Source organism: Neisseria dentiae (assembly GCF_024580525.1).
Lineage (GTDB): Bacteria > Pseudomonadota > Gammaproteobacteria > Burkholderiales > Neisseriaceae > Neisseria > Neisseria dentiae_A.
This window is the reverse complement of the sequence record NZ_JANIKQ010000011.1, coordinates 57672-102377: the sequence shown is the minus strand read 5'-3', so window position 1 is coordinate 102377 and position 44706 is coordinate 57672. Positions and strand designations below refer to the sequence as shown.

At 54.8% G+C, this 44706-nt stretch carries 37 protein-coding genes, 1 tRNA gene, 1 pseudogene and 1 CRISPR repeat array; of the genes and pseudogenes, 26 read left to right on the top strand and 13 right to left on the bottom strand.

Translation table 11 applies throughout. The features are described from left to right. A partial coding sequence (locus tag NQ012_RS13065) for an integrase core domain-containing protein (RefSeq protein WP_257065795.1) occupies nucleotides 1-150 on the top strand: 150 nt, incomplete at its 5' end. Nucleotides 151-207: 57 nt separating this feature from the next. Beyond that, nucleotides 208-1767: direct repeats of the CRISPR family, unit length 32 nt; unit sequence TCAGCCGCCTTCGGGCGGCTGTGTGTTGAAAC. 295 nt (nucleotides 1768-2062) lie between these two features. Then, nucleotides 2063-3736: an energy-dependent translational throttle protein EttA gene (ettA, locus tag NQ012_RS08100; RefSeq protein ID WP_257067094.1), complete on the top strand. Its 1674-nt coding sequence runs from the start codon at nucleotides 2063-2065 to the stop codon at nucleotides 3734-3736. Nucleotides 3737-3863: 127 nt separating this feature from the next. Here ettA and ccoP read toward each other — a convergent pair whose 3' ends face one another. The 4 genes from ccoP to ccoN are packed head-to-tail and all read right to left on the bottom strand — an operon-like array spanning nucleotide 3864 to nucleotide 7533. Then, nucleotides 3864-5258 (bottom strand): cytochrome-c oxidase, cbb3-type subunit III, encoded by a 1395-nt coding sequence (gene ccoP / locus NQ012_RS08095; protein ID WP_257067092.1) that lies wholly within the window; start codon nucleotides 5256-5258, stop codon nucleotides 3864-3866. A 29-nt stretch (nucleotides 5259-5287) separates the two neighbouring features. After that, nucleotides 5288-5455, bottom strand: coding sequence for a cbb3-type cytochrome oxidase subunit 3 (locus tag NQ012_RS08090; protein ID WP_257067091.1), 168 nt, complete (start codon nucleotides 5453-5455; stop codon nucleotides 5288-5290). 4 nt (nucleotides 5456-5459) lie between these two features. After that, nucleotides 5460-6071, bottom strand: coding sequence for a cytochrome-c oxidase, cbb3-type subunit II (ccoO, locus tag NQ012_RS08085; RefSeq protein WP_257067090.1), 612 nt, complete (start codon nucleotides 6069-6071; stop codon nucleotides 5460-5462). A gap of 25 nt (nucleotides 6072-6096) precedes the next feature. Next, nucleotides 6097-7533, bottom strand: coding sequence for a cytochrome-c oxidase, cbb3-type subunit I (gene ccoN, locus NQ012_RS08080; RefSeq protein WP_257067089.1), 1437 nt, complete (start codon nucleotides 7531-7533; stop codon nucleotides 6097-6099). Nucleotides 7534-7855: 322 nt separating this feature from the next. Between ccoN and NQ012_RS08075 the strand changes: the two genes are divergently transcribed. Beyond that, complete coding sequence (locus NQ012_RS08075; protein WP_257067088.1) at nucleotides 7856-9601, top strand: M61 family metallopeptidase; 1746 nt, start codon at nucleotides 7856-7858, stop codon at nucleotides 9599-9601. 128 nt (nucleotides 9602-9729) lie between these two features. Then, nucleotides 9730-10176: a TIGR01244 family sulfur transferase gene (locus tag NQ012_RS08070; protein WP_257067087.1), complete on the top strand. Its 447-nt coding sequence runs from the start codon at nucleotides 9730-9732 to the stop codon at nucleotides 10174-10176. A gap of 115 nt (nucleotides 10177-10291) precedes the next feature. Here NQ012_RS08070 and NQ012_RS08065 read toward each other — a convergent pair whose 3' ends face one another. Continuing rightward, nucleotides 10292-11857: an inorganic phosphate transporter gene (locus NQ012_RS08065; protein ID WP_257067086.1), complete on the bottom strand. Its 1566-nt coding sequence runs from the start codon at nucleotides 11855-11857 to the stop codon at nucleotides 10292-10294. Between the two features lie 229 nt (nucleotides 11858-12086). Here NQ012_RS08065 and NQ012_RS08060 point away from each other — a divergent pair, with 229 nt between their 5' ends. Further along, nucleotides 12087-13190 (top strand): anhydro-N-acetylmuramic acid kinase, encoded by a 1104-nt coding sequence (locus NQ012_RS08060; RefSeq protein ID WP_257067085.1) that lies wholly within the window; start codon nucleotides 12087-12089, stop codon nucleotides 13188-13190. Between the two features lie 207 nt (nucleotides 13191-13397). On the opposite strand, the gene NQ012_RS08055 is transcribed toward NQ012_RS08060, so the two are convergent. Beyond that, nucleotides 13398-13904, bottom strand: coding sequence for a hemerythrin domain-containing protein (locus NQ012_RS08055; RefSeq protein ID WP_257067084.1), 507 nt, complete (start codon nucleotides 13902-13904; stop codon nucleotides 13398-13400). 199 nt (nucleotides 13905-14103) lie between these two features. Here NQ012_RS08055 and rsmA point away from each other — a divergent pair, with 199 nt between their 5' ends. The 3 genes from rsmA (at nucleotide 14104) to dsbD (ending at nucleotide 17503) form a co-directional block, all read left to right on the top strand. Then, nucleotides 14104-14883, top strand: a complete 780-nt coding sequence (gene rsmA / locus NQ012_RS08050) for a 16S rRNA (adenine(1518)-N(6)/adenine(1519)-N(6))-dimethyltransferase RsmA (protein WP_257067083.1) — start codon at nucleotides 14104-14106, stop codon at nucleotides 14881-14883. 17 nt (nucleotides 14884-14900) lie between these two features. Beyond that, nucleotides 14901-15629 carry an amino acid ABC transporter ATP-binding protein gene (locus NQ012_RS08045; RefSeq protein ID WP_257067082.1) on the top strand — a complete coding sequence of 243 codons (729 nt, stop codon included), beginning with the start codon at nucleotides 14901-14903 and terminating at the stop codon, nucleotides 15627-15629. Between the two features lie 80 nt (nucleotides 15630-15709). Next, complete coding sequence (dsbD, locus tag NQ012_RS08040; RefSeq protein WP_257067081.1) at nucleotides 15710-17503, top strand: protein-disulfide reductase DsbD; 1794 nt, start codon at nucleotides 15710-15712, stop codon at nucleotides 17501-17503. Between the two features lie 93 nt (nucleotides 17504-17596). On the opposite strand, the gene argJ is transcribed toward dsbD, so the two are convergent. Next, entirely contained in the window at nucleotides 17597-18817 is a 1221-nt protein-coding gene (gene argJ / locus NQ012_RS08035) for a bifunctional glutamate N-acetyltransferase/amino-acid acetyltransferase ArgJ (protein ID WP_257067080.1), read from the bottom strand. Then, nucleotides 18818-20209 (bottom strand): chloride channel protein, encoded by a 1392-nt coding sequence (locus NQ012_RS08030; protein WP_257067079.1) that lies wholly within the window; start codon nucleotides 20207-20209, stop codon nucleotides 18818-18820. It abuts the gene before it with no gap. 218 nt (nucleotides 20210-20427) lie between these two features. Here NQ012_RS08030 and NQ012_RS08025 point away from each other — a divergent pair, with 218 nt between their 5' ends. From NQ012_RS08025 to obgE, 3 genes are all read left to right on the top strand, one after another. Next, nucleotides 20428-21180: a GNAT family N-acetyltransferase gene (locus tag NQ012_RS08025; protein ID WP_257067078.1), complete on the top strand. Its 753-nt coding sequence runs from the start codon at nucleotides 20428-20430 to the stop codon at nucleotides 21178-21180. A gap of 114 nt (nucleotides 21181-21294) precedes the next feature. Beyond that, a complete protein-coding gene (locus NQ012_RS08020; protein WP_257067077.1) occupies nucleotides 21295-22041 on the top strand; it encodes a lysophospholipid acyltransferase family protein in 747 nt (248 codons plus the stop codon). 126 nt (nucleotides 22042-22167) lie between these two features. After that, a complete protein-coding gene (gene obgE, locus NQ012_RS08015) occupies nucleotides 22168-23316 on the top strand; it encodes a GTPase ObgE (protein ID WP_257067076.1) in 1149 nt (382 codons plus the stop codon). A gap of 573 nt (nucleotides 23317-23889) precedes the next feature. Here obgE and NQ012_RS08010 read toward each other — a convergent pair. Then, nucleotides 23890-24507, bottom strand: a complete 618-nt coding sequence (locus tag NQ012_RS08010; RefSeq protein WP_257067075.1) for a peroxiredoxin — start codon at nucleotides 24505-24507, stop codon at nucleotides 23890-23892. 157 nt (nucleotides 24508-24664) lie between these two features. Here NQ012_RS08010 and NQ012_RS08005 point away from each other — a divergent pair, with 157 nt between their 5' ends. The 3 genes from NQ012_RS08005 (at nucleotide 24665) to cysS (ending at nucleotide 27197) form a co-directional block, all read left to right on the top strand. Beyond that, the gene (locus NQ012_RS08005; RefSeq protein WP_257067074.1) at nucleotides 24665-25111 is read left to right on the top strand and encodes a GNAT family N-acetyltransferase; all 447 of its coding nucleotides are present in this window, start codon (nucleotides 24665-24667) and stop codon (nucleotides 25109-25111) included. Between the two features lie 199 nt (nucleotides 25112-25310). Beyond that, nucleotides 25311-25682 (top strand): hypothetical protein, encoded by a 372-nt coding sequence (locus tag NQ012_RS08000; protein ID WP_257067073.1) that lies wholly within the window; start codon nucleotides 25311-25313, stop codon nucleotides 25680-25682. Nucleotides 25683-25784: 102 nt separating this feature from the next. Continuing rightward, complete coding sequence (gene cysS, locus NQ012_RS07995; protein ID WP_257067072.1) at nucleotides 25785-27197, top strand: cysteine--tRNA ligase; 1413 nt, start codon at nucleotides 25785-25787, stop codon at nucleotides 27195-27197. A gap of 357 nt (nucleotides 27198-27554) precedes the next feature. Here cysS and NQ012_RS07990 read toward each other — a convergent pair whose 3' ends face one another. Beyond that, complete coding sequence (locus tag NQ012_RS07990) at nucleotides 27555-30890, bottom strand: right-handed parallel beta-helix repeat-containing protein (RefSeq protein WP_257067071.1); 3336 nt, start codon at nucleotides 30888-30890, stop codon at nucleotides 27555-27557. An 821-nt stretch (nucleotides 30891-31711) separates the two neighbouring features. Here NQ012_RS07990 and pheS point away from each other — a divergent pair. The 10 genes from pheS to NQ012_RS07940 all read left to right on the top strand — a co-directional run bounded on the left by pheS (nucleotide 31712) and on the right by NQ012_RS07940 (nucleotide 40289). Then, the gene (pheS, locus tag NQ012_RS07985) at nucleotides 31712-32701 is read left to right on the top strand and encodes a phenylalanine--tRNA ligase subunit alpha (protein ID WP_257067070.1); all 990 of its coding nucleotides are present in this window, start codon (nucleotides 31712-31714) and stop codon (nucleotides 32699-32701) included. A gap of 7 nt (nucleotides 32702-32708) precedes the next feature. Beyond that, on the top strand, nucleotides 32709-33005 hold the full coding sequence (locus NQ012_RS07980; protein ID WP_257067069.1) for a hypothetical protein: 297 nt from the start codon (nucleotides 32709-32711) through the stop codon (nucleotides 33003-33005). Nucleotides 33006-33069: 64 nt separating this feature from the next. After that, nucleotides 33070-33483 (top strand): nucleotidyltransferase substrate binding protein, encoded by a 414-nt coding sequence (locus NQ012_RS07975; protein ID WP_257067068.1) that lies wholly within the window; start codon nucleotides 33070-33072, stop codon nucleotides 33481-33483. Between the two features lie 4 nt (nucleotides 33484-33487). After that, complete coding sequence (locus tag NQ012_RS07970; protein ID WP_257067067.1) at nucleotides 33488-33790, top strand: nucleotidyltransferase family protein; 303 nt, start codon at nucleotides 33488-33490, stop codon at nucleotides 33788-33790. 69 nt (nucleotides 33791-33859) lie between these two features. Then, a complete protein-coding gene (gene pheT / locus NQ012_RS07965; RefSeq protein ID WP_257067066.1) occupies nucleotides 33860-36223 on the top strand; it encodes a phenylalanine--tRNA ligase subunit beta in 2364 nt (787 codons plus the stop codon). A gap of 76 nt (nucleotides 36224-36299) precedes the next feature. Continuing rightward, complete coding sequence (locus NQ012_RS07960; RefSeq protein WP_085366100.1) at nucleotides 36300-36602, top strand: integration host factor subunit alpha; 303 nt, start codon at nucleotides 36300-36302, stop codon at nucleotides 36600-36602. Beyond that, complete coding sequence (locus NQ012_RS07955; RefSeq protein ID WP_085366099.1) at nucleotides 36586-36909, top strand: hypothetical protein; 324 nt, start codon at nucleotides 36586-36588, stop codon at nucleotides 36907-36909. Before NQ012_RS07960 ends, NQ012_RS07955 begins: the two co-directional genes overlap by 17 nt. Before the next feature lie 35 nt (nucleotides 36910-36944). Next, a tRNA-Pro gene (locus tag NQ012_RS07950) sits at nucleotides 36945-37021 on the top strand. Nucleotides 37022-37122: 101 nt separating this feature from the next. After that, the gene (gene prfA / locus NQ012_RS07945; protein ID WP_257067064.1) at nucleotides 37123-38199 is read left to right on the top strand and encodes a peptide chain release factor 1; all 1077 of its coding nucleotides are present in this window, start codon (nucleotides 37123-37125) and stop codon (nucleotides 38197-38199) included. A gap of 566 nt (nucleotides 38200-38765) precedes the next feature. Then, a complete protein-coding gene (locus NQ012_RS07940; RefSeq protein ID WP_257067063.1) occupies nucleotides 38766-40289 on the top strand; it encodes a DUF853 domain-containing protein in 1524 nt (507 codons plus the stop codon). A gap of 411 nt (nucleotides 40290-40700) precedes the next feature. On the opposite strand, the gene NQ012_RS07935 is transcribed toward NQ012_RS07940, so the two are convergent. Then, nucleotides 40701-41360: an NAD(P)-dependent oxidoreductase gene (locus NQ012_RS07935; protein ID WP_257067062.1), complete on the bottom strand. Its 660-nt coding sequence runs from the start codon at nucleotides 41358-41360 to the stop codon at nucleotides 40701-40703. A 129-nt stretch (nucleotides 41361-41489) separates the two neighbouring features. On the opposite strand from NQ012_RS07935, the gene NQ012_RS07930 reads away from it, so the two are divergent. Continuing rightward, nucleotides 41490-42389: a LysR family transcriptional regulator gene (locus NQ012_RS07930; protein WP_257067061.1), complete on the top strand. Its 900-nt coding sequence runs from the start codon at nucleotides 41490-41492 to the stop codon at nucleotides 42387-42389. A 224-nt stretch (nucleotides 42390-42613) separates the two neighbouring features. After that, nucleotides 42614-42805: pseudogene (locus NQ012_RS07925) on the top strand (transposase); the annotation flags it as partial. Nucleotides 42806-43019: 214 nt separating this feature from the next. On the opposite strand, the gene NQ012_RS07920 reads toward NQ012_RS07925, so the two are convergent. Both NQ012_RS07920 and fba read right to left on the bottom strand, forming a co-directional pair. Next, entirely contained in the window at nucleotides 43020-43226 is a 207-nt protein-coding gene (locus NQ012_RS07920) for a hypothetical protein (protein WP_257067060.1), read from the bottom strand. 220 nt (nucleotides 43227-43446) lie between these two features. Then, a complete protein-coding gene (gene fba / locus NQ012_RS07915) occupies nucleotides 43447-44511 on the bottom strand; it encodes a class II fructose-bisphosphate aldolase (protein WP_085366093.1) in 1065 nt (354 codons plus the stop codon). Between the last annotated feature and the right edge of the window lie 195 nt (nucleotides 44512-44706).

Below are 44706 nucleotides of genomic sequence, written 5' to 3'. Positions count from 1 at the left end.
GACAAGCATCCGTTTAAGGATTCGGCACACCGGCAAAAAGAGTTATGTCGTTTTGTTAACTTTTATAACACCGTCAAGCCCCACAAGAGCCTGAAAGGCGACACCCCTTTTGAGGTTTTACAGGCTTATTTTTCTCAACCTGTTGTGTAAACAACCCGACCATTTCCTACACATAGGTTTTTACTTGCCTTACACCGTCATACAGGGTCAGCCGCCTTCGGGCGGCTGTGTGTTGAAACGCTGCCATTGCAGCCCGTAATTACACAAGCGCAATCAGCCGCCTTCGGGCGGCTGTGTGTTGAAACAATGGCCAAAAATACAATGACCTGTCATTGTTGGCTCAGCCGCCTTCGGGCGGCTGTGTGTTGAAACAAAGCCTACTCCCCCATCATCTCCATCAGTAAATCAGCCGCCTTCGGGCGGCTGTGTGTTGAAACAAACGCCGGACAAGAGCATTGAAATATCCACACCTCAGCCGCCTTCGGGCGGCTGTGTGTTGAAACAATACGCGCCCGAATCGGTCAGCACATCAAACGGTTCAGCCGCCTTCGGGCGGCTGTGTGTTGAAACGCCTATAACGCTGTAAAGGAGGTTTGAAATGTGGGTCAGCCGCCTTCGGGCGGCTGTGTGTTGAAACCATTTCGATTTGGCTGCGCCCGTTTGCTACCAAAGCTCAGCCGCCTTCGGGCGGCTGTGTGTTGAAACGGCAGGGTTTGCCCTTTCCCGAGCTTCAGACGGCTCAGCCGCCTTCGGGCGGCTGTGTGTTGAAACGGCCATGTCCAAAATAACGGCCAGCGGCAATTTCAGTCAGCCGCCTTCGGGCGGCTGTGTGTTGAAACCAGCCAACATTTCTGTTTCGTTGGCTTCGTAAAATCAGCCGCCTTCGGGCGGCTGTGTGTTGAAACCGCTTGCCGGAACTGCCGGAGCCGCGCTATTTGGAATCAGCCGCCTTCGGGCGGCTGTGTGTTGAAACTGTGTTGTCGCCGCCCGGAATCTCTTTCAGGCCGTTCAGCCGCCTTCGGGCGGCTGTGTGTTGAAACCGCCCTTGAGTGCGTTTTGAACCGAATCAAGCCCAGTCAGCCGCCTTCGGGCGGCTGTGTGTTGAAACGCCAATCACGGCCTGCGGGTGGTATTCCGACGCGTCAGCCGCCTTCGGGCGGCTGTGTGTTGAAACCAGCACCACATCCAACCCAAACGGCGCGGCTAATCAGCCGCCTTCGGGCGGCTGTGTGTTGAAACACATCAACACGCCCGCCGCCTGCGCCGCCGCGCACTCAGCCGCCTTCGGGCGGCTGTGTGTTGAAACACTCCGTTTGTTATAAAATACCGCCGCTTATCTGTCAGCCGCCTTCGGGCGGCTGTGTGTTGAAATAAAAAGAAGCCATTAATACTGCTGAATTGGATGCTCAGCCGCCTTCGGGCGGCTGTGTGTTGAAACCGGGTATTGGTACGGCAATTGGTGCCGCCCTCGTCAGCCGCCTTCGGGCGGCTGTGTGTTGAAACCCCGCACTATATCCGCTCAAGTGAAAAATCCCATCCCAGCCGCCTTCAGGCGGCTGTGTGTTGAAACAGCCAAACAACGATTTCTGCATCGATGAACTTGGCCAGCCGCCTTCAGGCGGCTGTGTGTTGAAACCGGCCAACGAAGCCGCCACCGTTGACAGCGTGACCAGCCGCCTTCAGGCGGCTGTGTGTTGAAACATGGGCGCGGACGCAGCGGTCGGTTACGGATTCGTCAGCCGCCCTCGGGCAGCTGTGTGGTGAAACAAATTTCGATGCAACATCCAATCCAAGAGATTGGCTAGCCGCCTTCGGACGGCTGCACGTTAAATTTATGAAAAATAGTAATCTTCAAAGATACTTAAGATTAATACTGCTAATCAACAGCTGCATGTATAAGCGGGAGATTCATGAGAAATATGTATTATTTAGCTACCGTACATTGTTTTTCAAAAAGATTTGTTCGGTTAAAATGTGTGCAAATTTTTAATGACAGTTTTCAGGCGGCCTATTAGGCTGTGTGAAGTTATATTTATCCATGCTTGAAATTTAAGAGATTGCTATGAGCCAATACGTTTATTCCATGCTGCGCGTGAGCAAAGTGGTGCCGCCGCAGAAAACCATTATCAAAGATATTTCCCTGTCGTTTTTCCCCGGCGCCAAAATCGGCTTGTTGGGTTTGAACGGTGCGGGAAAGTCCACCGTATTGCGCATTATGGCGGGTGTGGACAAAGAGTTCGAAGGCGAAGCGGTGCCGATGAGCGGCATCAAAATCGGCTATCTGCCGCAAGAGCCGGAATTAGATCCCGAAAAAACCGTGCGCGAAGAAGTGGAAAGCGGTTTGGGTGAAGTGGTGGCGGCGCAGAAACGCTTGGAAGAAGTGTATGCCGCCTATGCCGATCCCGATGCCGATTTCGATGTGCTGGCCGAAGAGCAAGGCCGTTTGGAGGCGATTATTGCGGCAGGTTCGTCTAGCGGCGGAGGGGCGGAACATGAACTGGAAATCGCCGCCGACGCGCTGCGCCTGCCCGATTGGGATACCAAAATCGGCGTGTTATCGGGTGGTGAAAAACGCCGCGTGGCCTTGTGCAAACTGTTGTTGAGCAAACCCGATATGCTGCTGTTGGACGAGCCGACCAACCACTTGGATGCAGAATCGGTGGAATGGCTGGAGCAGTTTTTGGTGCGTTTTCCCGGTACCGTGGTGGCGGTAACGCACGACCGTTATTTCTTGGATAATGCCGCCGAATGGATTTTGGAGCTTGACCGCGGCCACGGCATTCCGTGGAAAGGCAATTACTCTTCATGGTTGGAGCAGAAAGAGCAGCGTTTGGCCAATGAAGCCAAATCCGAAGCCGCACGCATCAAGGCGATGAAGCAGGAGCTGGAATGGGTGCGCCAAAACGCCAAAGGCCGCCAAGCCAAATCCAAAGCGCGTTTGGCGCGTTTTGAAGAGATGAGCAATTACGAATACCAAAAGCGCAATGAAACACAGGAAATCTTTATTCCGGTGGCCGAGCGGTTGGGTAACGAAGTGATTGAATTTGTGAATGTTTCCAAATCATTTGGCGACAAAGTGCTGATCGACGATTTGAGCTTCAAAGTGCCGCCCGGCGCGATTGTCGGCATCATCGGCCCCAACGGCGCGGGTAAATCCACTTTGTTTAAAATGATTGCCGGCAAAGAGCAACCCGACAGTGGCGAAGTGAAAATCGGCCAGACCGTGAAAATGAGCCTGATCGACCAAAGCCGCGACGGTTTGCAAAACGATAAAACCGTGTTCGACAACATCGCCGAAGGGCGCGATATTTTGCAAGTCGGCCAGTTTGAAATCCCCGCGCGCCAATACTTGGGCCGTTTCAACTTCAAAGGCAGCGACCAGAGCAAAATCGCCGGCAACTTATCCGGCGGTGAGCGCGGCCGTCTGCACTTGGCCAAAACCCTGCTCTCCGGCGGTAATGTGTTGCTGTTGGACGAACCGTCAAACGATTTGGATGTGGAAACCCTGCGTGCGCTGGAGGATGCTTTGTTGGAATTTGCCGGCAGCGTGATGGTGATTTCGCACGACCGCTGGTTCCTCGACCGCATCGCCACCCATATTCTGGCGTGCGAAGGCGACAGTAAATGGGTGTTCTTCGACGGCAACTATCAGGAATACGAAGCCGATAAGAAACGCCGCTTAGGTGAAGAGGGAGCGAAACCGAAACGTATCCGATATAAACCGGTAACGCGTTAATGGTTTAACCATCAAGCAGGCCGTCTGAAAAATATGGTTCAGACGGCCTGAGCAAATTTTGTAAAAGTTTCCGGATATATATAAAAAAGCCCTGAGAAAATCTCAGGGCTTTTGTAACGGATGGCAATCAGCCTTCAACCTTCACTTCTACACGGCGGCCTGCGGCGTTGTTGCCTTGGGCTGCTGTAGTATTTTCCGGTTTGCGTAATTCGATGTTTTTGGCATCAACGCCCTGCGACTTTAAGAAAGCTTCTACTGCTTGGGCGCGTGCTTTCGACAGTTTTTCATTGGCGGCTGCATTGCCGGTGCTGTCGGTGTAGCCGCTGACAACCAGTTTTTTGCCGTCTTTGCCGGCTTTAATCAGATCGGTCAGGATGGCGGCTGCGTTGTCGGCCACTTCGCTTTTACCGGTGGCAAAGTAGAAAGTGCCGACGGGTGTGCCGGATTGGGTGTCGTAAGTTACATCGGCCTTATCGGCGGCAGGTTCCGTAGAAGCAGAGGCAGCAGGTGCTGCGGAAGCTGCCGGTTCGGAAGCCGGAGTTGCGCTGGCAGACGCAGCAGCGGGAGCAGCTTCTGCGGGTTTGGCCGGTGCTTTGCCGTCTTTGTTAGACAAACCCCATACATAGGCGGTCATGATGTGCAGTTTGTCTTTATCCAAGAAACTGTCCCAAGCGGGCATTTGGTTGTGGCGGCCGTTGGTGATGGTTTCGATAATGGCTTTTTGGGTGCCGCCCCATAACCAGGTGTTGTCGGTCAGGTTCGGGCCTAAGCCTTGGATACCTTGGCCTTTATCGCCGTGGCAGGTGAAGCAGTTGGCAGGCGGGCCGTTAAACAGCAGTTTGCCGCGCTCGGCACGGGTTTCGTCGTATTGGTCTTTGCCCTTGGAGAGCGACATCACATAGTTGGCAACGTCTTTTACGCGCTCCTCACCTAAAGCAGGGCCCCAAGCGGCCATGGTACCGATACGGCCTTTTTGAATGGTTTCCTGGATTTTGGCAGGCTCGCCGCCCCACAACCAGTCGTGGTCGGTGAGGTTGGGGAAGCCTTTGGAACCTTTGGCATCGGAGCCGTGGCATTGGATGCAGTAGGTATCGAACAGATTTTTACCGATGCGTTGGGCTTGCGGGTCTTTGGCTACTTGTTCAATCGGCATATTGGCAAACTTGGCATACAGTTTGCCATATTGTTCGTCTGCTTTTTGAACTTCTTTTTCGTATTGGTTGGTGCTGCTCCAGTTCAGGTAGCCTTTGTAGTCACCCAGGCCCGGGTATAAAAACAGATAGGCTGCGCCGAAAATCCAAGTGGCGATATAGAGCCAAAACCACCAGCGGGGCAGGGGGTTGTTGTATTCTTCGATGCCGTCCCATGAGTGCCCCATGGTTTTAACGTCTTCGCCTTTGGGCGGTGCTTTGACTTTGTTTTGGGAAAGCAGAAGCCAAATCAAGCCGATGAAGCTGAGCAATACGATAACGGCAATGTATATGTTCCAGAAATTGCTGGTAAATTGGGAAGTTGTGTTCATTATTTGCTCCGTTGTCACGGGAAACCGGGTTAACGCCCGCTTTTTTCATTATCGGGGGTATCGTTGTCTTCCATGATGCTGTTGGCGGCATCATCGTAATTGCGCTTATTGCGTTTGTGCAGCACGATATACAGAACCAACATGAAGCTGACGAACACCCATACGGTAAAGAGCGAGCGCGCCCAGTTTATATCCATGATGTTACCTTACGTTTTTCAGTGCCAAACCCAAGCCTTGCAGGTAAGCAATCACAGCATCCAATTCTGATTTGTTGGCCAGTTCTTCGGGTGCTTTTGCGATTTCTTCGTCGCTGTAAGGTGTGCCGATTGCGCGCAGCGCTTTCATATGTTGTACGGTTGCTTCGGCATCGACTTTGTTACGCGCCAGCCACGGGAAAGCGGGCATGTTGGACTCGGGCACCACATCGCGCGGATTCAGCAGGTGGAGGCGGTGCCATTCGTCTGAATAGCGGCCGCCCACGCGGGCCAAGTCGGGGCCGGTGCGTTTGGAGCCCCATTGGAACGGGCGGTCATAAACGGATTCGCCGCCTACGGAGTAGTGGCCGTAACGTTCGGTTTCCGCACGGAACGGGCGGATCATTTGGGAGTGGCAGTTGTAGCAGCCTTCGCGAACATAGATATCACGTCCGGCAACTTGCAGGGCGGAGTAGGGCTTAACGCCTTTAATCGGCTCTGTTACCGACTTGGTAAAGAACAACGGCACAATCTCAATCAAAAGGCCGATGCTGATCACCACGAAGGTAAAAACAATCAACACGCCGACTTTTTCTTCGACTAATTGTTGTAATTTCATTTTGGTAGCCTGTCTTTCTTTTATCTTAGTGGTGTTGCGCTTGAGAAACGGCAGGAATTTCGGCATCAACGGGCTTGCCGCCGATAACGGTGCGGTAAACATTGTAGGCCATGATTACCATGCCGCTCAAATACAGCAGGCCGCCGGTAAAGCGAATCATATAGAAAGGCATACTGCGTTTAACCGATTCAACGAAAGAGTAGGTGAGTGTGCCGTCATCGTTCAACGCGCCCCACATCAGGCCCTGCATCACGCCGGAAATCCACATGGAGGCGATGTATAACACAACGCCGATGGTGGCAATCCAGAAGTGCGCTTCGATCAGTTTGGTGCTGTACATTTCTTTTTGGCCGAACAAGCGCGGAATCAGGTAGTAGATCGCGCCGATGGTAACGAAGCCTACCCAGCCCAAAGCGCCTGAGTGAACGTGGCCCACGGTCCAGTCGGTGTAGTGGCTCAATGCGTTGACGGTTTTAATCGACATCATCGGGCCTTCGAAAGTGGACATGCCGTAGAAAGAGAGGGAAACCACCAAGAATTTCAAAATCGGATCGGTGCGCAGTTTGTGCCATGCGCCGGATAAGGTCATGATGCCGTTAATCATACCGCCCCATGAAGGTGCGAACAGAATCAATGACAGCACCATACCCAAAGATTGGGTCCAGTCGGGCAGTGCGGTGTAGTGCAGGTGGTGGGGGCCTGCCCACATATAGGTGAAAATCAGTGCCCAGAAGTGCACGACAGACAAACGGTAAGAGTAAACCGGGCGGCCGGCTTGTTTGGGTACGAAGTAGTACATCATGCCCAAGAAAGCGGCGGTCAGGAAGAAGCCCACGGCGTTGTGGCCGTACCACCATTGAACCATGGCGTCGATGGCGCCCGAGTAAAGCGAATAAGACTTCATGGCGCCGGCGGGAATGGCCAGACTGTTAACGATGTGCAGCAACGCCACGGCCAAGATAAATGCACCATAGAACCAGTTGGCCACATAGATGTGTTTGATTTTCCGGGTGGCGATGGTGCCGAAGAACACGATGGCGTAGGCAACCCATACCAGCGCAATCAGGATATCGATCGGCCATTCCAATTCGGCATATTCCTTACCCTGGGTATAGCCCAGTGGTAGGGTGAAGACAGCCAAAACGATAACCAGCTGCCAGCCCCAGAAGGTGAAGGCAGGCAGCCATTTGCCGCCGAACAGGCGCACGTTGCAGGTGCGCTGCACCACGTAATATGATGTGGCGAACAAGCCGCAGCCGCCGAAAGCGAAAATCACCGCATTGGTGTGCAGCGGGCGCAGGCGGCCGAAGTGGAACCAAGGTCCGATGTCTGCAAGGTTGAGGGCGGGCAGGAACAGCTGGGCGGCGATAATCACCCCCACCAGCATGCCCACGATACCCCAAACTACAGTCATGATGGCAAATTGGCGCACCACCTTGTAGTTATATGTTTGCGTTTCCATAAGGGTCTCCATTAAACATGGCAATTTACACTTATCGGTTTGCTCCGGCTTGCTGAAACACACCAAAGATACACCCGATTTTTCTTAATTTAACACCGAGTTGTTGCGCGGATAGGCAATTTACGGCAGCTTAACCCGTGCATTCTAAATCAAAACCCGTGCCGTACCAAGCCGAATCGGCATAAAACCGCAATTTTTACCGAGCGGGGCGGGTTGATTTCGGCCATATTTTGTTAGATTATAGATTCACTACATAAAGTTTCTTGACATAAGTCAAATTTACTCAATCAGCCATACAAACTTTAACCGTGCCGGTAATGCCATGATCCAATACACCCTCACCCCCGAACCAGCCGCCCATTTGTGGCGCGTTTGTCTGAGTTTTTATTCAAAAGATAACCGTCCTTTACAAATCAAGCTGCCCAATTGGGTTCCGGGCAGTTATCTGATTCGGGATTTTTCGCGCCACATCATCGGTATCGAGGCCAGTTGCAATGGCCGGCCGGTTGTGTTGGAACAGGTGTCGAAAAACGAATGGACGGTTGAAAACCAAGGCGGGAAGTGGCAAATTCACTACACTGTTTATGCGTTTGACTTATCCGTGCGCGGTTCGTTTTTGAGCGCGGAGCGCGGATTTTTCGACGGTGCCTGCCTGTTGCTCCGGGTGGAAGGATACGAAAACCGGCTACATCAGATTACTTTTCCGCAATTGCCCGAAAGCTGGCAGATTGCCACAACAATGCCGGCTGCGGGCGGGCATACTTTTCAGACGGCCTCTTATGCCGAACTAATCGATTATCCGTTTGAGCTGGGTGTGTTTGAAACCTTGCACTTCGAGGCTTGCGGTATTCCGCACCGCATCGTTTTGAGCGGGCATTACCGTGATTTCGACCGCGGCCGTTTGCTCGGCGACGTGCAGAAAATATGTGCGGCCGAGTTGGAAATGTTTGCCGGCGCGGCACCGTTTCAAGAATATCTGTTTCTGCTGCATGTGGGCGATAACATTTACGGCGGTTTGGAGCACATCAGCAGCACGGCGCTTTTGGCCGACCGCAACAGCCTGCCTGCACACGGTATGGGCGGGCCGGACGATGCCTATATCCAGCTGCTGGGGCTGTTCGGCCATGAGTATTTCCATGCGTGGAACGTAAAATCCATCAAGCCCGCCGCGTTTGAGCCTTACCGCTTGGACAGCGAAAGCTATACCGAGCAGTTATGGGCGTTTGAGGGCATTACGTCTTATTACGACGATCTGTTTTTAGCCCGCAGCGGCGTGATTGCGCCGGAAGCCTATTTGAAACTGCTGGCGCAGGGCATCACCCGCGTACAGCAGGGTAAAGGCCGTCTGAAACAGACTTTGGCGCAATCAAGTTTTACCGCGTGGAACAAGTTTTACAAGCAAGACGAAAACAGCCCCAACGCCATCGTGAGCTATTATCAGAAAGGCGCGTTGGCGGCGCTGTGCCTGGATTTGCAGATTCGCAGCAAAAGCGCGGGCAAACACAGTTTGGACACGGTGATGCAGACACTCTACCGCAACTGGCGCGAAAACGGCAAAGGCATCGAGGAGCGGCAATGGCAGGCATATTGCCAAGAAATCACCGGCTTGGACTTGAACAGTTTTTTTCAGACGGCCCTATATTCCACCGACGACCTTCCCCTGCAAAGCAGCTTGGAGTTTGCGGGCGTGAGGTTGGAATGGCTGGCTGCGCCGCGCAGCCACGGCGGCGGCTTGGGCGGCGGAGAAGTGATGCAGCCGGCAAGCGATTTGGGCGCACGTTTCAAGCAGGATAACGACGGCATTACCTTAACCCATGTGTTCAACGGCGGCAGCGCCGAGCAGGCCGCGTTGTGTCCGAAAGACAAAATCATCGCCCTAAACGGCTTTGCCTGCACAGCCTTCGAGAAGCAGTGGGCGCAGTTCGATATAGGTGAAACCGTGCATATTCACTATTTCCGCCACGGCGTGTTGCATGAAACCGATTTAACCGTGCAGGCGGCGGAGGCCGATACGGCCATTCTGCATATCGCCGACCGCAGTTTGCTGGCGCAGTGGTTGGGTGTGTAGCGGCGGAATGGTAAGCGGTTTTCAGACGGCATGAACGGCTTGCGAAAGCATTTGGCCGTCTGAAAATATAGTGGTTGAAATTTAAGCCACTAAAAAACAGATTGAGAAGATTTGAAAAGGAGCAACCGATGAATATCTGCAAACTGGCCGAAGGGCTGTATATCGCCCCCCAACTCACCCAAGCCGATGCGGCCGATGCGGCGGCATTGGGCATACGCAGCGTGATCTGCAACCGCCCCGACGGCGAAGCCGACGACCAACCCGCCTTTAACCAAGTGCAACAATGGCTGGCCGAGGCCGGTATTGAGAATACGGTGCACCAGCCCGTGGTTGCGCCCGCAATCAGCGGGCAGGACACCGCCCGTTTTCAAGCGTTGCTGAACCAAGCCGAAAAACCGGTTTTGGCATATTGCCGCACAGGCACGCGCAGCGCTTTGCTGTGGGCCTACCATCAAGTGCAAAACGGTTTGCCGGTGGCGGAAGCCGTTGCCGCGGCCAAGCAGGCGGGCGTGGACTTGGCCAACTTCGAGCAACGTTTGCAGGAAGCCGCAGCAAACGGTTTGCCCGATAAATAATGCTGCGAACCGTTTTGTTTCCTGGGGCTGCATCATAGTATAACCCGCTAACCGGCAATAAAAAACCGCGTAACTTCAAACATAAAGTTACGCGGTTTTTTGTTTGCGCCGGAAATCAGAACAAGGTGCGCAGAATCAGGAAGCACACTACCGACAACACGGCGGCGGCGGGCAGGGTGATCACCCAAGCCAGGCCGATGGGTTTCATCAGCGCCCAGTTGGCGTTGCGGTTCACCAGGCCGATACCCAAAACGGCGCCGACCAAAATGTGGGTGCTGGATACGGGCAGGCCCATCAGCGAAGCCAGCATCACCACCGAAGCGGCGGCCAGCTCGGCGGCAAAGCCTGAAGAAGGGTGCATTTCGGCCAGGCTGGTGCCCACGGTTTGAATCACTTCTTTGCCGATAAACCACAGGCCGACAATCAGGGCGATACCGAAAGTGAGCATGGCAACGGGCGGCACGGGGGCTTGGGTGCCGATGTCGCCGGTACGCAAAACATCCATAATCGCGGCAAACGGGCCGATGGCGTTGGCAATATCGTTGGCGCCGTGGCTGAAGGCGAAACCGGCGGCGGTAAACACCTGCATCCAGCTGAACATCAAGAAAGTGGATTTGCCCAAATCTTTGCGTTTGAGGGTTTTGGCGTAGATGAACGTGGCCATCCAGATGGCGGCGCCGATCATGAAGATGGTGAGGTAGCTGCTCACATTGCTCATGCCCAGATGCAGGTTTTTCAAACCTTTGAAAATCAGCATGGCGGCGATCATCATGCCGCCTAGAGAGGCGATGATCGGCACCCAGGAATGCAGGGCTTTGTAGGCGTCGATGCCGCTTTTGCGGTGATCGATATCGTATAAGCCTTTATAGTAGGAAGATTCCAGCTCGGAGGGGTCTAAATCGGTTTCGCCGTAAATCTGCGCATCACGGGCCATGGCAGAGGCACATTCGATTTTGGCGGATTCGTCGAGGCCTTCAAAGTATAGGCGGTGCTGTTCTTTAAAGGCTTTCTTTTCCTGTTTGATGGCTTTCAGGCTTTCTTCGGCTGAGGTATTGTAGTCTAAAACGTGCTTTTTAATCTGTGAAAACAGAATATAGGAAACCAAGCCGCCGAGCACGGGCGAGAGCACCCACGAAACGGCGATTTCACCCAAGTTGCCCCATTGGATTAAAGAAAACGTATTGCCGTCGCCGCTGATCATGCCCAAGCACAGCGCGCTGCCGACGATGCCGCCGATAATGGCGTGGGTGGTGGACACGGGAAAGCCTTTTTTGGTGGCGAACAGCAGCCACAGGGCGGCGGCCAACAGCGCCGACATCATGATATAAACAAACTGCATCGGCTCGAGGTGCATCTCGTTCAGATCAACAATGCCTTTGCGGATGGTGTCGGTTACTTCGCCGCCGGCAATCACCGCGCCGCTCACCTCGAAAATGGCGGCAATCAGCAGCGCCTGCGGAATGGTGAGCGTGCCGGCGCCCACGCTGGTGCCGAACGAGTTGGCCACGTCGTTACCGCCGATATTGAAGGCCATAAACACGCCGAACAGCGTGGCCAGCAGAAACAGCATGGTGTGGTTGTGGTTGGTGTAGCCCAAGCCCCAGAAAATAAAATAGCCGACCATGCCGATCAGCAGGGCGGCAAAAGCAAAGTTGATTTTTTGTATGGAGGATGAGTTCATTTCGGTGTGAACCTCGGGTTATAAAAAAGGAATGCAGGACGTTGCGCCGCAGGCGTGCCCGTTGATAAAAAATAACGCCGCGGGGCGGCAACTTTTACGTTCTTAACGTTTATTATAAAGCTATTGCCGCATTGCGTCATGAAATACTTGGCCGGTGTTTTATACCGGCATTTTATCGGCGGCAGTCAAATCGGTTACAATTGCAGCTTTTTCAGACGGCCTCAAAACCATGAACGAACAACTTTATATCGGCTTGATGTCCGGCACCAGCATGGACGGCGTGGATGCCGTGCTGGTGCGTATGGCGGGCGGGCGCTGGCTGGCTGCCGAAGCCCATGCCTTCCTGCCTTATACGGACCGTTTGAAAAGCGAACTGATCGATTTGCAGAACACGGGCTTCAACGAATTGCACCGCAGTATGCTGCTGGCGCAAGAACTCGGCGGATTATATGCACAGATTGTTACAGCTTTATTACAAAACGAGCGTCTCGCCCCGCAAGATATCACCGCCGTCGGCTGCCACGGCCAAACCGTCCGCCACGCCCCCGAAAGCGGTTACAGCATACAGCTTGCCGATTTGGCGCTGGTGGCCGAAACAAGCGGCATTTTAACCGTGGGCGACTTCCGCAGCCGCGACTTGGCGGCAGGCGGGCAGGGTGCGCCGCTGGTGCCCGCGTTTCACGAAGCCCTGTTCGGCAGCCCGCACGAAACGCGCGTGGTGCTCAACATCGGCGGCATCGCCAACATCAGCGTGCTGCCGCCCGGCGAAGCGGCCTACGGTTTCGACACCGGCCCCGGCAATATGCTGATGGATGCGTGGGTGCACCATGTCTGGCAGCAGCCTTACGACGAAAACGGTGCCAAAGCCGCAGAAGGCAAGGTGTTGCCCGATTTGCTCGCGCAATGGCTGGCGCACCCCTATCTTGCCCGGCCGTATCCCAAGAGCACCGGCCGCGAGCTGTTTTCCCTGCCGTGGCTGCTGCCGCAGCTTTCAGACGGCCTCAACCCGCACGATGTGCTGAAAACCCTGCTCGAATTTACCGCGCAAAGCATTTACGACGCCGTAACCGCCGCCGCACCCGCCGCCCGTAATATTTATGTGTGCGGCGGCGGTATCCGCAATACGGCGCTGATGGAAAGCCTGAACAAACGCTTTGCCGCCGGAGGCGTTAACCTGCACAGCACCGCCGCGCTCAATCTCGACCCGCAATGGGTGGAAGCCGCCGCCTTCGGTTGGCTCGCCGCGGCCTGGGTAAACCGCCTGCACGGCAATCCTTACCGCGCAACAGGCGCACGCGGGCCGCGCGTTTTGGGTGCGGGCTATCCGGCCTGAAAAGCTTTTGCAAAAATCAAAAAAACGTTATCAAAAATATATGCGTCATACTCGGGCTTGACCCGAGTATCTTTTTGTTTCAAAAGAAATAGCAGATACTCGGGTCAAGTCGGGTATGACGGTATTCGGGTATAACGGTATTTATTTAAGCATTTCAGACGGCCTTGCAGTGTTTTCTCAAAGGTTTCGGCCTGAAATGCGCAAGCCTCAAACTCTTCTGCGCGCTGCCATGTTTTTTCCGGCTTCGGCCAGCGCTTGCGCGGGCAGGTTTCTGCCGGTTTCAAACAAAGGCTCTTCCAAGGCCAGATGGGCATCGTAGCCGGCGCAGAAGCGTTGGAGCACGTCGGCTTGCAGGCGGTAGGCGGGGTCGGCCGAGAGTTCGGCGAATTCGCGCGCTACCGCCGCCCAGTTGGCGTGCAGGCTTTCGTGCTGGCGTTGCAGCGCTTCGATGCTGCTGCGGGTGTGCGGAAAATGGCGCAGCAGCAGCGGGAACAAATCCTCTTCTTCGTCTTGGTGGTGCAGCGGCGCGGCGGTGTTGAAATATTGGCTAATCTGCCTCACGGCCTGCAACACCGCATCGTTGCGCCCGTTGGCGGCGATATAGCCGGGCAGCATCTGCACCTGATTGCAGAAGTTGCGCACTTTGCCGTGGCAGGCGTAGAGCATTTCTATGGGGTCGTCGAAAGTAACGCTGCGGGTGTTGAATAAATCCATGGCGGTTTCCTGGCGGGAGTGGGCGCATCACAAAAAGTGCGCGTCGGTTTAATCGGGCGGTGCTTCGGCTGCATCATAAACCTTTCGGCGGCAGATGTTGAGAGGCGGCGCACCAAGCCGTCTGAAAAAGATTCCTCCCGCCGCACGGCATGCCGTTTTGCGCTACAATACGCGCTTAAAACCGAGTTGAAGAAACAGCATGAAAGAACACAAGGCCCGCAAGCGTTTCGGGCAGAATTTTTTGCAGGACACACGCATTATCAACGACATCGTCAACGCCGTGCGCCCGCAGCCCGGCGATGTGGTGATTGAAATCGGCCCCGGGCTGGCGGCGATTACCGGGCCGTTGGCGGAAAAGCTCGACAAACTGTATGTGGTCGAAATCGACCGCGATATCGTAGGCCGTCTGAAAACGCTGCCGTTTGCCGACAAACTGGTGATACACGAGGGCGACGTGCTGCAATTCGATTTCAACAGCGTGGCGGGTAAAAAGAAAATCGTCGGCAACCTGCCCTACAATATTTCCACGCCGCTGCTGTTCCGCCTGAGCGAAGTGGCCGACGATGTGGCCGATATGCACTTTATGCTGCAAAAAGAAGTGGTCGAGCGCATGACGGCGCGGCCGAAAACCAACGACTACGGCCGCTTGAGCGTGATGCTGCAATACTTTTTCGAGATGGAAACCTTAATCGACGTGCCGCCCGAATCGTTCGACCCTGCGCCGAAAGTAGATTCCGCCGTGGTGCGTATGATTCCGGCGAAACACCGGATCGGAGAGGCGCAAGATTTCGGGCATTTTGCCAAACTGGTCAAACAGGCGTTTGCCCAGCGCCGCAAAACCATACGCAACAATCTGAAAGACATTGCCGCCGATGAAGATTTGCAGGCTGTGGGCATCAACCCGCAAGACAGGGCCGAACATATCGGGCCGGAACTGTATGTGAAACTGAGCAATTATTTGGTGAAACAGGCCGTCTGAAAACAGGATAATAAAAAATGATCAAATTCAAAAACGTACACAAACACTTTAAAGATTTGCACGTGATTAACGGCGTGAATCTGGAAGTGAAGCAGGGTGAAGTGGTGGTGGTGTGCGGCCCTTCGGGTAGCGGCAAATCCACCTTAATCCGCACCGTCAACCAACTCGAAACCATTGAGAGCGGCGAAATCTGGGTGGACGGCATGAACGTGGCCGACCCGAAAACCGATTTGAACAAAGTGCGCGAAGAGGTGGGCTTTGTGTTTCAGAGTTTCAATCTCTATCCGCATTTGAGCGTGCTTGAGAACATCATTCTTTCGCCGATGAAAGTGAAAAAGCAAAGCCGCGAGCAGGCCGAGAAAAAAGCGATGGAGCTGCTCGAGCGCGTGGGTTTGGCGCATAAAAAAGATGCCATGCCCGGCCAGCTTTCAGGCGGCCAGCAGCAGAGGGTGGCGATTGCCCGCGGCCTGGCGATGGAGCCGCGCGTGATGCTGTTCGACGAACCGACTTCGGCGCTCGACCCCGAAATGGTGGGCGAAGTGCTGCGCGTGATGAAAGATTTGGCCAACAGCGGCATGACCATGATGTGCGTTACCCACGAAATGGGCTTTGCCCGCGAAGTGGCCGACCGCGTGATTTTCGTCGATCACGGCCAAATCATCGAAGAGGGCGCGCCCGAAGACTTTTTCACCAACCCGAAACACGAGCGTGCGAAGCAGTTTTTGCAGCAGGTGATGAAACATTGAACCTTCGGCGTGTAAGGAAAAGGGGAATGAGGCCGTCTGAAAGAGTGTGTATTTTTCAGGCCGTCTGAACAGGTGAAACGATGAAGAAACTGCTTTATTTTCTGGTTGCATTATTCTCTTTATGCGGCGCGGCGCACGCGGAAATCGACGCTTCCAAGCTGCTGCCGCCCGAAGAGGCGTTTGTGCCGCAGGTGAACGCCACCGCAGAAGGCATCAACGTGCAGTTTGCCGTGGCCGACGGTTATTACCTCTACCAATCGAAAATGATGGCCGACACCAACCCGGCCGGCCTGTTGTCGGCGCCGAAATTCAGCAAAGGCGAGGAAAAAGAAGACGAGTTTTTCGGCCGGCAAACGGTTTACCACCGTGCGGCGCAAGTCAACTGGCCGTATGCCAAACCCGTGCAAAACTATAAATTAACCTTGCGCTATCAGGGCTGCGCCGATGTGGGCGTGTGTTATCCGCCCACCGAAACCACGTTTGAGATTAAAGGCGAAGGGTTGTACCAACCCGCTGCGGCAACCGGCGGCAATCCTTTTTTACGGCCCGCACCGTCGCTTTCAGACGGCCCGGCAGCCAAACCGGCCGCACGTTCGGGTGAGGGCGGTTTCAAGCTTTCTTGGGATAATTTGAACGCCAACCTGTTGGCGTTTTTTCTCGCGGGCCTGGGTTTGAGCTTTACCGCCTGTATGTATCCGCTGCTGCCGATTGTGTCGGGTATTGTGGTGGGCGATAAAAACACCGGCAAAGGCCGCGCGTTTGTGCTGTCGATGGTGTATGTGCAGGGTTTGGCGCTCACCTATACCGCCGTGGGCGTGGTTGCGGGGCTGACGGGCGCGCTGCTGACCGTGTGGCTGCAACAGCCGTGGGTGGTGTTGGCGGCGGCGGCGGTGATGGTGGCGCTGGCCTTGTCGATGTTCGGCGTGTTTGCCGTGCAGCTGCCCGCTTCGGTACAGGGCTATTTCCAAAACCAAAGCAGCAAGCTTTCGGGCGGAAAAATCGCTTCGGTGTTTGTGATGGGTATGCTTTCCGCGCTGATCGTCGGCCCCTGCGTGGCGCCGCCGCTGGCGTTCGCGCTGGGCTATATCGGCCAGACCGGCGATGCCGCCCTCGGCGGTTTGGCGCTGTATGCGCTGGCCGTCGGCACGGGCGTGCCGCTGGTTGCCGTGGGCACGTTCGGCGGCCATATTCTGCCGAAAGCGGGCGCGTGGATGAACGGCATCAAATATGCGTTCGGCTTTATTCTGCTGGCGGTGGCGGTGTATCTGGCCACGCCTTTCCTGCCTTATCCGCTGGTTGCCGCGCTTTACACTTTATTGATGGTGATTCCCGCCGGCCTGCTGCTGGCCAAAGTGCCGAAAACGGCAGGCCGTCTGAAAAGCGTGTGCGTGTTGTTGGGGGCGTTGTTGTTGGTGGGCGGCTCGTGGTTCGCCTATCAGAGCGCCAACCGGCAAACCACCGCGCTGCACCATTTTCTCACCCTGATTCCGCCCGCAGCCGGAACGGAAAGCGCACACGGGCAGGTTTACACCGATGTGGCGCAACTGAAAGCCGCCATGCAACAGGCTTTGCAGCAAAACCCCGCCAAGCCCGTGCTGCTTGATTTTTATGCCGACTGGTGCATTTCGTGCAAAGAAATGGCGGCCTACACGCTCAACCAGTCGCAGGTGCACGAAGCGGTGGATATGGAACGCTTTTTCCAAATCGACGTTACCGCCAACACACCCGAGCATCAGGCGCTGCTGAAAGAATACGGCCTGTTCGGCCCGCCCGGCGTGTTTGTGGTTCGTGCCGACGGCAGCCGCAGCGAAGCCCTGCTGGGCTTTGTGAAGCCCGATGCGTTTATCGAGTGGTATCGGCAGAACGAGCGTTAGCCATGCGATAATTGGCCGGAAATGACAAATAGGCCGTCTGAAAACTTTTTCAGACGGCCTTTCAAGCATTTGGCACTATGGGTTTAATTTGTATCAACTGCGGTAGTCGGCATTAATCGACACATATTCGTGCGACAAATCACAGGTGTAAACGGTGGCGCGTTCGCGGCCGCGCTGCAAGTCGATGCGCACGGTGATTTCGGCACGGTTCATCACGGCCTGGCCTTGCTCTTCGGTGTAGCCGGCGGCGCGGCCACCATTTTCGGCAACCAAAACATCGTCGAGCCACAGGCGCACTTTGTCGGTGTCGAAGTTTTCCAGCCCCGAATAGCCGATGGCGGCGAGCAGACGGCCGAGGTTGGGGTCGGAGGCGAAAAAGGCGGTTTTCACCAGCGGCGAGTGGGCGACGGCATAGGCAACTTGGCGGGCTTCGGCGCGGCTGGCGGCGTTTTCCACCCGAATGGTGATGAATTTGGTGGCGCCTTCGCCGTCGCGCACGATGGCCTGCGCCAGCTCGAGCGCGAGGTCGGCGAGCAGGGCTTTCAGTTGGTCGTAGCGCGGGTCAGCGATGTTGTCGATTTCGTTTTGGCCGTTTTTGCCGGTGGCCACCACCACGAAGCTGTCGTTGGTGCTGGTGTCGCCATCAACGGTGATGGCGTTGAACGATGAATCGGCTATTTCTTGCGTGAGCATCTGTAAAACGGGTTGGGAAACTTTGGCGTCGCACACGATGAAGCCGAGCATGGTGGCCATGTTGGGGCAGATCATGCCGGAGCCTTTGGCGATGCCGGTGGCGCGCACGGTGTGGCTGTTGCCCACCCTGCCTTCGCGGCTGGCGGCTTTGGGCACGGTGTCGGTGGTCATGATGGCGCGGGCGGCGCGGTCCCAGTGCACGGGTTTCACATCGGGCAGGGCGGCGGTGATTTTCTGCGCGGGCAGCGGTTCGAGAATCACGCCGGTGGAGAACGGCAGCACTTGTTCGGGTGCGCAGCCGACTTGTTCTGCGGCGGCGCGGCACACGGCCAGCGCGTCTTCGCGGCCTTGCGCGCCGGTGCCGGCGTTGGCGTTGCCGGTGTTGATAACCAGCGCGCGGATGCCGTTTTCGTTGGCCAGGTGTTCTTTGGCGATATAAACGGGTGCGGCGCAGAAACGGTTTTGGGTGAACACGGCGCCGACGGTGTTGCTGCGGTTGAGCACAATCAGGGTTAAGTCGTCGTGGTCGGGTTTTTTCACGCCCGCCTGCCCGACGAACACCTGCACGCCGTCGATGGTAAGCAATTCTTCCGCATTTTTTTCTTTTAAATTCACTGCCATTTATAAGGTCTCCTTGGAAACAGCCTGTTGGGCGGCGTTTTCTTCCTGAACACGCTGCCGGTAACGTGCGCCTGCCGCATGGTAAAACGGCTTGGGGGAAAACTGGCGCGACACCTGAGATGCAAAAATAGCACCAATCAGCAGCCAAAACAACAGATTCTGTCCGCCTGTCATTTCCATCACCACCACGCTGGCGGTGAGCGGAGATTGGGTGGCGGCGGCCAGAAATGCGGTCATGCAGATTAACACCAGCACGTTGATGCCGGTTTGCAGGCCGGCGATGTCGGCGATATGCTGGCCCAGCATGGCGCCGACGGTGAGCGAGGGGGTGAAGATGCCGCCGGGAATGCCTGCCCAATAAGAAAGAACGGTGGCCGCCCATTTGGCCAGCGCCACGCCGGCGGGAGCTTCATACATGCGCCGCAGTGCGCCGGAGGCTTCGTGATAGCCCGTGCCGAAGGTCTGCCCCTGATAAAGCGTGCCGATGGCGGCCAGAAGCAGGCCGATGATGGCGGCCAAGAGCACGGGATGGCGGCGTATCAGGCCACGCCACCGCTCGGGCGCAAAAGCCGCCGCGCCTTTATAGAGCAGCCGCGCAAACAGGCCGCCCGCCACGCCGCAAATCAAGCCGCATAGCAGCACCCAGGCAAGCATATGGTTGAGCTGCGTGCCGTGAAAGCCTGAAAAATAAGGGTTGTTGCCCTGTATGGCCACTTGGATGAAACCGGCCGCCAGCACGCCGATAAAAATCTGCCGCTCCCAGCGCAGCATCACGCCGCGCCCCAATTCTTCGATGGCAAACACCACGCCTGCCAGCGGCGCGTTGAACGCTGCGGCCAAGCCGCCCGCCGCGCCTGCGGCAATCAGATCGTTTTCCTGCATGCCTTTAAAAGCCAGGTTGTGTTTTTTACACCACGCGCCCCATGCCGCCATCACCGCTGCGCCCACCTGCACCGACGGCCCTTCGCGACCGATAGATGCGCCCGCCAGCATACCCAAAAAGGTAAACGGGATTTTCAGCATGGTCTGCCCCAGCGTCAGCAGGCGCAGTTTCTGCGCGCCGTAGGGCAGCGACAGCGAAGCCAGCACCTGCGGGATGCCGCTGCCGGCCGTATAGGGCGCAAAACGGCGCGTCAGCCACACAATCAGCGGCAGCCCCAGCGGCAGCGCCACCCAGGCAAACCACGGGTATTTTCTAACCAGCAGCGCGTTTTGCTCCAGCGCGAAGTCGGCCATGTGGGCGAACAGCAGCGACACCAACGCCACCAGTGCCGCGCCCGCCAGCAGAAAGGCGAAGGCAACGGTTTTGCGCGACAGCCGCTGGGTCTGCCGGATTTTATGAATGGTTTTATGCTTCAAGATGCGGTAACGGGTGGTGAAATCGGTGTTCATAGCCAAGAGCCTGCCGGTTTGAGGGATAGGGTGGGGCGTATCCGCCACAATCGCAGCCGTTATTATGAACCGATTGCGCAGCCGTATCAAAGCGGGCAGGCCGTCTGAAAACGCCGCTTTCAGACGGCCTAAGCTGCTTCTGTCAGCTAAATTAATCGGTTACTTAATTTATACCCTCTGCTATACTTTGCGCCTTATTTTTGATACACGGGTTTTTTATGCCGCAAACCAGCCGTTTCAACACCACCGGCCCCAAAATCGGCCTGAGCGTGCGCCTGGCCGAAAACCGGCAGGAAATCGAAGCCGCGCAACGCTTGCGCTACCAAGTGTTTGCCGGCGAGTTGGGTGCAGATATCCAAAGCAGCAACGGTTTGGATACCGACGAATACGACCAACACTGCCACCACCTGCTCGCTTTCGACGAAGCCACCGGCGAAGTGGTGGGCTGCTACCGCCTGATTACCGAAGAAGCCGCCCGCGCCGTCGGCTCGTGGTATAGCGAACACGAATTTGACCTCTCCCCGCTGCACGATATTCTGCCGCAAACCGTAGAGTTGGGCCGCGCCTGCATCCACCCCGACTACCGCCACGGCGGCCTGATTATGCTGCTGTGGTCGGGCCTTGTGAAATTCATGCGCGACGAAAACCTGCGCTTTATGATCGGCTGCGGCAGCATCAGCACCGCCGACGGCGGCCACGAAGCGGCCGGGCTGTATCATGTACTGAAAGAAAAACACTTGGCGCCCGAGCAATGGCGCGTGCGTCCGCTCAACCCGCTGAAATGGGATAAGCTCACCCCCGCAGCCAATCCCGAATGCCCGTCGCTGATTAAAGGTTATCTCAAAGCCGGCGCCTGGTTTTGCGGCGAACCGTGCGTTGATGAAGCCTTCAACTGCGCCGACGTGCTGATTCTGATGGACATCACCCGGCTCAACGACCGCTACCTGCAACGCTTCGCACCTAAAATCTGAAAAACAGGCCGTCTGAAAGCCCGAGCCGGCGAAACGCAGCTGCTTGCACATGCCGGAAACCTTTCAGACGGCCCCGATAACAAAACCGCAACACAAATCTGTTTTACTCATACCATGACCACCCTGCGCACCGTTTTCCGCCTGCTCTGCATCGGCATCTGCCTGCTCTACGGCATGGCCGAAATGTTTTTCCTTTTCCCCTTCTACAGCAAACAGCGCAAGCTGCGCGCCATACAGCTATGGTCGCTGCGCGTGCTCGCCTCCTGCGGCCTGAAGCTCGAAACCTACGGCAGGCTGCCCGAAGCGGGGCGGGGGCAGATGATGATCAGCAACCATATTTCCTGGCTCGACATCATGGCCGTTAACGGCGCCTTCCCCGGGCGCTTCGTTGCCAAAGACGACGTGGCCAAATGGCCGGTGGTAGGTTATCTGGCCACGCAGGCGCAAACCGTTTACGTTACCCGCAACAAAGGCACCGAAGGCAACAGCGAAAAAATCCGCCACGTTACCGAAGCCCTCAAAAACGGCGACACCGTTACCCTGTTCCCCGAAGGCACCAGCACCGAAGGCCGCGAAATCCTGCCGTTTAAAACCAGCTTTTTCCAGGCGGCCTACGAAGCGGACGTGCCGCTGATACCGGTGCTGTGCCGCTACCCCAACCCCGACGGCAGCAGCCCCAACCCAGCCATGGCCTACTACGGCGACATCAGCCTGATACAGTCTATCCGCATGATTATCAGCCAGCCCGGCGGCGTGGCCGAACTGTATTTTCTCGACCCCGTACCCTCCGGCCCCGACCGCCAGGCCATCGCCCGCAATATCCACCGCAAGCTGAGCGAAAAGCAGCGTGATTTGGGGTAGGTGCAGGAAAATCTTTCAGACGGCCTGCCGGCGTATCCTTTATAATATTCATCCGTTTAATATTCTTTTCAGACGGCCTCAACAAGCATAAGGCCGTCTGAAAACCTTTTTACAGAAAACAGCATCATGAAATTTATCGACGAAGCCAAAATCGAAGTGGTGGCAGGCAAAGGCGGCAACGGAGCCGTGAGCTTCCGCCGCGAAAAATTCGTACCGCGCGGTGGCCCCGACGGCGGCGACGGCGGCAAAGGCGGCAGCGTGTTCGCCGTGGCCGACGAAAACGTCAACACACTGGTGGAATACCGTTTCGTCAAACGCTATCAGGCCAAAAACGGCGAAAAAGGCCACGGTTCCGACCGCTACGGCAAAGGCGCCGACGACATCGAACTGCATATGCCCGTGGGCACCCTGATCCGTGACACCGACACCGGCGAACTGCTGGCCGACCTTACCCACCACGGCCAGCGCGTGTGCGTGGCGCGCGGCGGCAAAGGCGGTTTGGGCAACATCCACTTCAAATCATCGGTTAACCGCGCCCCCAAACAGTCCACGCCCGGCGAGGAGGGCGAAGTGCGCACCTTGCAGCTCGAGCTGAAAGTGCTGGCCGACGTGGGCCTGCTCGGTATGCCCAATGCCGGCAAATCCACCCTGATCCGCGCCGTGTCCGCCGCCCGCCCCAAAGTGGCCGACTACCCCTTCACCACCCTGCACCCCAACCTCGGCGTGGTGCGTATGGACGAAAACCACAGCTTCGTGATGGCCGACATTCCCGGCCTGATTGAAGGCGCCGCCGAAGGCGCGGGTTTGGGGCACCGCTTCCTGAAACACCTTTCACGCACCGGCCTGCTGCTGCATGTGGTGGACTTGGCGCCGTTCGACGAAAACGTTAACCCCGCCGCCGAAGCACTGGCGCTGGTTGAAGAATTGCGCAAATACGACGAAGAACTATACGATAAGCCGCGCTGGCTGGTGTTGAACAAACTCGATATGCTCCCGCCCGAAGAAGCCGAAGCTCGCGCCGCCGAGTTTCTGGCGCAAACCGGCTGGAACCATCCGCAGCCCGACGACAGTTTTGGTTTCGATATGCAAACCCCGCGCCTGTTTAAAATCAGCGCGCTCACCCACGAAGGCACGCAGGATCTGATTTATCAGATCAGCACCTACCTCACCGAGAAAAAACGCCTGGCCGCCGAAGCGCAGGAAGTGGAGCGTGAAGCCGCAGCCGTGGCGGCGGAGCAGCCGAAAACCGATACGGCGGTGTTTAAGGCCGAATAAAGGCAGGCTGGTATCTTTGCAAAAATACGTTTCCATACTGAATTTATTTATGCTTCGTCATACCCGGGCTTGGCCCGGGTATCTGTTATTTCTTTTGAAACAAAAAGATGCTCGGGTCAAGCCCGAGCATGACGGAATGGTTGCTTAGGGAGTGTAGTCAGAAAGCTTGCGAAGCGGTTTTTTGAGGGAAAATCCTCAGATGCCAAGGGCTGTCGACATTTAACCAACCAAGCGTTTTTTGAGGCAAAAAACGCGTATGCAAGGCAAAAGGCGCAGCAAGGTTGAACACCTTGCGAGCATTTTAGCTTCGCAAGTCCGCTACGCTACCTAACGCCGCAGATGCGGATTTTAACCAAAAATACCGCAACGCTTTCTGACTACCAAGGTTTCGAAAAGAATTTTGCAAAGGTCTCCGGCTGGTGTCTTCGGTAAAACCCCAAAAAACATCATAAAAGTTTATGGCCGTTATATCCGCCTAAGCGAAGCGGATTGCGCACGGGTTATCACCCCGTTCCCCCCGCAAAAGCAAACGGGGCAAACCTTGACGGTTCGCCCCGTTTTCGATAAGCCGGTTTACAGCTTGTCGGCAGCTTCCGACAAATAGGCGGCCACGCCTTGCGCATCGGCTTTCATGCCTTTGTCGCCTTTGTTCCAGCCGGCGGGGCATACTTCGCCGTGCTCTTCGGTAAATTGCAGCGCATCCACCATACGCAGCATTTCGTCGACATTGCGGCCCAAGGGCAGGTTGTTTACTACTTGGTGCTGCACGATGCCGTTTTTGTCGATTAAGAACGAGCCGCGGAAAGCCACGCCGCCTTCGCTTTCGACATCGTAGGCTTTCACCAGCTCGTGCGCCACGTCGGCCACCATGGTGAATTTCACCGGGCCGATGCCGCCCTGGTTTACCGGCGTGTTGCGCCATGCGGCGTGGGTGAACTGGCTGTCAATCGACACGGAAAACACTTCGACGTTGCGTTTTTTAAACTCTTCCACGCGGTGGTCGTGGGCGATGATTTCAGACGGGCACACGAAAGTGAAGTCCAGCGGATAGAAAAACACCACGGCGTATTTGCCTTTGGCGGCTTCGGCAAAGCTGAAGTTGTCCACCACTTCGCCGTTGCCCAAAACGGCAGAGAATTTTTTATCGGCATCATGGAAAAACGGGGCGGGTTTGCTAACTAAAACGGCCATAATGAAGTGCTCCTGTGTTGATGATGTGAAAAACGGGTTTTCTTAAAAATTGCACGAAAACGCCGCTATTGTAGGCCGAATCCGCCGCCAAGGTAAACCGTTTGCCGCTTTGGGTGTTAAAATCCGCCGGATCAGCCCCAACCTAACAGGAGAGAAAATGTCTGTTACCGTACGCCTGCTCGCACCCGATGATGAGACCGCATGGCTGCCGTTGTGGCAGGCTTATCTCGATTTTTACCGTGCCGTATTGAGTGGAGAAACCACCCGCAACACATGGCAGAGCATCATGCGGTCGGCCGATGTAAAGGGTTTCGGCGCATTCGATGCCGATAACCGGTTGGTTGGGTTCGCGCATATCGTTATCCACTCGAACACTTGGAATATCAGCAAATGCTGCTATCTCGAAGATTTGTTTGTTGACGCGGGATGCCGCAGGCAGGGTGCGGCGCGCAGCCTGATCGGGGCCGTTTACCGTTTCGCCGAAGCGGAGGGGTTTAACCGCGTATATTGGGTTACCGATAAAAATAACCTGGCTGCGCAGTCGCTCTATAATCAGATAGCGCGCCAAACTGATATGGTGCAATATCGGAAAGACTTTCCCTAACGGATAATGTTAAACTTCAGGCCGTCTGAAAGATTTTCAGACGGCCTGTATATAGCAAGACCACTTACTTAATAACCGTTCCGTCATAACTCGGGTCAAGCACGAGTATGACACGTGTACTTTGATTATTAAGTTGCTTCGTTATCGAATATAAAAAGTATTGTTGAGAACAAAGCAAGCCGAATCAAGAAAGCCGCACATGAAAAAAATCACACCCACCCTGCTTGCCGCCGCACTGGCGGCCTGCACTTCTTCACCGTTTGAAACCGTTCCCGTAACCGGCGGCGACCGCGATGCGCACGGCTGTATTGCTTCGGCAGGGCAAAGCTGGTCGGTGTTGAAACAGCAGTGTATCCAACCGTTCGACAACCCCGACATCAAATTCGCCGACCCCGATAACGACACGCTGGCGGTGTATGTGCTGCTGTCGGACGACAAATCCCGCGCCGAAGTGTTCGCCTCCGGCGTGCCGGAAAACACTATTTTGGAAAGCGTAAAAGGCGGCTATGCCTCGCGCGACGGCAAAATCCGCCTGTTGCGCGAAGAAGGCGGCTGGAGGTTGGTGAAATAAATAACAGGCTGTCTGAAAAATATGTACGGGCACAAGCCTGTATAATCATTTAACCATGCGGCAGGCTCACGCCTGCCGGGTATCATAATCAAGAATTTATCTATGCTGACCGTTTACAACACCTTAACCCGCCAAAAAGAACCCTTTATCCCCCTCAACCCCGAAAACGTGCGTATGTATGTTTGCGGCATGACGGTTTATGACTACTGCCATCTCGGCCATGCCCGCGTGATGGTGGTGTTCGATATGGTGGCACGCTGGCTGCGTGCGCAGGGCTATCCGCTCACTTATGTGCGCAACATTACCGATATCGACGACAAAATCATCGCCCGCGCCGCCGAAAACGGCGAAACCATCGGCGAGCTGACCGCACGCTTTATTCAGGCCATGAACGAAGACGCCGACGCGCTGGGCGTGCTGCGGCCCGATGTCGAGCCGAAAGCCACCGAACACGTCGGCCAGATGATTGCCATGATTGAGCGGCTGATTGCCAACGGCAAGGCGTATCCTGCCGAAAACGGCGATGTTTACTACGCCGTGCGCGAATTTGCCGCCTACGGCCAGTTGTCGGGCAAGTCGCTGGACGACCTGCGCGCGGGCGAACGGGTGGAGGTGGACGGCTTCAAGCGCGATCCGCTCGATTTTGTATTGTGGAAGGCCGCCAAGCCCAACGAAGCCGATTCTTGGCACAGTCCGTGGGGCAAAGGCCGCCCCGGTTGGCACATCGAATGCTCGGCGATGGGTGAAGAGCTGTTTGGCGACACGTTTGATATCCACGGCGGCGGCGCCGATTTGCAGTTTCCGCACCACGAAAACGAAATCGCCCAAAGCGTGGGTGCGCACGGTGCCTGCCTGCACCACGAGGTGCACGGCAAAACCATAACCAGCCATGTGAAATATTGGCTGCACAACGGTTTTATCCGCGTGGACGGCGAAAAAATGTCGAAATCGCTGGGCAATTTTTTCACCATCCGCGACGTGCTCAAGCAATACGATCCCGAAGTGGTGCGCTTTTTTATCCTGCGCGCCCATTACCGCAGCCCGCTGAATTATTCCGATGCGCATCTCGATGATGCCAAAGGCGCGCTCACCCGCCTCTATACCGCCCTGAAAAACACCCCGCCCGCCGAAGTGGCCGTGCGTGAAGACAGCAACGACTACACCCGCCGTTTTTATGCCGCCATGAACGATGATTTCGGCACGGTGGAAGCGATGGCGGTGCTGTTCGAGCTGGCGGGCGAAGTCAACAAAACCAACAGTGCCGAATTGGCCGGTTATTTGAAAGCGCTGGCGGGCATCATCGGCCTGTTGCAGCGTGATCCGCAGGCATTTTTGCAGGGCAGCGGTGTTTCAGACGGCCTTTCCAACGCAGACATCGACGCTTTAATCGAACAGCGCAAACAGGCGCGTGCGGCAAAAAACTGGGCCGAATCCGACCGCATCCGCGATCTGCTCAACGCCGAAAACATTATTCTGGAAGACGGTGCCGGCGGCACCACTTGGCGGCGCGGGTAGTTTCATCGGTTTGCCGCAGCCGTTATCAAACCACAGGCCGTCTGAAAACATTTTTTCAGACGGCCTGAGACTTTTGCAAAATTCTTTTCGGCACCTTAAAACACTTGCGTCATGCTCGGGCTTTACCCGAGCATCTTATTGTTTTAAAGGAAACGGCAGATACTCGGGTCAAGCCCGAGTATGACGAAATATAAATTCAGCATTAAAACGGATTTTTGTAGAGGCCTCAGCTCTTAATTTTTTTCTTTCATAACCAACAAAATACCCGGGCCAGGCCCGGGCATAACATGAGTGCTTCGCAAGCCGGGGCGGGTTTGTAAGCCCCGGCTTGAAGTTTATCGGCTTGAAAACGCCTGTTTATACGATATAGGCGGAAACTTCACTTTGCCATTGTTCTTCGTAGATGTTTACTGATTGTGCGTATTCGGTAACGGTAGCGCCGACAGCCAATCCCGCGCCGCTTTCCGCGCCCAATACGGCAGACAGATCCAATTCGGTAACGGCGAGCAAATCGTTCAGAGCAGGCAGGCCGTCTGAAAGCTGTTCGGAAATTTCGGCCGTGCTTTCCGAAGCCGTTGCCGTTTCGGCGGTTTCGGTTTGCTTGTATGCCGCTTGGTCGGTGCCCGATATGGTGTTGCTGCCGATGCCCAAATCCAACACATGGGCGGTTTCAACGGTTTCGGCGGTTTCAGGGGCATAACCGGCGGCAGGCGCAGAAACGATGGTGCGCTCATCGGCCAAATCCGTATCGTTATGGGTGTTGTTTTCTGCATAAACATCAACAACTTTATTGCGCTCAATCCAGCCGCGGTAGAGTTTGCCGGTTAGATCGGTGGTGATATCGTTGCCGCTGACGAACAGTTCGGGGATTTCGCTGCCGGCGCGGCCGAGCAGGCTGATGATGGGCTTATCCATGGTGCCGTGTACCTCAAAGGTGTTGTCGGTAACATGATAAGTTTCGGCATTGCCTACCATTTGTATGCCTTCGATGGTGCCGTCAGACTTTTCCCGTATGGTCAGGCTGTTGCCGGACACGGTAACTTCACCGCGCAGTTGGCCGTTGTTGCTTTCTTCGTTGATAAACACGGGCAGGGTGCCTCGGGGAATCTTGGCGATATCGATGGTGTTATCCACAACATTAATCGTGCCCGAGCCTTGGCCGTTGGTGTTCATGGCTTTGTTTTTGGTGTTGTTGATCACGGCAACGGCATACATGGTGGATTCGCCTTCGATGGTGTTGCCGGTGATATCCAGTTTGTAGTGCATATTCGGTTCGTGGTTGCGGAATTCGATACCGTAGGTTTGGATAGCATTTTGATAAACATCCAGATTTTTAATCGTGTTGCCGCTGATTTTGAAATCGCCGGTATCGCTGCTGCGCAAATCACGGAACATGGTATTGGTTTGTATTTGGATGCCTGAGTAACCGAAATATTTCAATCCGACATTATCGTCTTGTGCCAGGCGGAAATCGGGGTCGGCGACGATGGTGTTGTTGCTCACCTTTACTGTATCCATCGTGAATTGGCGGTTATATACGGCAATGCCGTTGAGACGGTCGCCGATGGAGGTGTTGTTTTCGATAACGATATCGTCACCGTCGTGGATATCCAAACCTTTGCGGTAGTTGTGGTCGGTGGTGTTGTTGGTGTAGGTGATGCCGTAGTTGTAGCTGCCCGCCATACTGGCGATGCCGTAGCCCGTGCCGCCGTCGGCTTCGTGGCCGTTCCACGACATGGTATTGCCGTCGGCGGTGAAGTCTTTCTGATAGGCCAACAATACGCCGGCTACGCGGTTGTGGTGCAGGTAGCTGTCGACGATACGGTTGTTTTCACCCAAGGGCAGGTTTTCGTAGGTTTCGTCAACCTCGCCGCGGATCAGGCGGGCTTTGTAAGTGCGGCCGATGCTGCTGTCGGGATCGGGTTGCAGGGTTTGGGTGGAGGTGAAAAACACACCGGCACGGTTGGCGCCTGATACTTCTACTTTGCTGATCAAGGTGTTGTCGGCATCGTTTACCAGAATGCCGTTCACTTTGCCGAAATAGCTCTCGCCGGTGCGGTAAAAATCGGGATTGGTGTATTTTACCGACAAGTCGGCAATGGTTTTGTTGCTTTGACCGTCGATCAGAATACCGGCAAACGGGCGCACTTCGGTTTCATTTGAATTAGGATCAAATACACCGGTTTGTGCTTTGTCGAACGAAATGGTGGTTTTGCCCATGCCGTCGCCGAACAGGGCGGTTACGCCCGAGTTGGCTTTGTTTAACACGATTTGGTTGGAAATATACAGGCTACCGCTCAAATAGACGGCGGCGCTTTCTTTGTGTGCGGCGGCCAAGGCAGCGGTGATGGCGGCCAGGCTGTCGGTTTGGCCGCTCGGATCGGTGCCGAATTCGGCGGCATCGATATATTTGCCGTATTGCGGGTGTTCATATACACGATAGCCGTTTTGCGTTGCGGTTTGGCCGTCTGAAACTGCGGCGGGGGTATCTGTTGCAACGGTTTCGGTAGGAGTGGTTTCGGTGGCCGAATCGTTGCTGTTTGCAGCGGTATCATCCGTTACGGTCGTGCTGCCGGATGCGGTGTTTTGCGTATCGGCTGCGGCGCTCTCGGATGAGGTTGCGGAATCGGCTGCTGTTTGCCCGGTTTCTTTGTCGGAAGCGGAAACGGTTTCAGGCGGCGTGTTTACAGGCGTGGTTGTGCTGCCGGACGCGGTGTTTTGCGTATCGGATGCGGTGCTGTCGGATGAGGTTGAGGAATCGGCCGCCGCTTGTTCAGTTTCCTTGTTGGAAGCAGAAACGGTTTCAGGCGGCGTGTTTGCAGGCATGGACGTGCTGCCGGATGCGGTGTTTTGCGTATCGGCTGCGGCGCTCTCGGATGAGGTTGTGGAATCGACCGCTGTTTGCCCGGTTTCTTTGTCGGAAGCGAGAACTGTTTCAGACGGCGTGTTTACAGGTGCGGTCGTGTTGCCGGACGCGGTGTTTTGCGTATCGGATACGGTGCTGCCGGATGAGGTTGCGGAATCGGCCGCTGTTTGTTCGGTTTCTTTGCCTGCAACGGAAGCGGTTGCGGCTTCTGTTGCTGCATTTGTTTGCGCTGCGGTGTTTGAAGATGTTGCGGTTTGGGCGTTAGCGGCCGTATTGGCAGACGAAGCGGCAGTTTGTGCAGTTGTTGAAGAGGTGCTGCGTTGGGTTGCCGCAGCTGCCGGTGCCTGATCGGAACCGCCGCCGCCACCGCCGCCGCCGGCTAATGCGCCGAGCAGGCCGGCACCTGCCAGGCCGCCCAAAGTAACGGCGAGTTTGTTCACGCCGCCGCCGTTGTTTTGATGCACGGTTACTTGTTCGGCTGTTACGGATTTTGCGGGAATTTCGCCCTCATAGGCAGCCAGCGAACCATTAGCCTGCAAGCCTTTGATATTGCCGGTTGTATGGGTGTAGTAGTTTTCGATAACGATGTCGGGGCGGGCGGAAGCAGAGGCTTTATCGCGGATGTGCAGGTTGTCGCCCTCTCGGGTGAATTCCAGATTTTCAGGGGCAAGGCCGGTAGCGGCATCGGCAAGCTGATAGTCGGCGAGTGCGGCAGCCTGTATGTGTAAGGCTTGGCCGGAACCGGTGTTGACATTGAAACGGGCGGCTTGCTCGGCGGCTGAAGCGCCTTTCGGCCGGATAACGGTGAGAATGATTTGGTTTGACATTTTGAAGCTCCGTAATGTTGTTAGTAAATTTGTTTTAAAACAATAAGTTGAAAATTTTACTGAGAGTCAGCAAGTTACTTCTTAATTGTTTTGTTTTGTTAAAAAATACAAATTTATTCAGAATTTATTGATTTAAAATAACCAATAATTCGTTTTTAATTTTTATAATTTTTCAAGCTAAATATTTATCTATTTGTTTAACATAAATAAAAATATGAAATTAAAATTTTATAAAATGACTAAAGGGTTTATAAATTCCAATTTCATAATTTACAAATGTAAACTAAATTTATCACTCATGATAAAGTAATGCAAATAATTATTTGCCATTTGTAATAAATTGGTAAATTATGCAACAGTGATGGTAGTGATGGATTGGTTTGGGCGTGCTTCGGCCCGGGGGCGTCTGAAAAAACGTCTTCGCAAGAGGGGGGTGAATGTAGTAGGTAGGGAATACTGATATATCGGAGATCTTTGCAAAAAAACCATCTGCGGTGTATTTCTGTATTGAGTGCGGCCCGCTTGGCTTTATATTTGGATATGTCTGCGCCCGCTGCGCTGTCATACCTTGAGGTACATTCACATCAGACTTTTTTACAAAGGCCCCGTACCCGCTTTAGCCTGCTGTTTTTTCGGTGCAATTTGCGTTACAATAACCGGCTTTCAAACTGAAGCGGAAAGCTACAGGGGGTTGTTTGGATGGGTTTCAGACGGCCTCGGGGCTGACGGCAATTCCGTTTGCCGTCAGCCCCTAGTTATTTGCCGCATCCTGCCTGCCGTATCGTGCGGGACGAACCACAGAATTCAAACGAATCAAGATTATGGAAAATGTAAACCGTATCGCCGCGGAAGGTATCGCCGCAGTAGAGGCCGCCGCCGATTTTCAAACGTTAGAGTTGGTTAAAGCCCGCTACATGGGCAAAACCGGCGAACTGAACGCCCTGCTGAAACAGCTCGGCAGCCTGCCGCCCGAAGAAAAGAAAACCGTCGGCGCGCACATCAACGAATGTAAAAACCGTTTTCAGACGGCCTATAACGAAAAACGCGATGCACTTAACGCCGCCAAACTGCAAGCGCAGTTGGCCGCCGAGGCACTCGACGTTACCCTGCCCGGCCGCGGTCAGCAAAGCGGCGGCCTGCACCCGGTTACCCTGACCCTGCAACGCGTGGTCGAACTCTTTCACGGCATGGGCTTCGACGTGGCCGACGGCCCCGAAATCGAAGACGATTTCCACAATTTCCAGGCGCTCAATATCCCGCAAAACCACCCGGCACGCGCCATGCAGGATACTTTTTACGTGGAAAACGGCGACGTGCTGCGCACCCACACCTCGCCGATTCAGATCCGCTATATGCTGGACAAAAAGAATCCGCCCATCCGCATCATCGCCCCCGGCCGCGTGTACCGCGTCGATTCTGACGCCACCCACTCGCCGATGTTCCACCAAGCCGAAGGCTTGTGGGTGGAAGAAGGCGTTACCATGGCCGATTTGAAAGCCGTGTTCACCGATTTTATCCGCCGTTTTTTCGAGCGCGACGATTTGCAAGTTCGCTTCCGCCCCTCGTTTTTCCCGTTCACCGAACCCTCCGCCGAAATCGACATCATGGGCGATAACGGCAAATGGTTAGAAGTGGGCGGCTGCGGCATGGTGCACCCCAATGTGCTGAGCAACGTGAATATCGACCCCGAACGCTACACCGGCTTCGCCTTCGGTATTGGGTTAGACCGCTTCGCCATGCTGCGTTACGGCGTAAATGATTTGCGGCTGTTTTTTGATAACGATTTGAATTTTTTGAAACAATTTCAATAAGCTCTTGATGAAGCAAGCTTGGTTGTGGCCGTTTGCGCCGATGATGATTTGTGTTGCATTATTTGGCTATTGCAACCATCAAGCCATGCAACTGGCTGATTTGAAAACAGGAAACGGCGATATCGAAGCGGCTTTAAACTGGAGTCGATATGCGGTTTGGTTTGTTGGGCTGGGTGCAGTTTTCGGTTTGTTGGCCTGCTGTTTGCAACCATATTGCAGGCGTTGGGAAAAATTGGCTCTGATTGTCTGCTTTGTTTGTATTTACGGCATATTTTTTATTGTATCGGCAGGCTTGCTGATTTAGCCTTTATCAATACAAAAATGTGAATAAAAGCTGTTTCAGACGGCCTGCCTATCAAGGTTAAACAATGATGGATAAACCGAACATTCAACCCTTAAGCAACGCCGTGATGCGTTTGCAGGAAGGCTGGCAGCGTTATCTGCAAGACATCGGCGACACCCAAATCCGCGACGGCCTGATACAGCGGTTTGAGTTTACCTACGAAATCAGCCACAAAACATTGAAACGTTATCTGGAATATGCTTCTGCTAATCCTGCCGAAATTGATTTGATGACGTTTCAAGACCTGATCCGCACCGCCAACGAACAAGGTTTGCTGCTTGGCGATTGGTCGGACTGGAGGCAATACCGCGATATGCGCAGCCGCACCAGCCACACTTACGACGAAGCGGTTGCCTTGACAGTGGTGCAAGGCATAGAAAAATTTTTGGCCGAAGCGGTATTTTTGCAAAATACATTGCAAGAAAAACTGGCGGAGTAAGCCGATGAAAGGTTTGGATGTTGCGCCCGAGCATTTGCACATCATCATGCGGATTCTGCAAAAATATGTTCCGCAATATGCGGTTTGGGCGTTCGGCTCGCGGGTGAAAGGCACGGCCAAACCTTATTCCGATTTGGATTTGGCGGTAATCACCACGGAGAAGGCCTTGCCCTTATCCGTACACGCCGCTTTGGCCGAAGCCTTTTCCGAATCCGACTTGCCGTGGAAAGTGGATATTGTCGACTGGCAGCTGGCCAGCCCCGATTTCCGCAGGATAATCGAATCCCATTATATTGTTTTGAAATAACTATTTTCCGGCACAGGCCGTCTGAAAATTTGAAATAACCGGTTTAAGTATTATTTAAAGAGACATTACATGCAATTTTCCTACAACTGGCTGAAAACCCAAGCCGATGCCCCTCTTTCCGCCGACGAATTCGCCCATCTGCTCACCATGTCCGGCCTCGAAGTCGAAGAAGCCGACAAAGCCGCGCCCGAGTTTAGCAGCGTGGTGGTGGCCGAAGTAAAGTCGGTGGAAAAACATCCCGATGCCGACCGCCTGAACGCTACCCAAGTCGATGCCGGCACCGGCGAGCTGATTCAAATCGTTTGCGGCGCGCCGAATGTGCGTGCCGGCATCAAAGTGCCGTGCGCCTTGCCGGGCGCGGTGTTGCCGGGCAATTTCAAAATCAAACCCACCAAAATGCGCGGGCAGGCTTCCAACGGTATGCTGTGCTCCACCAACGAATTGGGCCTGCCCGACGACGGTGTCGACGGCCTGCACATTTTGCCCGCTGATGCGCCCGTCGGCCAAAATCTGCGTGATTATCTGGATTTGGACGACACCGTTTTCACGCTGAAAATCACGCCCAACCGCGCCGACTGCCTGAGTATCAAAGGTTTGGCGCGCGAAGTGGCGGCCTTGACCCAATGCGCCCACACACCAGTGGCGGTTCAGACGGCCGCCGTGCAAAGCAGCAAAATCCAGCCGGTGCGCATCGATGCGCCTGCCGATTGCGGCCGCTTTTTAAGCCGCGTGATTGAAAACGTGAACGCCGAAGCACCCACGCCCGATTGGTTGAAACAGCGTTTGGCGCGCAGCGGCATCCGCAGCATTTCGGCGCTGGTTGATATCGGTAACTATGTGATGCTGGAGCTTGGCCAGCCGATGCACGTGTTTGATGCCGACAAATTGTCCGGCAGCATCATCGTGCGCCGTGCCGCAGAAGGTGAAACGCTGGAATGTTTGAATGAAAAAACCGTATACCTGTCTGAAAACACTTTGGTGATTGCCGACGAACAAGGTGCGTTGAGCATGGCCGGCATCATGGGCGGCGCCGCGAGTGCAGTTTCAGACGGCACCAAAAACATCGTGCTGGAAGCGGCTTGGTTCGCACCGGAAATCATTGCCGGCAAATCGCGTCAATACGGTTTCGGCTCCGATTCGTCTTTCCGCTTCGAGCGCGGTGTGGACTTTGAATTGCAGCGCGACGCCATCGAGCGCGCCAGCGAATTGGTATTGCAGATTTGCGGCGGCACGGCGGGCGAAATAACCGAAGCCGTGGGCAAGCTGCCCGAACGCAAAACCGTAGCCGTGCGCACGGCGCGGGTGGAAAAACTATTGGGCGTGGCGGTGGACGAAGCGCGCATCGAAAGCATTTTGGCCGCCTTGGGCTTGCAACCGCAAAAAGTTTCAGGCGGCCTGCAAACCACATCGCCGAGCTTTCGTTACGACATCGAAATCGAAGCCGATTTAATCGAAGAAATCGCCCGCGTTTACGGCTATGAAAACATTCCCGACGATGCCACTTCAGGCCGTCTGAAAATGTTGGCGCTGCCCGAAACCCGCCGCAACCGCTTCGCCGTTTACAATCAAATGGCCGCGCGTGGCTATCAGGAAGTGGTGAGCTATGCCTTCGTTGACGAGCAATGGGAGCGCGATTTTGCTGCCAACGAAGAACCTATCCGCCTGCAAAACCCGCTGGCGGCGCAATACAGCGTGATGCGCTCTACCCTGATCGGCGGCTTGGTGGAAATCCTGCAAAACAACCTCAACCGCAAACAAAACCGCGTGCGCGTGTTTGAAATCGCCCGCGTGTTCAGTAAAGGTTCAGACGGCCGTTTTGTGCAGAACGAACGCATCGGCGGCTTGGTTTACGGCTCCGCCAATCCCGAACAATGGGGCGAGAAAACCCGTGCAGCCGATTTTTATGATGTGAAAGGCGATGTCGAAGATTTGCTGGGTGGCAAAAACGTATCGTTCGTGAAAGCCGGACATCCCGCGCTGCACCCCGGCCGCACCGCCGAAATCGTGATGGACGGCCATACTGTCGGCTTTATCGGCGAGCTGCACCCGCAATGGCTGCAAAAATACGACCTGCCGCAAGCCGCGCTGGTGTTTGAAATCGACATGGCCGCCGTGCTTGGCAAAGAAAAAACCGTTTACCGCCCCGTGTCCAAATTCCAGCCCGTGCGCCGCGACTTGGCGTTTGTGCTGCCTGAAAACGTGCCGCACGATGTTTTGCTGGGCGCACTGAACAGTGTGAAGAGCAGTTTGGTGCAGGAAATCGCCGCGTTCGACGTTTACCGCGGCGCAGGTTTGCCCGAAGGCATGAAGAGTATCGCGGTGAAAGTTCTGTTGCAGGATGCGGAAGCCACGCTGACCGACGAAGCGGTGGAGCCTTTAATCGAAAAACTGGTGAAATCCGCTGAAAGTGCGGGCGCGCAACTGCGGCGTTAAAATTTTCGATATTCTCTTGAATTCTAAAAAAAAATTAGTGATAATCCACATCTGTTGAAAAAACGAAGGTAATAAAATGACACTAACTAAAGCCGAATTGGCCGATATTTTGGTAGAAAAAGTAAGCAGCGTAACCAAAAACGATGCCAAAGAAATCGTCGAACTCTTTTTTGAAGAAATCCGTTCCACTTTGGAGCGCGGTGAAGAAATCAAAATTTCCGGTTTCGGAAACTTCCAATTGCGCGACAAACCCCAGCGCCCCGGCCGCAACCCGAAAACCGGCGAAGAAGTGCCGATTTCCGCACGCCGTGTGGTAACTTTCCACGCCAGTCAAAAACTCAAAGGCATGGTGGAGCACTACTATGACAAACAGCGCTAACCTTCCCAACATCCCCGCCAAACGCTATTTCAGCCTGAACGAAATGTGCGAACTGGCGCAGATCAGCACCGCCCAATTTGCCCAATGGCAGCACGAAAACGGCGTGGTGGTCGGCTACGGCGGCAACAACTATACCCGTGCGGACGTGCTTAAGGTGCTGAAACTGAAAGATACTTTCGCCCCGTTTATCGACACGTTCAACCACAACGCTTTAGATGCTTCGGGCAATCCGGCGATTCAGGCCGAAGAAATGCGCGAAGAGCTGAAAAAAATGTTGGGCGAAGTTGAAAAAACGCTTGCCAGCTAAGCCGCATGATTCTATAATCCCGTTCTCTTTCGAGTCGGAGTGTGGCGCAGTCTGGTAGCGCACTTGCATGGGGTGCAAGGGGTCGAAGGTTCGAATCCTTTCACTCCGACCAAAAAATATTGAAAAGTCAGCTACGCACTAGCTGGCTTTTTTCTTTGCTGTTTGGCTTGAGGCCGTCTGAAAAGTTTTCAGACGGCCTCAACGGAAAAAATCATGAAACCATCTATTTTAGAAAAACTGCAACAATTGGCCGAACGTTTGGAAGAGGTAACCCACCTGCTCGGCCAGCCCGAAGCCGCCGACGATATGGATAATTACCGCAAGCTCACGCGCGAACACGCGGAGATTACGCCGGTGGTGGAAGTGTTCCGGCAATACCGCTTGGCGCAAAGCGATTTGGCCGATGCGCAGGAAATGCTGGCCGACCCCGAAATGAAAGCCTTTGCCGCCGAAGAAATCGAAACGGCCAAAGCGCAAATCGAAACGCTGGAAAACGAGCTGCAAAAACTGCTGCTGCCCAAAGACGCCGACGACGAGAAAAACATTTTTATCGAAGTGCGCGCGGGCACCGGCGGCGACGAAGCAGCGCTGTTCGCCGGCGATTTGCTGCGTATGTACAGCCGTTACGCCGAGCGCAACCGCTGGCAGGTGGAAATCGTATCGGCCAACGAGAGCGATTTGGGCGGTTATAAGGAAGTGATCGCCCGCATCGTCGGTTTGGGCGCATACAGCAAGCTGAAATTCGAGTCGGGCGGCCACCGTGTGCAGCGCGTGCCCGCCACCGAAAGCCAGGGGCGCATCCACACCTCGGCCTGCACCGTGGCGGTGATGCCCGAGGCCGACGAGTTGGAAGAAATCCAACTCAACCCCGCCGATTTGCGCATCGACACTTTCCGCGCATCCGGCGCGGGTGGCCAGCACATCAACAAAACCGATTCCGCCGTGCGCATTACCCACCTGCCCACCGGCATGGTGGTCGAATGCCAAGACGGCCGCTCGCAGCACAGCAACAAAGCGCAGGCGATGAAAGTTTTGGCGGCACGGCTGAACGATGCCCAAAAGCGCGAAGCGCAAGCCAAAGAAGCGGCGGAACGTAAATCGCTGATCGGCAGCGGCGACCGCAGCGAGCGCATCCGCACCTACAATTACCCGCAAGGCCGCGTTACCGACCACCGCATCAATCTGACTTTGCACAAGTTGGATTTCGTTATGGACGGTGATTTGGAAGAATTAACGGCTGCATTGATAGCCGAACATCAGGCCGAATTGTTGGCGGAAATGGGTGATTAATATGACGTTTGCAAATAAATATTAACATAAGTTCACAAAATAAGACTATTTTGACAAAGTTTCCAATAATTTAAAGATATTTTGTAAAAAGTTCTTGCGCAATTTGTTTATATTTGTTAATATTCGTTACGTAAACAAGGCAACAGTTTCAGCTGGTTTACATTCCTTTTCATCGATTTTATTTTTTAAGGCCGTCTGAAATTTTCAGACGGCTTCTTTTCTATTCTGTGTCTGCATCTGGGTTAAAACTGTTGTACATCAACATCATAAAAATTGAGACCTTGGTAAGGTTTATGGCGGCAGTTTATTAGCCAAACTATAGCGAATCAACTTAATAAAAAGTACACGCGTCATACTCGGGCTTGACCCGAGTATCTCATGTTGCCGAAATCCAAGATACTTGAGTCAAGCCCGGCAATGACGGACAGGGGCGGAAACCGTGTGTCTGCGTTAAGTTTTCAGACGGCCTTGAGGGTGTTTTTGCAAAGGCCTCGCCATATTTGCACGCGGCGGTGTTTCATAAGACAATACGCCCACATCTATCACACTATCAGTAAGGAAATGTTATGACCACCTTCCCAATCGCCCGCGCAGGCGGCAACACGCTTGAAATCCAAGGCAAAATGGCCAACCGCCACGGTTTGATCGCCGGTGCCACGGGCACGGGTAAAACCGTTACCCTGCGCCGTATGGCCGAAGCCTTCAGCGGCGCGGGTATTCCCGTGTTTCTGGCCGACGTGAAAGGTGATTTGTCGGGCATCGCCAATGCCGGTGAAAACAGCGGCAAAGTGGGCGAGCGCATCGCCGAATTCGGTTTGGGTGCCGACTGGCTGCAAAGTTTTCCCGTGCGCTTTTGGGACGTGTTCGGCGAAACCGGTATTCCCGTGCGCGTAACCATTTCCGAAATGGGGCCGATGCTGCTGGCGCGCCTGATGAATCTGAACGACACCCAAGAAGGGTTGCTTAATCTGGTGTTCAAAGTGGCCGACGACAACGGCTGGCACTTAATCGACCTGAAAGACTTGCGCGGCCTGCTCAAACACGTTTCCGACAATGCCGCCGAATACCGTGCCAAATACGGCAACGTATCGCCCGCCAGCGTGGGCGCGGTGCAGCGCCAACTGCTCACGCTCGAAAACGAAGGCGCCGAAAACCTGTTCGGCGAGCCGGCCTTGAATCTTGAAGACTGGATGCAGACCGAGGGCAGCAAAGGCGTAATCAACATTTTGAATTCCGAAAAGCTGATGCGCTCGCCGCGCATGTATAGCGCGTTTTTGCTGTGGATGCTGGCCGAACTGTTTGAAACCCTGCCGGAAGTGGGCGATTTGGAAAAGCCCAAATTCGTGATGTTTTTCGATGAAGCGCATTTGCTGTTCGACAACGCCCCGTCTGCGCTGGTGGAGCAGATCGAACAAGTGGTGCGGCTGATCCGCTCGAAGGGCGTGGGCGTGTATTTCGTTACCCAAAACCCGCTTGATTTGCCCGACACCATTCTCGGCCAGCTCGGCAACCGCGTGCAGCACGCCCTGCGCGCGTTTACCCCGCGCGATCAGAAAGCCGTGAAAGCCGCTGCCGAAACCTTCCGCACTAACCCCAACGTTAACGTGGCCGAAGCCATTGCCGAATTGGGCGTGGGCGAAGCACTGGTATCGTTTCTCGACGAAAAAGGCATGCCCGCGCCGGTGGAGCGTGCTTTTGTGCTGCCGCCGCAATCCAACCTGACCCCGCTGCCCGCCGCCGAGCGCGATGCCAAATACCAAAGCGATATTTTGTACCGCCACTATAAAGATATGGTAGACAATTATTCGGCCTATGAAGCGCTGGCAGAGTTGGAAGCCAAACAGGCCGAAACCGAAGCTGCGGAAACCGCCGCCAAAGAGCAGGCCAAAGCCGAAAAAACCGCCGCTGCGCAACCGCAGCAAAACGGCGTGGTCGGCGGCTTTTTGGGCGGACTGTTCGGCAGCCGCAAAAAGGCCAACCAGGGCGTTGCCTATGATTTGGCCGATTCGGTGGGCAACCAAATCAACAAACAGGTTACCCGCGCCATTTCCCGCAGTGTGATGGGCGTGATTAAGAATATGTTGAAGTAGCCGGCGGTTAGGCTTGGAAAGGGCTGCATTTTTGCAAGACCCGTTTCGAGTGTTGAAGTGGTTGCAAGATACCTGGGCTTGGCCCGGGTATCTTATTGTTTATAAAGAAGCAGCAGATACTCCGGTCAAGCCCGGGCATGACGGCGTTTGGGTATTTCAGACGGCCTGAGACCTTTGCAAAATTCAAATTGCTATCTAAAAAAGCTGAACTCCGTCATTCCCGCGCAGGCGGGAATCCAGACGCTTGGCATCCAAGTATTTGTTTAATCAATACTTCAATATTTCCATCTGGATTCCCGCCTGCGCGGGAATGACGGGATTTAAGCATTTCAGACGGCCTTAAGGTATTTTTGCAAAGGTCTCGGCCTTAAGGCATTTTTGCCAAGGTCTCGGCCTGAGCATAACGGCGGATTATTCGGCCGCAACGGTAAAGCGTTGGTGCAGGTGCGCTTTTTGCTCGACATCGTCCGCAATGGCCACGGCCAGGTCGGCCACGCTGATGCCGGCGGGCACCTCGCTGCTTTCCATCAGCAAATCATCTTTGCCTAAACGGTAGCGGCCGGTGCGCTCTTCGTTGAAACCGCCGTCGGCACCCAAACGGGCGGGCGGGGAAACGAATGCCCAGTTAACGTCGCTGCGTTGTTGCAGGGCGGTTAAGAGGTTGCGGGCGGCGTTGGCGCCGTCGTAGATTTCTTTGGGGAAAGCGGGGGTGTCAATCACTTGCAGACCGGGCGCAACATACAGGCTGCCCGCGCCGCCCACCACCAAGAGATACGGCACTTGCGCGGCTTTGGCGGCTTCAACGATGGCATTCGCGCCGCGGGTGAAGTCCGCGCCGATATTGGGGTTGTTCCAGCCGGGGTTGAACGCGCTCACCACGGCATCGAAACCTTTCAGACGGCCGGCAAAGTCGGCGGCGGTTACGTCGGCGGCCACGGCATCAACGTTGGGCGCTTGAAACACTTTGCCGGTGTTGCGGGCGAAAGCGGTTACTTCATGGCCGCGTGCGGCCAGCTCCTGCACCACGGCATTGCCCACATAACCTGTTGCACCGATAACTGCGATTTTCATGATGTTTCCTTTCTTGGATGTTGTTTGTTAAGACAGGTGCAGTATAAGGCCGCTTGAAGCGCTTGATAATCCCTGATTTACTGATTATATTTTTAAGCTTAACTAAACAATGTTGAGGCCGTCTGAAAAATGCAAGACATCAAACCGCTGCTGGTGTTTGCCGCCGTGCTCGAACACGGCAGCATGAACGCCGCCGCCGCCGCACTGGGCATGACGCCTTCCGCAGTCAGCCAGCACATTACCCGTTTGGAAAGCCTGCACGGCGTGAAGCTGCTCAACCGCAGCACCCGCCATCTGGCACCCACCGACGCGGGGCGGGCGCTGGCCGTGCATTGCGGCCGTTTGCGCCGCACGCTTGCCGACACGCAAACCGCGCTCGACAACCTGAAAACCGAGGCGGCGGGCGAAGTGCATCTGGCGATTACGTCGGGCATTGCCGACACGCAAATGTTTCAGGCGGCCTTGAAGCGTTTGCAGCGCGAATATCCGAATATCCGCCCCGTGCTGCACGTGGGCGACCGTTTGCTCGATTTGCAGCAGGGCGGCATCGATATCGCCATACGCGGCGGCGAGCATTCGCTCGACAACCCCGATTTGATTGCCCGCCATTTGGTGGCGTGGCCGTGGCAGATTTGCGCGGCACCCGATTATCTGGCGCAGCATCCGCCGATAACGCGCCCGGAGCAGCTTCACGGCCACCGCTGGCTGCATTTTCTGCCGGTACGCATCACGCTCAGGCACGGCACGGAAAGCTATCTGCTCGACATTGCCGACAGTATGCCGTGCAACCAGCTTGCCACTGTGCGTTCGCTCACGGCGGGCGGCGTGGGGCTGTCGCTGCAATTGGAAGGGGAGGTGCGGCAGTATGTGCGGCAGGGGCGTTTGGCCGTAGTGCTGCCGGAATGGTCGCTGCCGGTGGTGAATCTTTACGCCGTAACTTCCTATCGCGTGCAGTCGGCCAAAACCGAGGCGGCGCTTCGGGTGTTGCAGGAGGCTTTTGCGGCGGCATCCGGTGAATCGGCTGAATAAAAGTACATGTGTGATAATTGGGTTTGGCCCGAGCATAACGGAATGTCTACTAAGCAAGTTGTTGGAAAAAGTCGGATTGTGTAAATTTTGGCGTAAGGGACAAAATGGGTGCTATTTTGGAGTAGCACCTCTCTAAGGGATATTTTGGGTGCTATTCAGGCTTCTCAATAGAGAAATAATCTTTAATAAACCTAACCTTATTGTCTTTTTTCATGCCCTGATGGCAGCGCAATACGCAGCTGTCGAAAGTGCGCTATGTGGTCGAGCAAACCTTCGGTACGCTGCACTGGAAATTCGGCTGCAAAAGAGCGCGTTATTTTGGTTTACGGAAAGTGCTGGCGCAAAGCCATTTGAAAGCGGTATGCCTGAACCTGCTAAAGGCAGCCAACAGGCTTCGTGTGCCTGCTGCTGCCTGAAAAGGCAATGGGCACCCCGATAAAGGGGCTAATTGTGGAAAATATGGACGAGAAACACGTCTTAAAATGAAAAAACGGTTACCTTGATTGTTCAGGTAACCGTTTGGATGGGGTAGCTGGTATTTCGCACTCCATTAAAGAAAGGGAGGCGAAGTCAAGTATGACATTATTGACTTTTTGACAACCCATTTTAAATGGTTTGCATTCGACTTAATCAGTCAACACCGTATTCATGATATTCATAATAATCACCGCGAGGAGGTGTTTTGTATTCATGATACTCATAGTAACTTCCACCGGGAGACGAAGGTACGTCATACTCATGATATACATAATGATCATCTTCATCTGGAGGTATTACATTTACACAGGCAGAGAGCATCAATATAGCTGTTGTGCATAGGTATAATTTGGCTTTCATAATGGACACTCCATTTTTTAGGGTAGTTTGGGATATAAGTATCATGTTTAAAATTCTAAATAAAAGCGGCCGTGCAGGGCAATGTTGCTTAACGTGAATTTGCTGATTCGGGGTTGCGGTGTGGTTTTTTATTCATTCTGTGTAAAACCGTGCTAAAAGGCCGTCTGAAAAGTTTCAGACGGCCTTTGGTTTTGTTAGAACGTGTGTGTGTTTGAGCGGTTTATTTCACAATCTGGTTGAGTTCGCCTTTGGCATAGCGGGCGGCCATTTTTTCCAGTGAAACCGGTTTGATTTTGCCGGCCTGGCCTTCGCAGCCGAACGCGGTGTAGCGGTCGATACAGATTTGTTTCATGGCTTCTACGGTTTTGGCCAGATATTTGCGCGGATCGAATTCGGCGGGGTTTTCGGCCATGAATTTGCGGATGGCGCCGGTGGAGGCCAGGCGCAGGTCGGTGTCGATGTTGACTTTGCGCACGCCGTGTTTGATGCCTTCCACGATTTCTTCCACCGGCACGCCGTAGGTTTCGCCGATGTTGCCGCCGTGTTCGTTGATGATTTTCAGCCATTCCTGCGGCACCGAGCTGGAGCCGTGCATCACGATGTGGGTGTTGGGCAGGGCAGCATGGATTTCTTTGATGCGGTCGATGCGCAAAACGTCGCCGGTGGGGGGGCGGGTGAATTTGTAGGCACCGTGGCTGGTACCGATGGCAATCGCCAGCGCGTCCACACCCGTGTCGCGCACGAAGCGGGTGGCATCTTCCACGCTGGTGAGCATTTGGTCGTGGGAGAGTTTGCCGGCCGCACCCACGCCGTCTTCTTCGCCTGCCTCGCCGGTTTCCAGATTGCCCAAAACGCCGATTTCGCCTTCGACCGATACGCCGCAGGCATGGGAAAACTCTACCACTTTGCGGGTTACTTCGGCGTTATATTCGTAGGTGGACGGGGTTTTGCCGTCTTCGAGCAGCGAGCCGTCCATCATCACCGAGCTGAAACCGAGCTGGATGGAACGTTGGCATACGTCGGGCGAGGCACCGTGGTCTTGGTGCATTACCACGGGAATGTGCGGGAATTCTTCGATGGCCGCCAGAATCAGGTGGCGCAGAAACGGCGCGCCGGCATATTTGCGCGCGCCGGCACTGGCCTGCACGATAACGGGGGCGTTAACTTGGTCGGCGGCTTCCATAATCGCGCGCATTTGTTCGAGGTTGTTCACGTTGAAAGCGGGCAGGCCGTAGCTGTTTTCGGCGGCATGGTCGAGCAGCTGGCGCATGGATACGAGTGCCATAGAAAATCCTCCAAATCTGGGTGAAATATTGAATAACAGGCAAATTATATCAGTTTCGCCCTGAAAACTACACGCGACAACAAAAATAGGCCGTCTGAATAATCTGCCGCCGAAAGTGGGAAGCGGCGGAAGAGAAGCGTTGCGCAGGCGGGCGGTTTTTGTGCAGAATCCGTTACAATAACGCTTTGGGCTGTT

Excerpts from the sequence above, each read along its gene's own strand:
- NQ012_RS07990 (WP_257067071.1), bottom strand. The coding sequence starts at position 30,890 with ATGTCAAACCAAATCATTCTCACCGTTATCCGGCCGAAAGGCGCTTCA.
- NQ012_RS07940 (WP_257067063.1), top strand. The coding sequence starts at position 38,766 with ATGACCACCTTCCCAATCGCCCGCGCAGGCGGCAACACGCTTGAAATC.
- NQ012_RS08070 (WP_257067087.1), top strand. The coding sequence starts at position 9,730 with ATGAATATCTGCAAACTGGCCGAAGGGCTGTATATCGCCCCCCAACTC.
- NQ012_RS07975 (WP_257067068.1), top strand. The coding sequence starts at position 33,070 with ATGATGGATAAACCGAACATTCAACCCTTAAGCAACGCCGTGATGCGT.
- NQ012_RS08010 (WP_257067075.1), bottom strand. The coding sequence starts at position 24,507 with ATGGCCGTTTTAGTTAGCAAACCCGCCCCGTTTTTCCATGATGCCGAT.
- prfA (WP_257067064.1), top strand. The coding sequence starts at position 37,123 with ATGAAACCATCTATTTTAGAAAAACTGCAACAATTGGCCGAACGTTTG.
- NQ012_RS07930 (WP_257067061.1), top strand. The coding sequence starts at position 41,490 with ATGCAAGACATCAAACCGCTGCTGGTGTTTGCCGCCGTGCTCGAACAC.
- NQ012_RS07955 (WP_085366099.1), top strand. The coding sequence starts at position 36,586 with ATGACAAACAGCGCTAACCTTCCCAACATCCCCGCCAAACGCTATTTC.
- pheT (WP_257067066.1), top strand. The coding sequence starts at position 33,860 with ATGCAATTTTCCTACAACTGGCTGAAAACCCAAGCCGATGCCCCTCTT.
- NQ012_RS07960 (WP_085366100.1), top strand. The coding sequence starts at position 36,300 with ATGACACTAACTAAAGCCGAATTGGCCGATATTTTGGTAGAAAAAGTA.
- pheS (WP_257067070.1), top strand. The coding sequence starts at position 31,712 with ATGGAAAATGTAAACCGTATCGCCGCGGAAGGTATCGCCGCAGTAGAG.
- NQ012_RS07920 (WP_257067060.1), bottom strand. The coding sequence starts at position 43,226 with ATGAAAGCCAAATTATACCTATGCACAACAGCTATATTGATGCTCTCT.
- ccoN (WP_257067089.1), bottom strand. The coding sequence starts at position 7,533 with ATGGAAACGCAAACATATAACTACAAGGTGGTGCGCCAATTTGCCATC.
- NQ012_RS07980 (WP_257067069.1), top strand. The coding sequence starts at position 32,709 with ATGAAGCAAGCTTGGTTGTGGCCGTTTGCGCCGATGATGATTTGTGTT.
- NQ012_RS08000 (WP_257067073.1), top strand. The coding sequence starts at position 25,311 with ATGAAAAAAATCACACCCACCCTGCTTGCCGCCGCACTGGCGGCCTGC.
- NQ012_RS08055 (WP_257067084.1), bottom strand. The coding sequence starts at position 13,904 with ATGGATTTATTCAACACCCGCAGCGTTACTTTCGACGACCCCATAGAA.
- NQ012_RS07935 (WP_257067062.1), bottom strand. The coding sequence starts at position 41,360 with ATGAAAATCGCAGTTATCGGTGCAACAGGTTATGTGGGCAATGCCGTG.
- obgE (WP_257067076.1), top strand. The coding sequence starts at position 22,168 with ATGAAATTTATCGACGAAGCCAAAATCGAAGTGGTGGCAGGCAAAGGC.
- dsbD (WP_257067081.1), top strand. The coding sequence starts at position 15,710 with ATGAAGAAACTGCTTTATTTTCTGGTTGCATTATTCTCTTTATGCGGC.
- NQ012_RS07970 (WP_257067067.1), top strand. The coding sequence starts at position 33,488 with ATGAAAGGTTTGGATGTTGCGCCCGAGCATTTGCACATCATCATGCGG.
- NQ012_RS08060 (WP_257067085.1), top strand. The coding sequence starts at position 12,087 with ATGAACGAACAACTTTATATCGGCTTGATGTCCGGCACCAGCATGGAC.
- NQ012_RS08005 (WP_257067074.1), top strand. The coding sequence starts at position 24,665 with ATGTCTGTTACCGTACGCCTGCTCGCACCCGATGATGAGACCGCATGG.
- NQ012_RS08075 (WP_257067088.1), top strand. The coding sequence starts at position 7,856 with ATGATCCAATACACCCTCACCCCCGAACCAGCCGCCCATTTGTGGCGC.
- ccoP (WP_257067092.1), bottom strand. The coding sequence starts at position 5,258 with ATGAACACAACTTCCCAATTTACCAGCAATTTCTGGAACATATACATT.
- NQ012_RS08020 (WP_257067077.1), top strand. The coding sequence starts at position 21,295 with ATGACCACCCTGCGCACCGTTTTCCGCCTGCTCTGCATCGGCATCTGC.
- NQ012_RS08065 (WP_257067086.1), bottom strand. The coding sequence starts at position 11,857 with ATGAACTCATCCTCCATACAAAAAATCAACTTTGCTTTTGCCGCCCTG.
- NQ012_RS08030 (WP_257067079.1), bottom strand. The coding sequence starts at position 20,209 with ATGAACACCGATTTCACCACCCGTTACCGCATCTTGAAGCATAAAACC.
- NQ012_RS08090 (WP_257067091.1), bottom strand. The coding sequence starts at position 5,455 with ATGGATATAAACTGGGCGCGCTCGCTCTTTACCGTATGGGTGTTCGTC.
- argJ (WP_257067080.1), bottom strand. The coding sequence starts at position 18,817 with ATGGCAGTGAATTTAAAAGAAAAAAATGCGGAAGAATTGCTTACCATC.
- NQ012_RS08025 (WP_257067078.1), top strand. The coding sequence starts at position 20,428 with ATGCCGCAAACCAGCCGTTTCAACACCACCGGCCCCAAAATCGGCCTG.
- ettA (WP_257067094.1), top strand. The coding sequence starts at position 2,063 with ATGAGCCAATACGTTTATTCCATGCTGCGCGTGAGCAAAGTGGTGCCG.
- fba (WP_085366093.1), bottom strand. The coding sequence starts at position 44,511 with ATGGCACTCGTATCCATGCGCCAGCTGCTCGACCATGCCGCCGAAAAC.
- ccoO (WP_257067090.1), bottom strand. The coding sequence starts at position 6,071 with ATGAAATTACAACAATTAGTCGAAGAAAAAGTCGGCGTGTTGATTGTT.
- NQ012_RS08045 (WP_257067082.1), top strand. The coding sequence starts at position 14,901 with ATGATCAAATTCAAAAACGTACACAAACACTTTAAAGATTTGCACGTG.
- rsmA (WP_257067083.1), top strand. The coding sequence starts at position 14,104 with ATGAAAGAACACAAGGCCCGCAAGCGTTTCGGGCAGAATTTTTTGCAG.
- cysS (WP_257067072.1), top strand. The coding sequence starts at position 25,785 with ATGCTGACCGTTTACAACACCTTAACCCGCCAAAAAGAACCCTTTATC.